The organism is Corynebacterium flavescens (genome assembly GCF_008693105.1).
In the GTDB taxonomy this organism is placed as follows: Bacteria; Actinomycetota; Actinomycetes; order Mycobacteriales; family Mycobacteriaceae; genus Corynebacterium; species Corynebacterium flavescens.
The window spans coordinates 228,821-286,491 of sequence record NZ_VXKK01000026.1 but is presented as its reverse complement, the minus strand read 5'-3'; the positions used below and the strand labels follow the sequence as shown (position 1 = coordinate 286,491).

Annotated in this window: 49 protein-coding genes, 1 tRNA gene and 1 pseudogene (2 of these 51 running past the window's edge); 24 read left to right on the top strand and 27 right to left on the bottom strand. The window is 57.0% G+C overall.

The window, feature by feature from the left end; genetic code table 11:
* A protein-coding gene (locus F4V60_RS05640; protein WP_141256032.1) for a thiamine-phosphate kinase crosses the window boundary here: on the bottom strand, positions 1–367 show its start. Its footprint begins 590 nt before the window's first position; the window shows 367 of its 957 coding nt (coding positions 1–367); the start codon lies at positions 365–367; the stop codon falls past the left edge of the window.
* Between the two features lie 28 nt (positions 368–395).
* Between F4V60_RS05640 and F4V60_RS05635 the strand changes: the two genes are divergently transcribed.
* Positions 396–1,304: a DUF3515 domain-containing protein gene (locus tag F4V60_RS05635; RefSeq protein WP_075729713.1), complete on the top strand. Its 909-nt coding sequence runs from the start codon at positions 396–398 to the stop codon at positions 1,302–1,304.
* Here the strand turns inward: F4V60_RS05635 and F4V60_RS05630 are convergent.
* Positions 1,301–2,368, bottom strand: coding sequence for a D-alanine--D-alanine ligase family protein (locus F4V60_RS05630; protein WP_075729712.1), 1,068 nt, complete (start codon positions 2,366–2,368; stop codon positions 1,301–1,303). The two genes, F4V60_RS05635 and F4V60_RS05630, sit on opposite strands and share 4 nt — an antisense overlap.
* A gap of 22 nt (positions 2,369–2,390) precedes the next feature.
* Positions 2,391–3,389 carry an NAD(P)H-dependent glycerol-3-phosphate dehydrogenase gene (locus F4V60_RS05625; protein ID WP_075729711.1) on the bottom strand — a complete coding sequence of 333 codons (999 nt, stop codon included), beginning with the start codon at positions 3,387–3,389 and terminating at the stop codon, positions 2,391–2,393.
* Between the two features lie 200 nt (positions 3,390–3,589).
* On the opposite strand from F4V60_RS05625, the gene F4V60_RS05620 reads away from it, so the two are divergent.
* Positions 3,590–4,597, top strand: a complete 1,008-nt coding sequence (locus F4V60_RS05620) for an NUDIX hydrolase (RefSeq protein WP_141256030.1) — start codon at positions 3,590–3,592, stop codon at positions 4,595–4,597.
* Here the strand turns inward: F4V60_RS05620 and leuD are convergent.
* Together leuD and leuC are read right to left on the bottom strand one after the other, a co-directional pair.
* On the bottom strand, positions 4,594–5,184 hold the full coding sequence (leuD, locus tag F4V60_RS05615) for a 3-isopropylmalate dehydratase small subunit (RefSeq protein ID WP_075729710.1): 591 nt from the start codon (positions 5,182–5,184) through the stop codon (positions 4,594–4,596). The two genes, F4V60_RS05620 and leuD, sit on opposite strands and share 4 nt — an antisense overlap.
* Before the next feature lie 26 nt (positions 5,185–5,210).
* Positions 5,211–6,629 carry a 3-isopropylmalate dehydratase large subunit gene (leuC, locus tag F4V60_RS05610; protein ID WP_075729709.1) on the bottom strand — a complete coding sequence of 473 codons (1,419 nt, stop codon included), beginning with the start codon at positions 6,627–6,629 and terminating at the stop codon, positions 5,211–5,213.
* Positions 6,630–6,680: 51 nt separating this feature from the next.
* Between leuC and F4V60_RS05605 the strand changes: the two genes are divergently transcribed.
* The gene (locus F4V60_RS05605) at positions 6,681–7,370 is read left to right on the top strand and encodes an IclR family transcriptional regulator (protein WP_075729708.1); all 690 of its coding nucleotides are present in this window, start codon (positions 6,681–6,683) and stop codon (positions 7,368–7,370) included.
* On the opposite strand, the gene F4V60_RS05600 is transcribed toward F4V60_RS05605, so the two are convergent.
* On the bottom strand, positions 7,367–7,978 hold the full coding sequence (locus F4V60_RS05600) for an HD domain-containing protein (protein WP_075729707.1): 612 nt from the start codon (positions 7,976–7,978) through the stop codon (positions 7,367–7,369). The genes F4V60_RS05605 and F4V60_RS05600 overlap by 4 nt on opposite strands.
* 3 nt (positions 7,979–7,981) lie before the next feature.
* Positions 7,982–8,824: a chymotrypsin family serine protease gene (locus F4V60_RS05595; RefSeq protein ID WP_075729706.1), complete on the bottom strand. Its 843-nt coding sequence runs from the start codon at positions 8,822–8,824 to the stop codon at positions 7,982–7,984.
* 254 nt (positions 8,825–9,078) lie between these two features.
* Here F4V60_RS05595 and F4V60_RS05590 point away from each other — a divergent pair, with 254 nt between their 5' ends.
* The 4 genes from F4V60_RS05590 to F4V60_RS05575 all read left to right on the top strand — a co-directional run bounded on the left by F4V60_RS05590 (position 9,079) and on the right by F4V60_RS05575 (position 15,071).
* Positions 9,079–9,375 carry a hypothetical protein gene (locus F4V60_RS05590; RefSeq protein WP_075729705.1) on the top strand — a complete coding sequence of 99 codons (297 nt, stop codon included), beginning with the start codon at positions 9,079–9,081 and terminating at the stop codon, positions 9,373–9,375.
* Positions 9,376–9,423: 48 nt separating this feature from the next.
* The gene (locus F4V60_RS05585) at positions 9,424–10,161 is read left to right on the top strand and encodes a hypothetical protein (protein WP_075729704.1); all 738 of its coding nucleotides are present in this window, start codon (positions 9,424–9,426) and stop codon (positions 10,159–10,161) included.
* Between the two features lie 87 nt (positions 10,162–10,248).
* On the top strand, positions 10,249–12,894 hold the full coding sequence (locus F4V60_RS05580; protein WP_075729703.1) for a YhgE/Pip domain-containing protein: 2,646 nt from the start codon (positions 10,249–10,251) through the stop codon (positions 12,892–12,894).
* Positions 12,891–15,071, top strand: a complete 2,181-nt coding sequence (locus tag F4V60_RS05575; RefSeq protein WP_075729702.1) for a YhgE/Pip domain-containing protein — start codon at positions 12,891–12,893, stop codon at positions 15,069–15,071. The genes F4V60_RS05580 and F4V60_RS05575 overlap by 4 nt, the downstream gene beginning before the upstream one ends.
* A 32-nt stretch (positions 15,072–15,103) precedes the next feature.
* Here F4V60_RS05575 and budC read toward each other — a convergent pair whose 3' ends face one another.
* Positions 15,104–15,877: a meso-2,3-butanediol dehydrogenase gene (gene budC / locus F4V60_RS05570; RefSeq protein ID WP_075729701.1), complete on the bottom strand. Its 774-nt coding sequence runs from the start codon at positions 15,875–15,877 to the stop codon at positions 15,104–15,106.
* A 205-nt stretch (positions 15,878–16,082) separates the two neighbouring features.
* Between budC and F4V60_RS05565 the strand changes: the two genes are divergently transcribed.
* Both F4V60_RS05565 and F4V60_RS05560 read left to right on the top strand, forming a co-directional pair.
* Positions 16,083–16,268, top strand: coding sequence for a hypothetical protein (locus F4V60_RS05565; RefSeq protein WP_075729700.1), 186 nt, complete (start codon positions 16,083–16,085; stop codon positions 16,266–16,268).
* A gap of 126 nt (positions 16,269–16,394) precedes the next feature.
* The gene (locus tag F4V60_RS05560; protein WP_075729699.1) at positions 16,395–17,609 is read left to right on the top strand and encodes an alpha/beta hydrolase; all 1,215 of its coding nucleotides are present in this window, start codon (positions 16,395–16,397) and stop codon (positions 17,607–17,609) included.
* Positions 17,610–17,973: 364 nt separating this feature from the next.
* Here F4V60_RS05560 and F4V60_RS05555 read toward each other — a convergent pair.
* A pseudogene (locus tag F4V60_RS05555) lies at positions 17,974–18,141 on the bottom strand (transposase); the annotation flags it as partial.
* Positions 18,142–18,413: 272 nt separating this feature from the next.
* Here F4V60_RS05555 and F4V60_RS05550 point away from each other — a divergent pair.
* Positions 18,414–19,421 (top strand): HNH endonuclease signature motif containing protein, encoded by a 1,008-nt coding sequence (locus F4V60_RS05550; protein WP_075731089.1) that lies wholly within the window; start codon positions 18,414–18,416, stop codon positions 19,419–19,421.
* A gap of 164 nt (positions 19,422–19,585) precedes the next feature.
* On the opposite strand, the gene F4V60_RS05545 is transcribed toward F4V60_RS05550, so the two are convergent.
* From F4V60_RS05545 to F4V60_RS05535, 3 genes are all read right to left on the bottom strand, one after another.
* Positions 19,586–19,658, bottom strand: a tRNA-Glu gene (locus F4V60_RS05545).
* A 566-nt stretch (positions 19,659–20,224) separates the two neighbouring features.
* A complete protein-coding gene (locus tag F4V60_RS05540) occupies positions 20,225–21,376 on the bottom strand; it encodes a hypothetical protein (RefSeq protein ID WP_075729698.1) in 1,152 nt (383 codons plus the stop codon).
* Positions 21,377–21,563: 187 nt separating this feature from the next.
* The gene (locus F4V60_RS05535; protein WP_232315991.1) at positions 21,564–21,932 is read right to left on the bottom strand and encodes an META domain-containing protein; all 369 of its coding nucleotides are present in this window, start codon (positions 21,930–21,932) and stop codon (positions 21,564–21,566) included.
* An 80-nt stretch (positions 21,933–22,012) separates the two neighbouring features.
* Here F4V60_RS05535 and F4V60_RS05530 point away from each other — a divergent pair, with 80 nt between their 5' ends.
* Positions 22,013–22,921, top strand: coding sequence for a fructose bisphosphate aldolase (locus F4V60_RS05530; RefSeq protein WP_075729696.1), 909 nt, complete (start codon positions 22,013–22,015; stop codon positions 22,919–22,921).
* A gap of 12 nt (positions 22,922–22,933) precedes the next feature.
* Here the strand turns inward: F4V60_RS05530 and F4V60_RS05525 are convergent, their stop codons facing one another.
* The 4 genes from F4V60_RS05525 to F4V60_RS05510 all read right to left on the bottom strand — a co-directional run bounded on the left by F4V60_RS05525 (position 22,934) and on the right by F4V60_RS05510 (position 28,125).
* Positions 22,934–23,725 carry an ABC transporter ATP-binding protein gene (locus F4V60_RS05525; protein ID WP_075729695.1) on the bottom strand — a complete coding sequence of 264 codons (792 nt, stop codon included), beginning with the start codon at positions 23,723–23,725 and terminating at the stop codon, positions 22,934–22,936.
* The gene (locus F4V60_RS05520) at positions 23,722–24,765 is read right to left on the bottom strand and encodes a FecCD family ABC transporter permease (protein WP_075729694.1); all 1,044 of its coding nucleotides are present in this window, start codon (positions 24,763–24,765) and stop codon (positions 23,722–23,724) included. The genes F4V60_RS05525 and F4V60_RS05520 overlap by 4 nt, the downstream gene beginning before the upstream one ends.
* 67 nt (positions 24,766–24,832) lie before the next feature.
* Positions 24,833–25,837: an ABC transporter substrate-binding protein gene (locus F4V60_RS05515; RefSeq protein WP_084559145.1), complete on the bottom strand. Its 1,005-nt coding sequence runs from the start codon at positions 25,835–25,837 to the stop codon at positions 24,833–24,835.
* Between the two features lie 326 nt (positions 25,838–26,163).
* Positions 26,164–28,125, bottom strand: coding sequence for an alpha/beta hydrolase family protein (locus tag F4V60_RS05510; RefSeq protein ID WP_075729692.1), 1,962 nt, complete (start codon positions 28,123–28,125; stop codon positions 26,164–26,166).
* Between the two features lie 1,289 nt (positions 28,126–29,414).
* Between F4V60_RS05510 and F4V60_RS05505 the strand changes: the two genes are divergently transcribed.
* The 8 genes from F4V60_RS05505 to F4V60_RS05470 all read left to right on the top strand — a co-directional run bounded on the left by F4V60_RS05505 (position 29,415) and on the right by F4V60_RS05470 (position 37,805).
* Positions 29,415–29,969 (top strand): hypothetical protein, encoded by a 555-nt coding sequence (locus F4V60_RS05505; RefSeq protein ID WP_141255786.1) that lies wholly within the window; start codon positions 29,415–29,417, stop codon positions 29,967–29,969.
* A gap of 187 nt (positions 29,970–30,156) precedes the next feature.
* Positions 30,157–30,474: a hypothetical protein gene (locus F4V60_RS05500; RefSeq protein ID WP_075729689.1), complete on the top strand. Its 318-nt coding sequence runs from the start codon at positions 30,157–30,159 to the stop codon at positions 30,472–30,474.
* Between the two features lie 170 nt (positions 30,475–30,644).
* Positions 30,645–32,111, top strand: a complete 1,467-nt coding sequence (locus F4V60_RS05495) for a DUF3375 domain-containing protein (protein ID WP_075731087.1) — start codon at positions 30,645–30,647, stop codon at positions 32,109–32,111.
* Positions 32,112–32,735, top strand: coding sequence for a DUF4194 domain-containing protein (locus F4V60_RS05490; RefSeq protein WP_075729688.1), 624 nt, complete (start codon positions 32,112–32,114; stop codon positions 32,733–32,735).
* Positions 32,732–36,085: an ATP-binding protein gene (locus tag F4V60_RS05485; RefSeq protein ID WP_075729687.1), complete on the top strand. Its 3,354-nt coding sequence runs from the start codon at positions 32,732–32,734 to the stop codon at positions 36,083–36,085. The genes F4V60_RS05490 and F4V60_RS05485 overlap by 4 nt, the downstream gene beginning before the upstream one ends.
* Entirely contained in the window at positions 36,046–37,197 is a 1,152-nt protein-coding gene (locus F4V60_RS05480) for a Wadjet anti-phage system protein JetD domain-containing protein (RefSeq protein WP_346283566.1), read from the top strand. The genes F4V60_RS05485 and F4V60_RS05480 overlap by 40 nt, the downstream gene beginning before the upstream one ends.
* 102 nt (positions 37,198–37,299) lie before the next feature.
* Positions 37,300–37,551: a type II toxin-antitoxin system Phd/YefM family antitoxin gene (locus tag F4V60_RS05475; protein ID WP_075729685.1), complete on the top strand. Its 252-nt coding sequence runs from the start codon at positions 37,300–37,302 to the stop codon at positions 37,549–37,551.
* On the top strand, positions 37,551–37,805 hold the full coding sequence (locus F4V60_RS05470) for a Txe/YoeB family addiction module toxin (protein WP_075729684.1): 255 nt from the start codon (positions 37,551–37,553) through the stop codon (positions 37,803–37,805). The genes F4V60_RS05475 and F4V60_RS05470 overlap by 1 nt, the downstream gene beginning before the upstream one ends.
* 366 nt (positions 37,806–38,171) lie before the next feature.
* Here F4V60_RS05470 and F4V60_RS05465 read toward each other — a convergent pair whose 3' ends face one another.
* The 10 genes from F4V60_RS05465 to F4V60_RS05420 form a co-directional block, all read right to left on the bottom strand.
* Positions 38,172–39,527 (bottom strand): ApeA N-terminal domain 1-containing protein, encoded by a 1,356-nt coding sequence (locus F4V60_RS05465; protein WP_141255788.1) that lies wholly within the window; start codon positions 39,525–39,527, stop codon positions 38,172–38,174.
* A gap of 71 nt (positions 39,528–39,598) precedes the next feature.
* Positions 39,599–40,522 (bottom strand): DUF5655 domain-containing protein, encoded by a 924-nt coding sequence (locus F4V60_RS05460; protein WP_141255790.1) that lies wholly within the window; start codon positions 40,520–40,522, stop codon positions 39,599–39,601.
* An 85-nt stretch (positions 40,523–40,607) separates the two neighbouring features.
* On the bottom strand, positions 40,608–41,705 hold the full coding sequence (locus F4V60_RS05455; RefSeq protein WP_141255792.1) for an AAA family ATPase: 1,098 nt from the start codon (positions 41,703–41,705) through the stop codon (positions 40,608–40,610).
* The gene (locus tag F4V60_RS05450; protein ID WP_141255794.1) at positions 41,702–43,333 is read right to left on the bottom strand and encodes an ATP-dependent nuclease; all 1,632 of its coding nucleotides are present in this window, start codon (positions 43,331–43,333) and stop codon (positions 41,702–41,704) included. The genes F4V60_RS05455 and F4V60_RS05450 overlap by 4 nt, the downstream gene beginning before the upstream one ends.
* 42 nt (positions 43,334–43,375) lie before the next feature.
* Positions 43,376–44,122: a M48 family metallopeptidase gene (locus F4V60_RS05445; RefSeq protein ID WP_141255796.1), complete on the bottom strand. Its 747-nt coding sequence runs from the start codon at positions 44,120–44,122 to the stop codon at positions 43,376–43,378.
* Entirely contained in the window at positions 44,106–47,192 is a 3,087-nt protein-coding gene (locus tag F4V60_RS05440) for a type I restriction endonuclease subunit R (RefSeq protein ID WP_141255798.1), read from the bottom strand. Before F4V60_RS05440 ends, F4V60_RS05445 begins: the two co-directional genes overlap by 17 nt.
* Positions 47,189–47,911 carry a TIGR02391 family protein gene (locus F4V60_RS05435; protein ID WP_141255800.1) on the bottom strand — a complete coding sequence of 241 codons (723 nt, stop codon included), beginning with the start codon at positions 47,909–47,911 and terminating at the stop codon, positions 47,189–47,191. The genes F4V60_RS05440 and F4V60_RS05435 overlap by 4 nt, the downstream gene beginning before the upstream one ends.
* Complete coding sequence (locus F4V60_RS05430) at positions 47,908–49,080, bottom strand: restriction endonuclease subunit S (RefSeq protein ID WP_170245717.1); 1,173 nt, start codon at positions 49,078–49,080, stop codon at positions 47,908–47,910. The genes F4V60_RS05435 and F4V60_RS05430 overlap by 4 nt, the downstream gene beginning before the upstream one ends.
* Positions 49,081–49,085: 5 nt before the next feature.
* Complete coding sequence (locus tag F4V60_RS05425; protein WP_141255804.1) at positions 49,086–51,542, bottom strand: type I restriction-modification system subunit M; 2,457 nt, start codon at positions 51,540–51,542, stop codon at positions 49,086–49,088.
* A gap of 1,020 nt (positions 51,543–52,562) precedes the next feature.
* Positions 52,563–52,886, bottom strand: coding sequence for a site-specific integrase (locus tag F4V60_RS05420; protein WP_141255806.1), 324 nt, complete (start codon positions 52,884–52,886; stop codon positions 52,563–52,565).
* 140 nt (positions 52,887–53,026) lie between these two features.
* On the opposite strand from F4V60_RS05420, the gene F4V60_RS05415 reads away from it, so the two are divergent.
* The gene (locus F4V60_RS05415; RefSeq protein ID WP_141255808.1) at positions 53,027–53,341 is read left to right on the top strand and encodes a hypothetical protein; all 315 of its coding nucleotides are present in this window, start codon (positions 53,027–53,029) and stop codon (positions 53,339–53,341) included.
* An 8-nt stretch (positions 53,342–53,349) separates the two neighbouring features.
* Here F4V60_RS05415 and F4V60_RS05410 read toward each other — a convergent pair whose 3' ends face one another.
* Positions 53,350–53,649, bottom strand: a complete 300-nt coding sequence (locus F4V60_RS05410) for a hypothetical protein (RefSeq protein WP_150387358.1) — start codon at positions 53,647–53,649, stop codon at positions 53,350–53,352.
* A gap of 343 nt (positions 53,650–53,992) precedes the next feature.
* Between F4V60_RS05410 and F4V60_RS05405 the strand changes: the two genes are divergently transcribed.
* From F4V60_RS05405 to F4V60_RS05390, 4 genes are all read left to right on the top strand, one after another.
* Positions 53,993–54,643, top strand: a complete 651-nt coding sequence (locus F4V60_RS05405; protein WP_141255812.1) for an MT-A70 family methyltransferase — start codon at positions 53,993–53,995, stop codon at positions 54,641–54,643.
* A gap of 244 nt (positions 54,644–54,887) precedes the next feature.
* A complete protein-coding gene (locus F4V60_RS05400; RefSeq protein ID WP_141255814.1) occupies positions 54,888–55,094 on the top strand; it encodes a hypothetical protein in 207 nt (68 codons plus the stop codon).
* Positions 55,091–57,415 carry a type IV secretory system conjugative DNA transfer family protein gene (locus F4V60_RS05395; protein WP_141255816.1) on the top strand — a complete coding sequence of 775 codons (2,325 nt, stop codon included), beginning with the start codon at positions 55,091–55,093 and terminating at the stop codon, positions 57,413–57,415. Before F4V60_RS05400 ends, F4V60_RS05395 begins: the two co-directional genes overlap by 4 nt.
* 190 nt (positions 57,416–57,605) lie before the next feature.
* On the top strand, positions 57,606–57,671 hold the 5' portion of the coding sequence (locus F4V60_RS05390) for a replication-relaxation family protein (RefSeq protein WP_141255818.1). The gene runs 738 nt beyond the window's last position; the window shows 66 of its 804 coding nt (coding positions 1–66); its start codon is at positions 57,606–57,608; its stop codon lies off the right edge, out of view.

Genomic DNA, 57,671 nt, shown 5'->3' with positions numbered 1-57,671 from the left:
CGAGCTCCGCGTTGTAGCTAGCGCAGCGCTCGGCGATGCCCTGGGCGATTCCGCGCACGAAAGACACCAGGGTGTCATCCGGAGCGGCAATCGCTAGCAGTGCCGCGGTGGGACGGGCTCCCATCGCCTCAATATCAGCGAAATTACGAAGGATGGCCTTTTGACCTACCTCGTTGGCGGTGGACCATTCGCGCCGGAAGTGCCGACCCTCAATCATCATGTCCGTGGCCGCCACGGTGCGCGAATTGGGTGGCGCCGGGTACATGACCGCGGCATCGTCGCCGTTGAGGGCGCTGGGAGCGGCGGCGATGATCTCTCCGATGACTTCGTGTTCCCCCGCTTCCGCGAGAGTTCGAGTTAAGTGCACGGGTGACCTTTCGATATTATTAGCGCTTATGACTACCCAATTTAATCGCACCGCAATCTATATCTCACTTGGGCTCTCGATTGCGTTAGTCTTTGGGGTAATTTTCGGCGCTAAGTTCGTCTTTGAAAACACGGCCAAGGCACCTGTCGCCATCTCCCCTATCAAGTCAGACTTCGCCGATTCTCCCCAGTGCTCCGGCGCCGTCGATGCACTTCCCAGCGATTTCATGGGACACCCCCGGGCCGAGGTGGCTGAGCCTGTGCCAGCCGGCGTGGCAGCCTGGGCATCGACGTCTACGGATGAGGTCACTTTGCGGTGCGGGGTGGATTTGCCCCTGCAATATACTTCCTACTCCCAGCCGCAGGACATTGACGGGAGCCGCTGGCTGGAGGTCAGCGATATGACGCCGGGATCTACCCTGACAACCTGGTACAACACCGATCACTTCCCTACCCTGGCGGTCACCACCTTTGATGATGCACGCCCCTCTGGACTCGATTCGGCGCTAGACAAGCTTGACTCGCGCAGCCCGAGCCCAGCGCCCGCCCCTCTGTCGCAGCTTGCAGCGGGCCCAGATGCGATGTGCGGCGAACTGGAAGATAATCTGCCGGATTCTGTGGCCGATGGCTATCAACGGCGCACGGACATCAACGAGAAGAATACCTTCGTGTGGTCGGCGCCTGGGCGCGAAGAGATCGTCGTGCGCTGCGGCATTGCCTCTCCGGAGAACTACCGCGCTGGTGTACAGCTACAGCAGGTCAATGACGTTCCCTGGTTCGAGGATACGACGTTGGGTGAGGGCACCACTGCAGGAACTTGGTTCGCCCTCGGGCGCGCAGACGATCTAGCGCTCCATGCGCCGCAGGATGTAGCTGGGTCTGCGCTCGTGCGCCTGAGCGACGTGCTCTCTGCGCATACCCCGGCCCAGGAGGCTTAAGCTGCGGAGCCCAGCGCCTGCTCGATGAGGCAATCCAGCAGGCGGGTGTACTCCACTCCGGAATGCGCCAGCACCTGTGGGTACATCGAAATCGGGGTGAATCCTGGGAAGGTGTTGACTTCGTTGACTATGGCGCCGGACTCGGTGACAAAGAAGTCGACGCGCGAAAGACCCGCGCAATCGAGCGCGCGGAATGCCTCTAGCGCCATCTCTTTGATCTCGAGTGTCACCGCAGGCTCCAGCGGAGCTGGGATCTGCGCCGTGACTACATCATCCAAGTACTTGGTGTCGAAGCTGTAGAAACCGTCTTCCGAGTCTGCGATGCCAGCCAGCAGGGCCGGCTCCGAGGCCAGCAAGGAACCATCAGCGTACTGGAGCACCCCGATCTCTACCTCTTGTCCCACAATCTCTGGCTCGATGAGGACCTTGCTATCGGTGGCAAAGGCCACGTCAAGGGCAGCGGCAAGTTCGCTCCAGTCACTCACCCGCGAGACACCAATGGAGGAGCCACCACGGGCCGGCTTAACAAAAACCGGCAGCCCTAGGCTGTGCTTTTCTTCCTCTTGCAGTTCGCGCGCACCAGTGAGCACGACCTGGGCAGCCACCGGAATGCCTTCAGCTGCGAGCAGCTTCTTGGTGTACTCCTTGTCCATGGAGGCGGCGGAGGCGAGAACGCCCGCGCCCGCGTAGGGCACGCCGGAGAGCTCAAAAAGACCCTGGATGGTGCCATCCTCCCCGAATGGCCCGTGCAACACCGGCAGGATAACGTCTACTTGCGCGTGCACGCCACCTTTGCTGAGGTTATAGAACGTGCCTTTAGTCGCAGGGTTGAGGGAGAGGGTGAGCTCATCGCCCATTGCTACCTCAGGCAGCATGCGGTTGTGGATCTCAAGTCCACTGGTGACGCCCTGCGTCCAAGCGCCGTCCTTGGTGATCCCGATCGGGATGATCTCGTATTTGGCGGGGTCAAGGTTGGCCATGATGGCCCCCGCCGACACGCAGGATACGGAATGCTCGGTGCTTCGGCCACCGTAGATGACGGCCACGCGGATCTTTGAGTTCATGGCCTTCAACTCTACCCCGGCGCTACTCCGCCTTCTTGGTGCGACCCATCAAAGCAACCACCATATCGTCGACCTTGACCCCGCGATGGCACACGCCAAAGACCGCCTCGGTAATCGGCATCTCCACCCCAGCGGTGCGCGCCAGCCTGAACACGGACTCCGAGGAAATGACTCCCTCGGCAACCTGTCCATGCGTCGCCGCGGTGGCCTCTTCTAGGGTGCCGCCTTGACCGAGACGGTAGCCGAAGGTGCGATTGCGTGAGAGCGTGGAATTGCACGTTGCCACCAGGTCCCCTAGACCCGCCAACCCGGAAAAGGTAAACGGCTCGGCGCCAAGGGCCACTCCCAAACGGGTAATCTCCGCCAGCCCGCGAGTGATGACCGTGGCCAGAGTGTTGTTGCCCAACCCCTTGCCCGCGGCCATGCCGCAGGCCAGTGCAATGACATTCTTGCACGCTCCGCCGATCTCAGCGCCAACCACATCGACGTTGGTATAGGGCCGCAGATACGCGGTAGCCACGGCCGTTTGGACCTGGCGTGCGCGCCTTTCGTCGGGGCAGGCGATGACTGTTGCCGCGGGCTGCTCCTCGATGATTTCCTTCGCGAGGTTGGGGCCAGACAACACGGCGATGCGCGAGGCTTCTGCGCCCGTCACATCCGCGATAACCTCACTCATACGCTGCAGAGTCGAAGTCTCAATACCCTTCGAAATAGAGACCAAGGTGGCATCGGGTGGGAGCATTCCCGCCCACTGTTCGAGGTTGGAACGCAGCGTCTGTGAAGGCACGCCGAAGATCACAATCTCTGCACTCTCCAAAGCTGCGCCCGGGTCCGTGGTTGCTGAAATGGTGCTAGGAAGCTGAAAATCCGGCAGGTAGTCCACGTTGCAATGTGTGTCATTGATGGCAGCAGCCAGCTCGGGACGCCGAGCCCACAAGGTGACATCGTTTCCGGCATCTGCAAAGACCTTAGCCAGGGTCGTCCCCCATGATCCTGCACCCATCACGGCCACTTTTAACATCTAGTGCTCACGTCCTCACGTTTTGATTCTCACAATGTCGATTGTCACAATGTCCGTCCCCCATTAAAGCATGCAGGCTTATTGGGGCAGCGAAACTAGCTATTGTCGAGCATGTGCCCGCACTTCGGCGCGTGCAGATGCAATATGCCGCGATTCGGAGAAAAATGGGGCGGCGAGAACAAACACCGACAAGGAGCGCCATGGCCAAGGGCCCGAACCCAAAGAACATGCACGAAACTGACAAGGATGCCCGCCCCGAGGTCTTCATCTCAGGGCGCCATCAAGAGGTCCCGCCGGATCCGGCTCACGAGTTCACCCGCACCACGCTGGCTGCCGGTGCCGTGCTGTGGCGCGGGGACCCCCAGGACCCCGAGTTCGCACTCATTCACCGCCCGCACTATGACGATTGGTCCTTGCCCAAGGGCAAAGTAGATCCTGGAGAATCTCTGCCTGCCACAGCAGCGCGCGAGATCTTCGAAGAAACCGGATACTCGGTCCGTCTAGGCAAGCTCATTGGGAAGGTTACTTATCCCGTCCAAGGCCGAACCAAGGTGGTTTACTACTGGATGGCGCGCGTGCTAGAGGGTTCCTTTGCCCAAAACAGCGAGACGGACGAGCTGCGCTGGGTTGGCATCGACGAAGCCCCGCAACTTTTGTCCTATGAGGTTGACACTGAGGTCTTGGCCAAGGCTAAGAAGCGCCTGCGTCTAGCTCCCACGACGCGGGTGCTCTACGTCCGCCATGCGCGTGCCCATGAACGGAAGAAGTGGGAAGGTTCCGATGATCTGCGCCCCCTAGATAAGAAGGGACGCCGTCAGGCCGAGATGCTCGTGCCCTTGTTGGCCCCGTTCCACCCGACTGTAATTTATTCCGCGCAGCCGCAGCGTTGCCAGCAAACCGCAGCCCCCTTGGCTGATGAGCTGGGCATGGATATCGCGGTCAATATCAACTTTGGCGATGAGGCCTGGGCCAATAACAGGCAGGGAGCAATTGCAGCTTTTGACCGAGTGGCCAGCGGCGGCGGTGTGCCCGTCATTGTCAGCCAAGGCGAGACCATTCCGGGGATAATAGCTGAGCTCAACCCGCCCTTCCTTAAGGTCGATCTGGAAGAACTCAAGTTCAAGAAAGCATCCGTGTGGGTGCTTTCTTTCAACGGCGGGGAGCTCACCGGGGCTGACTATCTAGCCAGCCCCCTGCCAGTGCGTTAAACGCGCGGCACAGCGGGCTTAAAGGAGGGCCGCTTGGCCTCGTAGGCCTCGATGGCGTCCTCGTTGCGCAGGGTCAGGCCGATATCATCCAGCCCCTCCATGAGGCGCCAGCGGGTGTAGTCATCGATGTCGAAGCTATAGGTGCTGTTGCCAACGCTGACGGTGCGGGCATCGAGATCCACCGTGGTCTCGGTCTCCCCGGCCTCGAGCTGCTTCCAAATGAGCTCGATGTCTTCCTGATCCATCAGTCCGGTCAATAGCCCGGCCTTGCCGGAGTTACCGCGGAAGATATCAGCGAAGCGCGAGGAGAACACGGCCTTGAAGCCATATTCACTCAACGCCCACACCGCGTGCTCACGCGAGGAGCCGGTACCAAAGTCCCGCCCGGCAAAGAGCACGGAACCTTCCTTGAAGGGCTCTCGGTTGAGAATGAAATGCGGATCGGAGCGCCAGTTGGAAAATAGGCCCTCTGCAAAGCCTGTGCGCTTGACGGACTTGAGGTAGCGGGCCGGAATGATCTGGTCGGTATCCACGTTGGAGGCGCGCAGCGGAACTCCGACGCCGGTGTGGGTGACGAATTTCTCCATTGTATTCTTCTCTCCCTCTGCTTTCCTTATAGATCCATCGGGGCGGCCAAGTGCCCGGTAACCGCAGTAGCTGCGGCGACCTCAGGCGAGACCAAGTGGGTACGCCCGCCCGGCCCCTGTCGTCCCTCAAAGTTACGGTTAGACGTCGATGCGGAGCGCTCTCCCGGCTTAAGCTGATCCGGGTTCATGCCCAGGCACATCGAGCACCCGGCAGTACGCCACTCGGCGCCGAAGGCGCGGAAGATCTCATCCAAGCCTTCTTCCTCAGCTTCTTCCTTAACCACGGCGGAAGAAGGCACGACGATCATGCGGGTGTTCTCTGCGATGGCGCGGCCCTTGACTACCTCGGCAGCGGCGCGCAGATCCTCGATGCGGGCATTGGTGCACGAACCGAGGAATACGGTATCGATGGCAATGTCACGCAACGGTGTGCCGGGCTTGAGATCCATGTACTCAAGCGCCTTGCGCGTGGCTTCCTTGGCGTTATCGTCCGCAAAGTCCTCTGGATCAGGCACGTTCGCTCCCAGCGGCAAGCCCTGACCCGGGTTGGTACCCCAGGTCACAAAAGGCGTCAGCGCGGGGCCGTCAATCTCTACCACGGTGTCAAAGACCGCACCTTCGTCGGTGGGCAGGGTCTTCCAATAATCCACCGCCGCGTCCCAGTCCGCGCCCTTCGGCGCAAACTCGCGGCCCTCCACGTAGTCAAAGGTGGTCTGGTCTGGGGCGACCATGCCGGCGCGAGCGCCTGCCTCGATGGACATGTTGCAGATGGTCATGCGGGCTTCCATCGACATCTTGCGGATGGCCTCGCCTCGATATTCGATGATGTGGCCCTGGCCGCCGCCGGTGCCAATCTTGGCGATGATGGCCAGGATGAGGTCCTTGGCGGAGACCCCTGGGCCCAGTTCGCCGGTGACCTCTATGGCCATGGTCTTGAAAGGCTTAAGGGACAGCGTCTGCGTGGCCATGACGTGCTCGACCTCGGAGGTGCCAATGCCCATGGCAATGGAGCCAAAGGCCCCGTGCGTCGAGGTATGGGAATCACCGCAGACAATGGTCATGCCGGGCTGGGTGATACCCAGCTGCGGTCCGACGGTGTGGACGATGCCCTGCTGGGCATCCCCCATAGAGTGCAGGCGCACGCCAAACTCCGCGCAATTCTTGCGCAGGGTAGAGACCTGCGTGCGCGAAATCTCGTCTTTGATTTCCAGCAGGTTTCCGGTCTTAATGCCCAGGGTGGGGACATTGTGATCCTCGGTGGCCAGGTGCAGTTCGGGGTGGCGCATGCTGCGCCCGGTCATGCGCAGGCCGTCGAAAGCCTGCGGGCTGGTAACTTCGTGCAGAAGTTGAAAGTCGATGTAGAGGAGATCGGGTGCACCGTTCTCCCCTTTCTTCACGATATGATCGCGCCAGACTTTCTCGGCTAGGGTTAGGTTTTCGCTCATAGTTATTCACTCCACTTGAAATCTCATAAATTGGGACGTAGATTTCACTGTATGGGAGAGTATAGCGCAGTTTCCGGAATCAAGGTACTTGACCGAGCCGTGGCGATCATGATGACCGCCGCGAACCGGCCGTCCAGCCTCAACGAGCTCTGCGAGGCCACCGGGCTGCCACGCGCCACCGCTCACCGCCTCGCCACCGCGCTTGAGGCCCACCGCATCCTCACCCGCACCCCCGAGGGCAAATGGGGCGCTGGCCCGGCACTACCCGGCAACCGCAGCCACCTCCTCGAGGCCGCCGGCCCCGTCATGGATAGAATGCTGGCCACCACGGGCGAGTCCATCCAGCTGTACCAACAATCTGGCAAGTTCCGCACCTGCATTGCCTCCCGCGAGCCGGAGTCCGGCCTCCACAACGTGGTTCCGGTCGGCCGCCAACTCCCGCTTACCTCCGGCTCAGCGTCGCGAATCTTCGCGGCCTTCGGCGGAGTCGACACCACGGGCGCTGCCTTTAGCGCCCAAGATGTCTCGGCCGCGCGGACCAAGGGTTATTCCGAATCCATGGAGGAACGCGAGTCGGGGCTCGCTTCAGTGTCCGCGCCCGTATTCGATCCGGGCGGAAACCTCCTGGCCGTGCTTTCCATCTCCGGTTCCGTGGAGCGCTTCCGCCCCTCTCCCTCGGCAAAATACGCCAAGCTGGTCACCGATGCCGCCCAGGAACTCGGCAACAAGTTGCGCGTCTAGAGCGATCGCAATATCTCCAACTTCCGCCGGTACTCATCAAGCAATTCCAGTTGCGGGCAGCGCTTGGCGACGACGTTGAGAACCTCGCCATACCACCACTGCTGGGATGCTTTCCCGCGCTTGAAGCGCCCCCAAATCTCCGGGCCCACTAGGCCGTGATCCTCGATAATCTCCGAAAGATTATGCAGCTTGTCGCAGGCGGCAACGATAACGGAACCGAGTTCAGCCCCCTCCAAGCGGGCAAGATAGTGCTCAGCTCGATCTTGCCAGCTGGGCAGCGAATCATCCTTCGTCACCTCGCTGACAAAACGCCACACGCGCTCGCCAAACTCGGCGCGCAGGCGATCTGCGGGAAGTACCTCTGGGGCGTCCTCCACGACGTCGTGAAGCAGGCAGGCTATAAGGACATCCTCGCGGATCTCTTCAGGCAGACTCTGCCTACTGGCTACATACATCACGGCACAAGGGTGCTCTATATAAGGAATGTCCGTTCCCTTACGCAGCTGGCCTGCATGTGCGCGGGCAGCCGCGCGAAAAGCCCGCACCAGACGCGGGCTGAAAACCTCACGGCTGGTCACAGCGCCAGCGCCAGCAGCGGGCGAGCGCATTGTTTAGAGGACTACACCGTAGTTGAGCGCAATTCCGCGCACGCTATCCCAGCCCGGGCCCTCACTACTCGTGGTGACGAGTCCCTCGGCCTGCTCCTGCAGCTCTCGCACCTGCAGACCCGGCAACTCGATGGGGGTCACGGTGCGGGGCAGGTTAGCTTTACGCGGCACGTAGCCCTGGTGGCGCAAGCTGGCCAGTTCTCCTGCATCTGGCATGCGGGCGTAGTTAGAAAGCTCCCGGTGGGCCTGGCCACTGCTCAGGTAGGTCGCGCCTTGGTAGATGCCAACCACCCCGGACTGACCAGGAACCTTTACCCCGGAGCCGCTATCGCCATTGAGCTTGGGCAGCGGGTCCGCAAAGTTCATACCTGGGTCCGCTCCCCGCAGCCTGTCAACGGTAGTGGCGCAGTCCTTACCAGTACGACGTCCGTCGACGCAGATCTGCGTCCCTGTCGGCGGCACGGGGTTGATGCCATCCCCTGTCTTGGGATTGCCGCCGCTAACCGTTCCGGCAGCGAATTGAATGTAGGCAATGTCCTGCCCGGCGGCGCCCGAAGGCTTCAGCCAGCGCAGTGTGCCGAGGTGAGTGCCATCCTCTGCATACATCTGCTGGCCGGAAAGTCCGCAGTGTGCAGCGGTCCACGCGCGGTCTGCCTCGACGTAGCCGACGGTACAGGTAGAGCCCTCAGCGGTCATGATCATTTGACCTTGAGTCACCGTAGCAGCAGGGGCAGCCTGGGCGACGGCCTGACCTGCAAGAGTGCCGGCCACGGCCAGCGCGGCCCCAGCAAACACAGAAGCGGCGGCGCGCAGGCGGCGCGATAAAGAAAGCGGTTTAGAAGTCATCACCCCTTCAACATATCCCGAAATGCCCCTAGAGATCATTAACGACAACCACTTGCGCCACAAACGTCACGGATTCTGCACATCGCAAACGTCAAGACTCGCCCCGCCTCTCCAGAAACAAGCGATAGATTTATCCCTCTTGTTGAAACTCAATTGAAAACGTTGTTTAATGAAAGTGTTTTGAAAATGTGCAGCACTGTGCAGCACTATGAGGATGCAGTGCAGCAGCCCCTCCACCAAGAAAGAGTTCACCCATGACCACCCATACCATCCACCCCCACCACGAGCACGTCCACGGCGCAGGTTGCGGCCACGTTGCCTTCCAGCACGGCGACCACACCGACTACGTGCATGACGGCCACATCCACCGCGAGCACGAGGGCCACTGGGACGAGTGCGAGACCTCCGCGCACACCCTCGCAGAGGATCACGGTGACCACGTGCACGGACTGGGGTGCGGACACGTAGCTGTTCCCCACGGCGACCACGTGGACCACATCCACCATGGCCACCGCCACGCCGCAGACCACGGCCACTACGACGAGCACTAATCCCCCATTAAGGTTCCTCTATCTCCACTAGACCTATAGGGTGGAGGCATGGAACTCTATAACAGTCACTTCACCGACGTCCCTGCCCACGTGCGGCCCCACCGCCGCGGGACGGGGACGTCCACGGCGCTGTTATTGCTGGGAGCCGTTTCCCTATTGGCTCTGGGAGCCTGCTCTTCGACCTCCCAGAACGCCTCCGGCCCCACTTCAGCCACCAGCGCCCTTAGCGCAGAAAACAGCACGCCCGCTGCGGAAACGCCTGGCGAGCAGCAAGCCATCAACGGCTTCGATGCACTGCGCCAACAAGGTAGCGACTCCATGGCACACGCCCCACAACCCACGCTGGGAGAGCAAGCGCCTGGTACAGGTGCAGCAGGTGCAGAAAATCCCGTGCTTGAGCAAAGCCTCGGCGCGCCCGCCGCTGCCGATGATGGCACGGGCCTGCGCGAAGAGATCAAGTCCGCCGTCCCCGGCGACCAGGCTGCAGGATTCCCCGTCAGCGTCGAAGGTCGCGCGGCAACCATGTGCACCATGGGCAATGGCTATGGCATTGGCTTCATCATGTCTGGCAACGGACAAACCAGCTGCGGGTTCGCCAACGCGGTCGGAGCGGCACTCATCGCGCAGGCTGGTCAGCCCAGCGCCTCACTGCGTTCAATGCTGCCCATGACGGTCACGGCTACGAGTCCCGCAACCAACGAGGCCTACGATATGTCTTGTACAACGCAGGCTCGCGGACTCATCGTATGCAGTGGCGGTAACTCCGCCGAAGTGCTCATCGCCTAAAGCTCTGCCTCTTAATCTCGCCCATAATCCCGAGGGAAGTTTCGTGGCAAACACATCTGCCTCAACTACAGTGTTACGGTCTTTAAAATGTTAACAAGCTGGAAAGTTTTCCTCCGGGATTTTTCCCGCCTGGTGCGAACTCCCACGTTGTGGATCCTCGCCATCGGCGTGATGGTCACCCCTGCGCTTTATTCCTGGGTGAACGTCGCTGCCTTCTGGGATCCTTATAAGAACACGCAGAATATCGGCGTCGCGGTAGTCAACGAGGACACCGGCGCAGCTTCTGATCTGACCGGCCCCTTGAACGTAGGCGAGCAGTTGGTCGACCAGCTGCGCGACAATGACAAGCTGGGCTGGCGCTTCTTATCCCAAGACGAGGCGGATGAGGCGGTTCGCCGCGGAGATGTATTCGCCGCCATCACCGTGCCGGAGAACTTCTCCGCCAGCTTCATCAGCCTCTTCGAAGGCCCCTATAACCAGCCCACGCTGCGCTACCAGGTCAACGAGAAAATCAGCGCCATCGGGCCCAAGATCACGGACAAAGGCGCGAATACCCTCGAGCAGACCATCGGAGCCACTTTCAACGAGCAGGTGGCCAGCGCCGCCACACAGCAGCTCAAGAACTCCGGCGGCAAGCTCAGCGACCGGCTGCAAGATGCCTCTACTAACTCTGCGCATTCCTTTGGCCAGACCGCTGACACAGTGGCAGGATCTCGGGGCGAGCTCGACCAAGTCTCCGAACGTCTCGCCGGCGCTCGCCCCACCGTAGCCGGGGCTAAGGACACACTGGACTCGGTATCACAGACTCTGAGTGATGCCGAGAAAGCACTGGACAATGTCCAATCCATCAGCAGCGACGTCCAAGGCCAACTGACCTCCTTTAGTGATAGTGCCCTCGACGCTTATCTCCAGGGCACCTCTGCGCTTGCCGAAGGCTCTGCATCCGCCAACGCCGCAGTCGGCAACGTCAGCGGCGAGTTAGAAGGCGCGCTCGGTCGCGTTGGTGCTGCTACGCGCGGCGCGGAAGCGGCCACGCAGCAGGCCGACCAAGCGCTTGAGCAGCTTCAGTCCCTGCCCAGTAATCCAGGGTTGCCACCCCAAACGGCCGCGGATCTGCGCCAGGCTTTATCCGGTCTGCAGGAGCGCAACGCTAGCAACTCTCAGGTGCTCCAAGACCTGGGAGGAGTCCAAGACTCGGCCTCGACCACGCTAGACTCGCTGCGCGACGCCTCGCAGGCCCTCAAGGATGCCACCGCCCAGACGCAGCAAGATTCGCGGGGACTGGCGGATTCCGCATCGACTGCTCTGCCCGCCCTCAATTCGGCGATCTCCCGGGTCGGAGCAACCGCCGGCCGGCTTTCTGGCTCGCTTGCCTCGCAGCAAACCCTGGTGGAGCAGGCCAAGGGCCTTCTAGACGGCGTCGACAAGCAGCTGGGCCAGGCCCAGGGCGTGCTCACTGACTTCTCCGAGGACCTCGCCAATATTGAAGATAGCCTGCGCACCGCGCGTATAGACGTCCTTGGCCTCGGGCGTGCGGTGGCCGGGGACTCGATACTCAACACCGTAGAGGGGCTCAACACCGACGAGGTCGCGCGCTTTATGTCTTCGCCGGCGCAGATGGAAAGCCATGCCGTATTCCCCGTACAGCACTATGGCTCCGGCATGTCCTCGCTCTTTACCAGCCTCACCCTGTGGATCGGGGCCTTCATGCTCTTGGTCATCTTCCGCACGGAGGTCGACCCCAAGGGTATAAAGAACATCACCGTGGCCAAGGCCTACTTTGCGCGTTTCTTGCTGCTGGCGGTCTTTGCCATTGGACAGGCGCTCATCGTGAGCATAGGCAACCTCGCCATCGGAGTGGAGCATGTCAGCGCTCTGGCTTACGTGGCCACAACGGTGGCCATCGGACTGTGCTATCTCAGTATTGTCTATGCGCTGGTCTCAACTTTCGGGCACGTGGGGCGCGGCATAGCCGTCGTCTTCGCTTTCATTCAAATCCCCGGGGCTTCAGGTCTCTATCCCATTGAGATGACCCCCGATTTCTTCCGCGTTGTCCACCCGCTTCTGCCCTTAACCTATGGCATCGCCGCCATGCGTGAAACCGTCGGCGGCTTTTACGACGGACATTATGTGCGCTACATGGCCACCCTCATCGGCATGGCTGCCGTGGCCTATCTCGCGGGCAGTTTCCTGCGCCGCGCGCTCTCGAGCGTCAACCTCGTCATCAACGATGAGCTGGCCAAGGGCGGCCTCATCGTCGATGAAAAGGTCCACCTTGTCAGCGGCCGCTACCGCATCAATGATCTCCTGGTGGCGCTCCAAGACCGCAGCACCTTTGAGAAGAATAACCAGTCGCGCTGGCGCTCCCTGCGGGAAAACTCGCGCATCGCCATGCTCATCACCATCGCGGTCGCGGCGCTGCTCCTGCTCATTCTCGGGGCTGCCTCCTACTTCAACGAGGAGGAGAAGGCCATCTTCTTCGGCCTCGCCTGCCTGGTGACGCTGCTGGCTGTAGGCATCATCTGTTTCATCGAGTACATTAATCAGAGCCTCGCACGCACCGGCCACCTGGCAGAGCTTTCTGAAGATCAGCTGCGCGAGCATCTGCGCGAGCAAAGCGCCCATCCCCACGCCTACCGCCTCGAAGAACGTGACGAGGACGCAGGTCCCCCACGCGAGAATCAAGAACAAACAGGAGAAATGGAACAGTCAGGGCAGGGAGACAAGGCATGAAGAACATTCTGACCATCCTGCACGACGATCTCGCCGCCATCCGCTCCAACGTCATGACAGCTGTGATCGTCTTCGGCGTGCTCATCATCCCACTGCTTTTTACCACCTTTAACGTGCTCGCCAGCTGGAATCCCTTTGGCAACACCCAGCGCCTGCAAATCGCGGTGGCCAGTAAGGACGCCGGCTATGAGAGCGATCTCGCGCCTATCAAGCTCAACTTGGGCGACGAGGTACTCTCCCAACTCAGTCGCAATCACGATATTGATTGGATCATCACCGATAGCGGCGATGCGGTCGAGGGCACCAAGTCCGGGCAGTACTACGCCGGCATTGTCTTGCCCGAGGACTTTAGCAAGGACCTGCTCACCTTCTACGTGGCTGGGACCGAGCCCACCAAGCTCGAGCTCTACACCAACGAGAAGAAGAACGCCCTCTCCACGACCATTACCACCCAGGGTGCCGATGGCGTCGTGGAGAAGATCGACGAGTCCTTTACTCAGGTGGTTTCCTCCATCGGTCTCGGCGTCGTCTCCGAACTAGACCAATACCTCGACCGCGACCAGACCCAGAGCGCCTTCGACACCGTCGAGGAGCGCATGCGCACAGTCAGCGCGCGGCTGGATTCAGCCTCCACCACAGTGCGCTCGCTATCGAGCCTTCTCGATTCCACCGTCCCCTTGGCAGACGGCGCCAGCAATATCTTGGCGGCTGCGGGCGAACAATCCTCCGCGCTTGATGATGCAAACGGGCAGTCTCCCCTGGATTCCCTCGATTCCATCCTCGGCGGGTCAACCTCCTCCCTCGATTCCGCTTTGGATTCGACGGCCGCCAGCTACGGTGCAGTCCGCGACCGCCTCGATGGCCTGCTTGGCGATGCCGACTCCCTCACCTCCGGCACCGCCACCACCTACCGCTCCATGGCGCAGCGCGTACAGGAACAAAGCGATGCTTTCTCGCAGCTACGCTCAACGCTGCAAGCACAATCCGATTCTGCTCCTGCAGGGGTGGCAACCACCGCCTATGCCAGCGTGCTGGCACAAATCGACTCCACCATCGCGCAGACGAATGCCCTGCACGACTCCCTGCAGCAAACGGCGAGCGATATCGAATCCGGGCGCGGCAACGCCGCCGATTCGCGCCAGCGCAGCAAGGACGCAGTCGCCTCCGCCATAAGCGCCGTGGAATCCGCGCGCAGTGCCTACCGCAACGACCTGAAACCGCAGCTCGACGCACTGGGCACTAACGTGCGCGCCGTCGCAGGCGGGATCGACTCCGTCAAGCAAGACCTCGCGGGAGTGCGCGCAACCATGGGTTCCGAAGGCAACGCCGGCAGCGCCCTTACCCAAGCCCGCGATAGCACCGCGCGCTTGGCAGACCGCCTCAGCGAACAATCAAAGCGCTTCGCCGATCTCGAGCGCCAGCTTGCTGATGCCCGCGATTCCGGGGACTTCAAGAAGCTTTCGGAGATCCTCAGCAACGATCCCACCACCCTGGCCTCCCGCCTGACCTCCCCCGTGGCTATCGACCGCGAGGCGATCTTCCCCGTTGCCACCTTCGGCGTGGGCATGGCGCCCTTCTACATGACACTGTCCCTGTGGGTGGGCGCGCTCATCGCCTGCGTGCTAGTACGTACCAACGCGGAGAAGCACTACCTCGGACCCGCTAGCTCCTTTACCCGCAACGAGGCTTACCTAGGGCGCTTCGCCACCTTCGCACTTATCGCATTGGGACAGTCCACCCTCGTCGTGCTCAGCCTTTTGCTCTTTGTACAGATCGGCGCCGCGCACCCCTTCCTGCTCTTGCTCAGCGGATGGATCATCTCGCTCGTATTCATGCTGATGATCTATACGCTTGTCATCTCTTTCGACAGCGCCGGCAAGGCCTTGTCTATCCTGCTCCTCGTGCTACAGATCTCCGGCGCGAGCGGTGCCTATCCCCTGCCACTGCTGCCGGACTGGTTCCACACCATCAGCCCCTGGCTACCCGCCACCTACGCGGTCGATGCACTGCGCTCAGCTATAGCGGGCGTTTACCATGGCGATATGTGGCGCAGCCTCGGCATGCTGCTGCTCTTCACCATCCCAACGCTCATCTTGGGCTTGTGGCTGCGACGCTTCATGGACGGTTATCATCGCCGTCTGCAGCGCGCCATCGAATCAACCAAGGTCATGGCCTGAGCATGTCCCAAGCATGACCTAGGCCACGTTCATCAAACGTGCGCCTGGCCATTAGAGGCATTCGTGCCGCCATCAACGTTGAGCACGTGCCCCGTGATGTATCCGGCGTCTTGGGAAGCTAAGAAGAGCACCGCTGGTGCAATATCCTCCGGCTGGCCCAGACGCCCGAGAGCCACGCGGTTGACATAGGGCGCGGCGTCCTCGAGCGTGTCTGCCGATCCTTCGTTGAGGCGAGTATGCGTAAACGCCGGTGCCACCGCATTAACGCGCACCCCTTTTTCGCCATAGTCCAGGGCAAGCGAACGCACGAAGCCACTCACCGCGTGCTTGGTGGCCGCGTATCCAGCCTGCCCCCAATCCCCGCCGAGCCCCGATACGGAAGATACCGCCACTAGGTTGCCGCCCGTATTGACCAGCTCCGGCATGACGGCGCGCGCCAAGTACACAAAACCATCGACGTTGATGGCGCGCATCTGGTGCCACTTGTCGACGTCCATGTCTACCAAGTCCCCTGCCTCCACAATGCCGGCATTGCTCACGACGACGTCAATGCGGCCAAACTTCTCCTTGACCGCAGCCACAAGCTCTTCCCCCGCAGCGGGCTCAGAAATATCGTTGACAAGAGTCAGAGTTCGCTCACCCGGATACCCCGCAACAGACTCCTCTAGCGGCTTGAGGTTTCTCCCCGTAACCACCACGCTTGCGCCATTATCAAGAAAAGCACGAGCTATAGCCCGGCCAATTCCGTGGCTGCCACCAGTTACGACGACGACCTGATCCTGAAACGAATAAGTATTGACAGTCATGTAAATTCAGACTCCCTAATTGAGGTTGGTGTTTTCCGGTACTTTCCCCGTTATACGCATCTCCGCCGCAGCCGTCGAGGCTCGCATCCCAATTCTTTCCAATCCGGCGGTAGTTGCTTATCATCGCCACCTGTTCTCCAGGTGTCAGAGCTCTTAACTGCTAAAATTGGGCCTCAGTTCAATGCAAAGAGGAGGCGCAAGCACCATGAAGAAATCGCCCGCCGTTAAACTCACGCGACAGCGCCAGAAAGAATTTTCAGCGAAAACCCAGTTTAAGGACACTGACGATTCGCTTACTATGCTTGCCAAACTTGCCTACAAAACGGACCGCCACGGTAAACTCGATCCGCGCATCATCGAGTTCATCGAGACCGGAAAGCGCCCCGCCTAGATTTCCGTTTTCCTAAGGACAACCGGAATTCATGAAGAACCCACCTCTCGGACTAGCATTATTAAGGTTCAACATCACGAGGCCGTGAAACGGCTCGTGCCCTTAACTTCATCCTCGGAGGACTTTGTGACCCGTCGACTTTGGCGTCCCCTATCAGTTGGAATACTCGCAGCGAGTTTCCTCATCACCATCCCTGTGTCCGCTAATGCGGAGGACAACGGCGCATCCAGCTCAGAGCTTGCAGGCTCGGTCAACGACGGACTCCTTGACTTGGTTGCAGGATCCTCGCAGTGGGAAGGATCTTCCGATCTCACACTGCAGGGGCTTCTCAGCAGCGCCAATCTCCTGGACTCAAGCAGTACCTCTGGCTCCGGCTCCACGCTTCCTGATTCACTGCTCAGCAGCGAGAGCGGCTACCCGCTCCCCACCGTTGACAACATCGACGAAGTCAAGATCGTGAAGAAGGAGGTGGAGAACCGCGCGGATCGCCGCGAGAAATGGTCCATTGCTTCCCCTTCGATGAAGCGCGTGGTCGACGTCCAGATCGTCCGCCCGGCTGATCCGAACGCACCTGCGCCCATGCTGTACCTCCTGGACGGAATTGGCGGCAACAAGAACTCCTCGGGGTGGGTCAACACCGGTGCGGTGAAGAATGTCTTCGCCAACGAGAACGCCACCGTCGTGATGCCTTTGGGCGCAGCGGCTTCTTTGTACACCGATTGGGATAAGGACGACCCGGCTCTGGGAACCATCAAATGGGAAACTTTCATCACCAAAGAACTCGCACCGCTTCTCGAGTCCGACCCCTCCCTGCACTTCAACGACAAACGAGGGATCGGCGGGCTGTCCATGGGCGCCAGCGGAGCTGTCCGCATGGCCAATAACAATCCTGACTTCTTCAATGCTGCGATCGGCATCTCGGGTTGCTACTCCACCATGGACGCCATAGGTAAGCAGACGGTCAACCTGATCGTCGGGTCCCGTGGCGGCAACGTGGAAAACATGTGGGGTCCGGTAGGCTCCGAGAAGTGGAATGCCCAGGACGTTAACCAGAATCCGCAGGGCATCAAGGACATGGCCGTGTACCTCTCTGCCGCGAGCGGAGCAGCCGGCGACGTCGACATCAAAGACTACGAAGGGGAGCCCTTCTACAACATGGTCGCTGGCCTCTACCTTGAGCGCGGCGCCCACGAGTGCACGAAGAACCTCGAAGAATCCCTCTCCGAGGCCGGCGCCCCCGATATCACCGTCTCCTACCTCGATACCGGAATGCACAACTGGCGCAACTATGAGGCGCAGCTCCAACCGGCCTGGGACGACGTCAAGCACGCTCTGGATTAATTTCTCTACAATCGCCTCGCGAACACGCGAGACACCGCGTTAAGAAGATCGGCACCTAAAACTTCGACCGCCCCTCAGCAGACGATTGCTGAAGGGCGGTCGTTTCAGACACAGGCTAATGTACAAAGAGCTTGTGAATCCAAGAACGAGATTGGCGTTCTTTCATCTCCTATCTCCTTTCTCAGTACAAAAAGCATAGGTCAAAACCAATACTGCTGGGTCGAGTCCATGGGAGTGGTGTTTCTGTCTTTCGATTACACAGGCTGGGCAACGGCTTCAGGGGCCGGCGCGTGGTTGGTTTTCTTGCCGGTTCATGCGGCCTGCTCAGCGGGATCGCCAGCGTCGATGATGTTGGATGTGATCATCGGTTTTGTTGAATCCAGTCATCGTGTTGCTCCGCTAGCACCGCTCCAACCACACGGACGATAGCATCCCGGTTCGGGAAGATGCCGACGATACCGGTACGCCGACGGATTTCCCGATTGAGTCTTTCAGTGGGATTGTTTGACCACACTTTGACCCACACTGTTTTCAGAGCGTTCACGTGATCCATGGGGCTCTTACTGACAGTTACAGATACACCACACTAGCGGGCTCAACCCGAGATCGGCTTTTTCTCCGTGTTTCCGCATGGGACCGATCATTCAGGATAGGCCGGATGGCCTTGCTACCGCACTACCTAATTCTGGCTAGGCGGCCCGCCTGTGGATAACCGCCTTGGGCCTAGTGGGTTATCCACAGTTTCCTTGTTGGGTGCAGGTTGGGGATTGTCGCGGCGGTGGGTGGTGCCTTAGCGTGACGGTCATGGGCTTGCAGGAGTACTTCGCACAACTTAGCCGAGGTGTTGACCTCGTAGCCGAGTGCTCGGGGCTATCTGCGCCGGACCTTGAAAAGATGGGGGCCAGCGCGCAGGATACCGCCGAGCTTATAAGCCTGCACACCATCTACTTCGGTACTACTCCCTATACCGGCAAGCAACGCTTAGCTGTTGACGCTGCCAGGCGCAACGGACACACCCTGAGCACCCTGCGCCAGATCGAATCCTTTACCCGCCGCGTTCAAGGACGCCTGGCCACGTGGAACCTTCGCGTAGAGCTATGCGCCACGCCAAGCGAGCAGGTTACTGCGGTAGCTAGGCGCCGGCTGCGTGAGATGCGTGTTCCCCGCACGTATTGCGAGCGCGCGATGTTGCGCCAGCACCCCAACGGGCTAGCTACCTTGACAGTGACCGGCAATGGGTTGGATATGGCAGATGCCTTCCGAACCATCGACCAGCAGCATCCGGGTAAGAGTTTTATCGCCCGCATGCTCGGCAAAGCAGACGGGGCCCCGGCTGCGCGTACTCGGGTGACGACTATGGCAGTCCTCCAGTTGGAGGATTATGGCACGATTATGCGCCGCGAGCGCGATGATGTGATGATACGCACCACCAGTGGGACTGTTATCACCGGCGCGCAGCTTGTAGAGCGTGCCTGTGCCAACGAGGGTCTTATTACGGTGATAAGCCGTACGCTGGGGCCGGTGGACTTATACCGCTTTGAGCGCTTCGCCTCAACAAAGCAGCGCACAATGCTCGCAGCAGAGCACCCCACCTGCGCGTGGCCAGGCTGTAACACCCCAGCAGAAAGAGGGCAGTTCCACCATCTCACCCCGTGGAAGCACGGCGGGGAGACTAACGTTGCCAACCTGGTGACCTTGTGTAACTACCACAACGGCATCAATGACGACGATCCGAATGCGCCACCACGCCGCGGGCGCCTTACCCGCCAAGGCGGGACAATAGTCTGGCAGCCACCGCACACCAGCCTTTAGGATAACAAGCCTAACGGCGACTTCCCGCACCCCAAAAAGGGACACGTTTTTGCGTGTCCCTCTCCACCATGCACTCCAAAACCCAGAAGATCCCGCAACGGACTGCGCACAGCGCGAAAAGTCCCGAGCCAGTATCTTTGATACAGCTCGGGACCTTCATTTTGTACCCCGTACGGGATTTGAACCCGTGTTACCGCCGTGAGAGGGCGGCGTCCTAGGCCCCTAGACGAACGGGGCATGTTCACCTATCCTTGCGGACTAGCTAAGCGTAATTGAGAACTCAGCGCTTATACAAATCGCCAGTTCAGTGTGAGAATCCGCGGCAAGAAAAAGACTAGAAAACGCAAAGAAATCCCGAACCTTATGTGTGCTACTTACTGCGTTCTCTTCAGCCTAGGTGCGGATCGAATCAGTGGTTATTCCGCTTGCAATCTGTGGATAGTCAGTGGCTGGAATTTAGTGCTGTAGCGAAGGTTCGGGATGACGCGATATGTGCAATAGCATTCGCTTTGAGGCTCCTACTTCGTACGAGTGTTGATGGGAAGGAAGTACTGGATTCTGGCTGTGCCGCCCAGCGAAGTTACTGCGAAACGCGTCGGGTAAAATGATGCGAATCAGCTTCTTTCACCTGCTCTCCTCTCATCCGGTTACGATGTACTTGCAGTCTAAGGCTGCGAGCTTGCATACCGGAAGAGCCTTGTCTGAATCAGCCGGTGGTCCTCCCCCTGGTCATTCACATGCTCACATGGCCAGCGTGGAGAAGTACTTCACCGGTATGGGGTGGAGTTAATACCAGTTATGGCCTAGTTACCCACGCCGGAATCCGCATCAGACGCTATTTCTTTAGGTGAATCGAGCTCACCGGCGCTGTGCTTCTGGGCATTCTTCAGCGCCGCTTTTTGGCGGTGTTGGAGGCGTTTCTCATCGAAGCTTCCCCGCAGCTTTTCCACGCCGGACCCGATGCTGGCCGAGGTCCCCTTGGCTAGGCCCACGACGTCCTCCCACGTCTCATCCCGGATGCTGCCAACGGCGGCGCGCCAGAGCTCTCGCTCGAGGGCTGGAATTTCGCGTTCGATGCCGAAGAAGGCATTCTCCGCCCGCGCAATCTCAGTCAAACTATGTAGGCAGAGATCGACGAGCTGCGTGGACTTTTTGACGTAGCGGGCGCGCTCGACATCGCTCAGCACAGCGGCCTGCGCGATGGCGCTAAAGAGCTCCGCTACGGCCAAGGAAGCTTCCTCGCGCGCCTCCTGGGTATCTGCCTGATGGATGGCAGCATGCAGCTTGCCTTCCTCGGCGTCTATCTCGGATTGCAGCTGGAAGGCGATCTCAAGGACGTGGTACAGATCCACTTGCCACAGCGTCTCCGCCAAGAGAGGAAGATTCTGCGCGATCACAGGCTTGGCCTTCTGCAGCGCCTCAAGGCGCTTGCTGACACTGGTTTCTTTGCTCACCTCCGTGGCCATGTCGCGCAATTCATCCACCAATACCGACTGCCTGACCTGCAGTTGCTTCTCAAAATCAGCGATCTTCGACCACATTACCGGCGTAATATGACCCGTGGCTTCATGAAGCTTCTTGGTCTTCTCTAGCAGCTTCCGGCTCGCGCGCAGCTCCCCGACTTTCTCCCGCTGGAGCCCCTTCGCCAGATCATCGAGCTTGCCATCAATGGTCTTGAGATAGTCATTGATCTGCGCCATCTGTTGTTCCATGGCAATCTGGTTCATGATTCCGCCCTTGCCCATCAGCACGGCCGGATTAAGCAAGCGTGCGGGCGATCCCACAAACTGGAGATGCTTGGCGATGGCGCCTCCTTCCGCACGCACCACCCCACACATGAGGCCGTTCTCGCGGCTAATGGACATGCCGTACTGCTTCAGCGCGGCCGCCGAGGCATCATCAAGTTTGAGCCACTTTCCGGAGTTCTCACTGATGACGGAGGCCACCTGTGTCATCTGGGCTGCGTCCCCCAACCGGGTCAGTAGTGAGCGCAATCGTCCCTCGGGACATCGAAAACTTCCCAGACTGGGAGGGTGTTGAGAAAGCTCTCCACCAGCTTCGGATCACCTAAAAGAGCCACTCGCACAGGCAGCCAAGGTCGCATTGAATACTTCGGAAGGAACTCACACCCGCGTCCAGGTGCTACTCCTGCTGGCGCTCAAGAACCCCGACTTCCACCCCACCGTTGTCGAGAACGTGCATAGTATCCCCTTCCACGTTGAGCTTGGAAGCACCGTTAAGCCAGGTATCGATGTCTCCCAGGCATGCCATCATTGTGCTGGCCAGCTCCGATAACTGAATCTCGCCATCGGCCTCACTCCAGCTGCCCATCAACCGGTTGCAGCCATCGCTGCCGCTGACCCTGCCATCTGCATCGAGCACCAGCTGCGGCTCGCCCGGTCCTCCTGGTCCCCACGTTCCCACGGCGTCTTCCCGCGCGGAGGACTCTGCACAGCCCACCACCACGGCACCTGCGACTATCGCCCCGCAGGTGACGATTCCAACCTTCACACCACGGTTCCTTTTCATACCTCACCAGCCTACAGAGATTTCTAATGACGCCGATTTCCATTAGTGCTAGAGTCGGGCTTATGAGCACAGAACAAAAACTCACTCCAGATCCGCAGCAAGCAGAACGTTTTTCCAACGATCCCGGCTTCGTCGCCGCGCTCGACCAGAGCGGCGGAAGCACCCCGAAGGCACTGAAGGCCTACGGTGTCGAGGAAAGCGCCTATTCCAATCATGAGGAGATGTTTGATCTCATCCACGAGGCGCGCACCCGGGTCATCACCAGCCCGGTATTCACCAAGGAGCGCATCCTCGCCGCCATCCTCTTTGAGAACACCCTTGACCGTGAGATTGAGGGCATCAACACCGCCGAGTATCTGTGGAAGAACAAAGGCATCGTGCCGATCCTCAAGATCGACAAGGGCCTGCTTCCCACCGATAATGATGTCCAGCTGATGAAGGACATCCCGGGCCTGGCTGAGACCCTCGCCAAGGCGCGTGCCCACGGCGTATTTGGCACCAAGGAGCGCTCCGTCATCCATGCGGCGAACGCTGCGGGTATAGCGGACGTCGTCAAGCAGCAATTTGAGGTGGCCGAGGAAGTCATCGCCGCGGGTCTCGTTCCTATCCTCGAGCCCGAGGTCAGCATCGAAGCACCCGACAAGGCACAGGCCGAGGCAATCTTGCGAGAGGAACTCCTCAAAGGTCTCGACGCGCTGGGTGATGTTCAGGTCTCCCTCAAAGTGACCATTCCCACCGAGGACAACTTCTATGCCGAGCTCATTGCGCACCCGCGTGTTGCCCGCGTGCTAGCGCTCTCCGGCGGCTACGAGCGCGATGAAGCCGCACAGCGCCTTGCCCGCAACCCGGGGCTTATCGCCAGCTTCAGCCGCGCGCTGCTCGAGGGGCTGTCCGCCGGCCAGTCCGACGAGGAGTTCAACGCCACCCTCAACCACAGCATTGAGGAGATTTACAAGGCCTCGGTGGCCTAGCTCAGTACAACCCTAACTGGGTTGAATACCTGCAAAAGCCGCGGGCGGGCGAAAGAAGATCTTCACCCTCCCCGTGGAAGGATCGTCCGTGATATCTGCATCTACCTCGTAGACATCACGGACTAGTTCTTTAGTCAGCACCGTCGCGGGCGGGCCGGCGGCCACTACACGGCCCTGTTTGAGAACGACAACGCTGTCACAAAACATCGCCGCAAGATTGAGATCATGCAGGGCCACGATGGTGGTGACATCGAGCGTGGAAACAAGATGCAGCAGCTCAATCTGGTGACGGATGTCGAGGTGGTTTGTCGGCTCATCCATCAACAGCTCTTGCGGTTGTTGCGCGAGAGCGCGGGCAATGTGGGCGCGCTGCCTCTCACCGCCGGATAGTGAACGCCACGGGCGCTCGGCTTTGTCCGTGAGAGCAACCTTGTCCAATGCCTGCGCTATTGCCTGCTCATCGCCGGCACTTCCCGCACCCCACAACGAGCGGTGCGGAGTGCGCCCCAAACGCACGACATCGTAGACGGTGATGTCCGTATCGGTATCCGCATGCTGCGTCACTGAGGCGACGCGGCGCGCCACGGCCTTGCGCCCCAATCCGTGAATGTCCTCACCATCGAGCAAGACGGACCCTGAATCTGGCTTCGCCGCGGCCTGCAGGAGATTGAGCAGCGAGGACTTGCCCGAGCCATTCGGCCCGAGCAACCCGACGGTCTCACCGCGCTGCGGGTTTACGCTCACGCCGTCAACAACTAACGCTCCCCCGCGCCGCCAAGAGACTTCATTCGCGTGGATCGTCATGCTCGTTTCCCCCTTCTGACGAGAAGGAGGACGAATACCGGCACGCCCACGAGCGCCGTACCGACGCCGACGGGCAGGGGCGTCGGCGCAAAGGCCACCCGGGAGGCTGCGTCGACCCACACCATGAAGATCGCACCAAGAATCACCGTGGCTGGGACCACCCGGGAGTGGCGCTGCCCAAACATGAGGCGCGCCGCGTGGGGCAGAACCAATCCGACGAAGCCAATCGAGCCAGCCACGCTCACCAGGGTCGCCGTCACCAGCGCGGTAAGAATCAACAGAATCACCCGCGTGCGCGCGACGTGAATGCCTAGGGAGGCGGCCACTTCATCGCCAAAGGCAAAGCCATCGAGTGAGCGCAGATAAAACAGTGCGATCCCCACCCCGATGAAAGCGACCGAAGCAGTCAGCGCAACATCTGCCCACCTCATTCCTTCCAAGGAACCAAGCAGCCAGAACATCACGCCCCGGGCCTCATCGGAGTCAGCAAAGGCGAAGATCACCAGCGAGGTGAGCGCCGAAAATAGCTGTGTGCTCGCCACGCCGGCAAGCACGATGCTTCCCGTGCCTGCATTCGAATACCTCGCCAGCAAGAGCACCAGGCCAAAGGCCGCAAGCGCCCCGACAAAGGCACCGCCCGAAAGCCCGATGAACGTGCCCCCAAGACCCAGGACACCGACGAGCACGGCACCGGTGGACGCGCCCGAGGACACCCCCAGGATGAAGGGATCCGCCAGCGGGTTACGCAATAAAGACTGCAAGATCGTTCCGCATAACCCCAACCCCGCACCGCACGCTGCGGCGACGAGCGCGCGTGGCAGACGCTCCTGCCACACAATCGCCTCATCCGAAACATGTATCGGAATGTCCGTGAGCCCCAGATGATTTGTGATGATATCGCGCACGTTCACCAAAGAAACATCTGCCGGGCCCAGCGTCATAGCTACTCCCACGGAGAGGAGAAAGACCAGGATGCCAAGCAGGCTAAAACCCGCCACAGCCAGGCCCCGCGATACCTTCGACCCGGCGCGCGGGGCCATCGCCGCACGCGTTGGGCTCACTGGGGTCGTTGAGCTTGCTGGGCCCGTCCCCACATCAATGGTCTTATTACTCACTAGCTGCGCATGCTCCTGCATCACGCGTCCAGGCCTGAATCTTCTCCAGCCCATCCACGTAGCGGATCGACGGGTTCATCTCCGCCCCATGTAGCGCAATGAAGCACTCATTCTGGACGGCTGAAAGCTTGCTCGTCAGCGGGTCCGACTTCAAGAAGTCAATCTTGTCATCGAGCCGGTCTCCGGGGAAACGGCCACGCTGCAAGTCCCCCAAGACAATGATCTGCGGATCCTTGCCAACGAAGGATTCCCAACCAACCGCGGGCCAATCGTCCTTCACATCGGCGTAGACGTTCTTCATATCCGTCATATTTGCCAGCATGGAGGCCGAGCCCAACCCGCCGGCAATATACGGCGCCCGGGTGTCTGCGAACCAGAAGGCCACGCTGCGGCCGTGCAGATCCACGCCCTTAAGGGCAGCCTGGGTGCGCTCCTCAAGCTTGTCGACGAGTTCCTCACCGCGCTCTGGCACATCAAAAATGGCCGCCAAATCACGAATCTCTTGGTAGAGAACATCCACCGTCAGCGGCGTGGTGCGCGTTCCTCCCGCGTTGATGCTCACCCCACCCTCGCAATCGGTCGGTGAGAGATAAGAACCAATGCCCGTCTCGGAAAGGCGCTCGCGGGAGGCCACCCCGCCCTCCGCCTTGTAGTGACGCCCAAATGATGCGGTCACGAAATCAGGGTCCGCATCCAACAGCACCTCATAGGTCGGCGCGTTGTCTGAAAGGCGCGGGACTTTGTCATTGGCCTCGGCCAGCGAATCCAACACCGGGTCCGTCCACGAAGCCGTGCCCACCATTCGATCCTCAAGTCCCAAAGACAAGAGAATCTCCGTGGAGTTCTGGTCCAGCGACACTATCCGCGACGGCGCACTGTCAATGGTCACCTCGGTACCACAGTTCTCCAAGGTCAACGGGTACTGCGTGGCACCCTCGCCCTGTGCTTGCGCCGGCCCCTCGTCCACAGCCTCGGAGGCGCCACACGACGCCATCATCACACCAGCAAGTCCCACCACCGTCAGTGCAGACCATTGCTTCAACAAACGAAATCGCGACAAGGCGCCGCCCCCTTCTCCAAAGGATGTACTAACTAAAGAAAGCCTCACTTTATCGAGTTTGTGTGACGAATCAAAAACTGTACTCAGACCTTGCTTTATGCCACATGACTGCAACAAATTCCCAAGACAACGAGGCCCCCACGCCACCTACAGCACGCCCGCAACACAGCTCCTGCCCGCGCTTGGCGATGCCCCGCCAGACCAAAAGTTCCCCCTCGAACTCGGCATTTAGCAAATGACCATGACCGAAGGCTCCAAGCTTCTTACTTAGAAGTGCCTGCGGCTAACTCCAGCTTAGGAACCTTTCGCTGTCCTACGGCTCTACGCTCCGCTTTAGCATCTGCATCCTTTGCAGTTTTCTTTGCGGCCTTCTTTGGGGCTTTCTTTGCCTCAGACTTCTCTACGCCTGGTTCAAGACCTAGTGCTCTCAAGAAGTCGAGGGCACGTACTATAGAGGTGAGCTTTGACTTTAGGCCCTTCAACGCCGCAGACTTATGGTCGCAGAAAGGCACAAGTTGCTGGTACTCACGGCGGACATTCATTTCCGCTTCAACGATCTCAAACCAGATCGAAGGATTTGCCTCAAGCTTAAGCTGCTTGCGAAGTTCTGCCTCCACGAGCGGTAACACGAGCATTTCTTCCACAACCGCAGCACTAGCTCGGGTGTTTGAGAGGCTAAGAGCTAGAGTTCCACTTCCGGCACTCAACAAGGCGCCGGAGCTAAAGAGCCCCCCAATCATTCCACCTGGGCCAAAAGCAGCTAAAGCGCTGGTCACCGCCGCGGCTCCAAATGCACCCGGAGCCGCTGCTAGGGCAAGTCCACCTGTCGCGACTACCATTGCCACCGCCCCCAAGCCGGCAGCGCCCAGAATAAGCCCGTTCCCAAGGGCGTTACTGCCTCCTCGCAATTCTTCTTGGACAAGCTGAATTGATTCCAGCGCTTGCACGCCGAAGGTGCTTCTCAACCCCAGCTCCGCGCTAAGATCTTTAGCAGCCTCTTTTCTAATCTCCTCGCGGATGGAGATCTCATAGGGATTAATGAGGTTCTCGGTCAAAAGACGCGGCACGATTTCCACTGCGTCTTCTCGGCTCAGTCGTGTCAGCTGAGTAGGTTCTGGGGCCGTCTTCTTTCCCTCCTCAGCGAGTTCTATGCTCATCCGAATGAGCTCAGAGGGAATGGGCTTAGCTTCAGTCTTTCTGCGTTCAATCAGCTCCGTTATCGCGCGCGATTGGACGAGGATGCGGGCCCCGGAATACCGCTCCAACGTCTCTTTGTCTTTCTTGCTCTTGCTATTCTCCTTAAGCTGGCACTCCACAAGGTATACGTAGCGCAGCGCCGCCACGGCCAACCATTCGGCCTGGTCAAAGGGAACGTCGACACCAGAATCCACTGGGACGATTTCTCTGCACAGCGGGCCGAGCAGCGCAGTGCCGATAAGATTCGCCACATTTGGGTTGGATAGATAGTTCTTGGAAGAATGCGCCGGCCCGGGCTTCCAACCGGTCTTTACCGGCAAGTCGAGGACCCATTCAATCTTGGCTGAAATCCCCCGTGATGCCGCTACAGGGTCTCCTGTTCCCCAAAGGTTTACCCACCACCCAAGATTCTGGGGCGAGTTGACCAGTTCCTTCGTCAGCTTCTTTCCTGAGAAGTATGAGGTCCCGAGCGGACTGCCCACGGTAATCATCCCTTCCACTTGTACTTTCGGGGATATCCGCGTCACGAGATCTGCAGCGATGACCGAGCCAAGACTATGGCCCACAATGACAAGTCGCCCTTCATCAGGAAGTGAATCCAGAATCTTGCTGAGTACTTGGGCTCTGACGTTGTCATCTTCAACATAAGACTTCGCCTGCCGAAATGCCCCGAAATTCTTAACCGCGGACACGAGGGAATCTTGGTACGCCATGCCTGGGCCCTCGTAGCTATATCCCCACTTAACCTCAAGGGCAGAGACCCTCTCCTGATAAGCCCGGAGGTGATCTTCGGCTTCCACTTTGCCCAAACGCTTCGTGGTCGTCGGCGGAACGTCAGCTTTAGCATCGTTCGAATGCAGCAGGTCTGTATAGGAAGGCTCAATAACGCGAAATGAATCTAGGTTGCGGAAACCCAACTCTTCTAGTTCTGCAAATAGAGCCGTTTTCCATGCTTCGCTGGAGCCACTGTCATGAGTCTTGCTTGTGCTCACACCATGCAAATACAGCAAGAATTTCGAATCCGACATTTCACGCTCTTTCTGAACTTTTCCTAAACCATTACCGCCGGTAATCCTACTTCAGTAGGCGCCAAAAGATGCTGTTGAACTTCTGGTCTACGCGTGTTCCCGTGCTCGGTTAATCTGAGCCAAGAGCTGGAACTCAAACCACCCAGAAGCCAAAATGAGAAGATGATTATGCATCGCCCGCTGCACCCCTCATTGATTCGCATCTACAGCGAAGCTTCCGCTGAGTCCCTCTATTTTGACGAGACTTATTCGACTTCCCAGGAGAGCTTCAGCCAATCCTTCTACTTCTTAACCGCAGTTCAACTTCGTCATGCGGACTTGCCCGCCATTAGGCAGGCGTTAGTTGAAACAGCTGCGGCACAATACTGGCACGCCACTGAAGCACTACAATCCGACGTGGACCGGCAACGTGCCAAGAATCTGCTGAGTCATTGCCAAGAATGGATAGACCCCACCTTCATAAGCTGCAAAACCGCTCTCTCACCTGAGCAGGCACTCGAAGATGCGCGCCGTGACTGCATGCGAGCGCTGCTCTCCCATGCTGTCCCCCAGATACCACAACTTTCCGGCCTCATCTTTGAAGCTCGCCGTGAGAACAATGACAACTACCGCGACAGGAGATTTATTAAGGCACTGAGGCGACAAAGAGTGGTGCCACATGGCGTCCATTTCGCTTGGGTTTCGCCCGCAGAAGAACAGACACTGTGGCTCCTAGATCTAGTTCGGCGTGGCTTTCCGCCGAAGCAAAACCCATGTGGACCCGACTGCGAACTTATTCGCCGAATATGTCGAGAAATTCACAACTCTTCTCGAAATTTAAGTTGGCCCCCACCTGCCAGTAGCCTTCAGTGGGGGCCGAACCGCTGTACCTTGCCGGTAGGGCGGTTCCACGCTATTTGGCGTGGCATGCTTTGCTGCGACTGGCAAGGCTTGGCTGTAGTGCGATTACAAGAGTAGTTCTGGCGTTCTCCTCCTGTCACGAGCGCTTGAACGCCGAGTTTGTTGATGATCCGGTACCTCCCCCATTGAAAATTGTCTTTCCCCACGTTCTAAGCTGCGCTTTACAGCACCCCACATCTCCTCAAGTCCAGCCGACGCGTAAGATTCGCCGTCACCAAACCTCAGTTGTCTCACTTTTCTGGACCAACTACACTGCCGCAGGCCTTACCCAGAGAGCATGTCCAAGACCTCCTCTACAATGCGGAGCCACGCCAAGGACGAGACATAACTGAGGCTTTTAACTGCGCTTCATACGAGAAGGAGACCCGTTGCTGATACTCAAAGACACGATGAGACAGGCCTACGAGGCGGCTGGCTACGAAATAACAGAATCCCAGCTCGACGAACGCTATGAGCAGATGATGAGTGAGTGGGAAGAATTGGCGCTGACCAAGCTGAGTGAGTTGACTAACAAAGTGGTAGCCCAGACGGGTCGGTCCCTCGTCGATGCCATGACTAGGGACCAGTTACTTAGACTCAGCAACCAGATTGCGGCGGACGAGATCCGCAAACTGTGGCTCGATCCATTGACCCAGGAAGCAATCGAGGCGGAGCTGAAGGAACACGAGGAGAACCCGCCGAGCCTCCAGGTCTTAAATTCACCAGACCTGTGGATGACCCAGTGGCATTACCTTTCCAGCGACAGCGCGACGTGGGACCTAGCCTGTGAACTATGGCCAGACGCGCCTACTCGCTGGCTTTCCCTAGCCTCGGCCCTGATGCAGGTCTACGAGCACCAATACAAGCTCTACCCCGGATACAAATACTCGAAGCTACTTCCCGAGTTCGAGGCCAAGATCGAGCATGCAATGACCCTGCAGAAACCTCCCGGAACGGCGGCCTAACTGAGACTGGTGACGGCGCCTCCGCGAAACCCGTAATTTATTGAATCCCGCAGAGCATTTCGTGCTGTACCAGGGAGTGCTCGGCGGGGCTGTTGGAACAGCTACCCAAGCTGTATAATCGTAGGTAAACTGAGATCCAATTCACATACTCTACCAATCGTGTTTTAAATCAAGAAAGGATCAGATCATGCGTGTACTTCCACAAGACATCACTCCAGGGCTCGCCCGCGCCGGACGCGCCCTCACTCAAGTCAACTCTCTTATCATCGCCGAAGATGCCGGACTAACTAGGCAACAAGTCAGGGACTTCGAAAAACGCGTTGGTAGGCTCACTCCCGAGGAAAAGTCTCGCCTTTATAAAACTCTCGAAAGCTATGGCGTCGCCTTCATTACGGAAGATGAGAGCTACGGATACGGCGTACGCAAACGCCACAACGCCTCGAAGACTCGCCAGCTCAAGCGCTGGGAAGATGAAGGTGGCCCTGGAGGCGAAGACGATATTTAGTTTCATATGAATCATTCCAACACTGCTCGTTTGATGTTGGAGGCTGAGGAATACCGCCTAGGAAGTGCTTGCTAGGGAGTGTCTGACTAACATCCTGAGCGGTATTTTCTCGCGCGAGCATTTGTTCTAATCATCTTGGTGTGTTCGAGCCTTGTGGCACACTAATGACCATGAGCTCGCTCTCCCAAGTGTTGGCATTTCAACGCATTCTGAAGGACTCCTCAGCCGTCCGCCTGTTGACCGCCACTAATGCGCCTTTTGTGCTGGCTACCGTTGCCGTTCACTTCGGCGACTCTCCTACCGCGCGTCCGGCATCCGAGCTGTATGAATTAATGGCGGCAGACTTGGCAGTGCTTCGTCAAAACGGGATGGATCTGCCAAAGACTCCAGCAGAATACTGCACCGATTGGGTTCGCAGTCGGTGGCTAATGCGCAAGGCAGGAAACCAGCGAACCGGAGAATTGCTTGAACCTTCCACAGACGCGCTAAGTGCTCTTCATACAGTCCAGAGCTGGGAAAAGCCATGCTCCTCAGTCACTGCTTCGCGGTTGGAATCAATCTCCGAAGCTCTAGGCAGCCTTGCTCGAGACACCGACCCGAACATCTCCTCGCGCCTCGAACGCCTGCAACTCGAAAGAGATCGCCTAGATCGTGAAATCGAACGAGTCTCACGCGGTGACTTTGAGTTGCCATCTCCAGATCTGGTGTCTGAAAGGATCGGGGATATATTAACCTCCGCGTCTTCAGTACCCGCCGACTTCGCACGCGTGCGTCACGAGTTCGAGGTCCTAAACCGGACGCTGCGCCGACAATTACTGGATCCTGACTCCACCCGCGGTGACGTCTTAGACGATATTTTCACCGGCGTCGATGTCATCAGCAGCTCAGAGGCAGGTCGCAGTTTCAATGGCTTCTACTCCATCATTACGGACCCAGAGCGCAGCGCCTACATCGATAATTGGATCGACAAGATTCTCAGTAGCGAGTCCGCACGCGAACTTGATCCAGAGACCCGAGTATCGCTGCGCCGTCTCATCCGAGACATGGAGGAATCCGGAGCCGAAGTGAACTCCGTAATGACAGGGCTGGCGCGTTCGCTTCGCCATTATGTCGCCAGCGAGCAGTTCGCGGAGGACCGGAGAATGATTGAGCTGATCCGAGAAACCCGTGCTCTGGCTGCTGACGCCGTTGAAAAATTTGAACTGAGTGCGATTCATGCCATGGAGACTCCCCTTCAACGTATCGGTATGAGTATCCAGTCAGTGAGCTCAATTGTTCTCACTAATCCTGGTGAAGAAATAGTTGAGGGCGAAACTGCAGTAAATGCGCCGCAAGCACTGGACGTTAAAGAGCTATTGTCTGCGGTCCGTCAGTCCGAAATTGATCTAGAGGAGCTGATCAACTCAGTTCGGGACACCGTGACTTCAGGAACTGGCCAAGCCACCATCAGCCAAGTATTGACCAGGCACCCCGCAACTCAGGGACTGGGTAGCATTGTCGGGTTACTCCACTTGGGACTCAAATACGGTATCCCTAGCGGAAGGGCCGGGGAAGTTTCCTGGGAAGAGGGCGACTCAACGCGCCGTGCCACCATCGACCAGTACTCTTTTGATGTGACAAGCCTGGAGGAAATGTAGATGTCAAATACTGACCCGTTATGGACCGGAGACTTGGGAACTTTGACCCTTGACTCTCGCCGCGCTTTGGTACAGCTCCTAAAAGGTCCATTGATGCGCAAGTCTAAACATCCGGATCTGTGGTCAGCTCTCATCACGGACACCGAGGCCCTCCGTAGCCGCCTCGCCGATGTATTCCTCGACCTGATCATCGATGAGGAAGCCGGAATCGCCTTTACTCGTATGGTCACAGTAGACAACGACTTAAAGGTTCCCGCAGTGCTACGCGTCGACCGACTTAAGCACGTCGATACGTTGATCCTCTTGCACCTGCGCAGTGAACTAGGTCTGAGCACTCCCGGAGAGCGCGTAATCATTGATGCGGAGGAACTGCGTGACCAGGTTCGTTCCTACCAGCGTTCAGATGACTTGGATGACGCTGCATATACCAAGCGTTTTAACGCTGCGATCACCCGCATACGCAACACCTATAACCTACTCGATGACACCGAAACCGCCGGGCGCTATGAGGTTTCTCCGGTGTTGCGCCATATTTTCGATGCTGACACTGTAACCGCGCTCCGGGATGAGTATGCGCGTTACGCCGCAAAAGATAAAACGAGTAGTGCAAAGGACGAGCTATGAGTGACGTCTACCCCGGGCAATTCCGGCTCTCCCGAGTTCAGTTGATCAACTGGGGCACCTTTTCGGGTTATGTCGACATGCCCATCGCCCGCCGCGGGCATCTCATCACCGGCGGCTCTGGATCTGGTAAATCCACTCTCCTCGATGCCATGTCCTCCATCCTCGTTCCTCCCGTCAAGGTTCATTTCAATGAGGCGGCACAACAAGGACTCAGGCGGGAACAAGGACGTACCTTGGCGTCCTATATCCGGGGCGCATGGCGGCGCCGGGAAAATGCCGAGACCGGCGGCATCGCCTCGACCTTCCTGCGCAGCAAAGCCACCTACTCTGTAGTCGGGCTGACTTATGACAACGCTAAAGGCACCGTCTTCACACTCGTCGGCCTGTTCTATCTAAGGGCAGGTGACACGGCAAACGCGCAAGTACAGAAATTCTATGGCATGATTCCCGCCAGCGTCGATGTACGAGAATTCGAACAGTTTCTCAAGGCAGGCGTCGACAAGCGAAAGATAAAGAGCACATTCGCCGATGGTCGCTTCAGCGACCAATACCGCGTTTTCGCCGACTACTTTCGGCCGCGTCTGGGCATGCGCAGCGAAGAAGCGCAACTGCTCCTGCATCGTACACAGTCGGCGAAGTCCCTGACGAGCCTCGACCAACTCTTTCGCGACTATATGCTCGAGCCGCCGACTACTTTCGCCATGGCCGAGGAAGCGGTCGAACAATTCGACGATCTGCGCCAGGCCTATCACCGCGTCGTCGACGTCCGCGCCCAGATCGATACTCTTCAGCCACTGGTTGGCCTGCGGGACCAACGCTCCAACGCGGAGGTCAGCAAAGCTCACGCACTAGAGATGAAGCGGGCCTTTCCGGCGGTCCGAGACAGTTTGCACTTAGCGGGTAACCGCGATCGCTTGGCAGAGTTGACCACGGAGGTAACGGCAGCTGACTCCCATGTTGCTCAATTGCAAGAAGCACTAGACCAAGCGCAAAAGCAGGTTACCTCGGCCACTGCGGCGCTCCAGGCCCAAGGTGATGGCCGTCTTGGAGTCCTTGAGGAACAAGACTCTCGGGCTAGGGAAAAGCGCGCATGGCGCCTAGAAAATAGAACTAAAGTCCACAATGCTGTGCAGTCCGTCGGAGGCGCCATGCCCACCGACGCCGAAGGATACGCACAGCTGCTAGTCCAAGTCCAAGAGATTGAGTCGAACTCCCCTGAGCAGATTAGCCTTTGGGAAGCAGAACAGATCAGTGATGAAGTGGACCGCCGCGGTTTAAAGAAGCAGAGCGAAGAACTTGCGGCCGAGTTAAGCTCCTTGAGTCAGCGCAGCAGTAATATAGACCGGCGCTATATTCACGTAAGGAAGCAACTTGCTGAGTCGTTGCAAGTCACTGAACAGGAACTTCCATTCGCCGGTGAGCTCATCGATGTTCGCCATGATCAGCGGCGCTGGGAGCCGGTCATCCAGAGACTCTTGGGCAGCTTCGCGACCACACTGTTGGTCCCTGAGCGTCTTGCGCGCACCATCAATAACTACGTCAATCGGACTAGCCTCGGCATTCGATTAACTTATCGAGTCATTCCATCAAACATTGTTCCTTCCCGCCGTTCTGGGAGCCCAAGGGCCCTGAGCAATAAGCTCGGCTTCCTCGAGGCACCAATGTCGACGTGGGTGCGTAACGAGATACTGCGAGTTTATGACTACGAATGCGTCGATAACGAACAAGAACTAGAAGCCCTCGGAGCCCATCAACAGGGCGCAACCATCAAAGGGCTTGTGCGTGAGCGAACCCACAAGGATGGATCGGTCGGCTATGCCAAAGATGACCGCCGCAGGCTAGGTGATCTCTCTTCTTATCGTTTGGGAACCTCCAACGACGAGAAAGTCGAGCTGTTGCGTGAAGAAATCTCCAGACTGAACTCAAAGATCACTGCCACTGAGAACCGAATTAAAGAAAAGAAACGCCTGATCGACCGTGAACGAGAGATGATCGATTGCGCAGAAAAGATTGCCCAGTATACCTTTGACCAGATCGACATCCGTGTCGATGATGCCAGTCTCGAGGCCTTGGCAAAACAGCGCGCTGATATCCTAACTTCCCCTGAGTTGGCGCAGCTCCAGCAGTTGGTCAACGAAGCAGAGAATCGTTATGCGGAGGTAAACTCCAGTTACCGAGCCGCCGACCGCAAGGCTGCGCAGCTCGCAGGAGAAATTACTACCGTCAACCAAGACGTAGCCCGCCTGGAATCCGAGTTGGCCAACCGCGAGAAGGTCGAGGACGCCACCTACACGGAGTTAAGCTCTCTCATCGGCGAAATCACTCGTCGCGTGACTCAACGCAACATTGACCAGATGACCGATAAAGTCATCGGGAAACTCGATGCCACGATTTCTTCCTCCGAAACCGCTATCACTCAGGCGAATTCCCGCATCACCCGGATATTGACCCAGTACATCTCCGAATGGCCGGCCGAGAAGTCTGAGCTGCGAGACGATCCCAGCTTCGCGGGCGAGGCCATCAATCGCCTGACATTCCTGCGCCGCGATCGACTAGGTGATTTTGAGGGACGTTTCCTCGACCTCATGAATGAAAGCTCAGTGAAGAACCTAGGCGCGTTATCTACTGCGCTGCGCCGCGCCCGCGGAGATATCGAAACGCGATTGCAACCGGTCAACGAATCACTCGGAGATTCGGAATTTAATGCCGGCCGCTGGTTAAAGGTCGAAGTCCGGGACAACCGCAATGCTGATGCGTTGAAGTTTATGAACGATCTCACGGAGGCAACAAGTGGCGCGATGGCCGCCACTCGCGACCGAGACATTAAGGAGGCCGAGAAGCGCTACCAAGCCCTCTCCATCATCCTGGATCGCCTCGGCAGTGACAACGCCGAGGATCAACGCTGGCGCCGTCTGGTCCTAGACACCCGCCTGCATGTCCGCTTCATCGCCTCCGAGATCGACGCCACAGGAGTCGTTTTAAACACCTACGTCGATTCGGCTTCCCTTTCCGGCGGGCAGGCCCAGAAACTGGTGTTCTTCTGCTTGGCTGCGGCACTGCGCTTCCGCCTCGCCGAAGCCGACGAGGCGCATCCGCGCTACGCCACGGTAGTGCTCGACGAGGCCTTCGACCGCGCCGATCCCGCTTTTACTCGCACCGCTATGAATATTTTTAGCGAGTTCGGATTCCACATGGTTTTGGCCACACCCCTAAAGCTCGTTCAAACGCTCTCTCCCTACGTTGACGGCACCGTAGTAATCAATTACTCCGAAGGAGTCGATGACAAAGGCAACGACGTGGCAAGGTCTGGGTGGGCCCACATCGATTCTTCCGCGGAGGGCACACAGTGAGGTTTCCTGCCGACGTTTCTCGGCTCGCCGCCAGACAGTTCGCTTCGCGGCTTCCGGAGCTTCTCGATGCCGATTCATATGAGTGGTCCTTACCTCTCCACGCTCCTCAAGCCTCTACCGCCTCGATAGATTTTGACACGGTTCAGGATTTTATCCACACTTGGCAGGGCTGGACTGGCCCCGGAAGCATCACAACCAAAAGCAAGCACTGGCATCGCGCTGGCTTGGGAATCCAGCAGGTGCCAACTCGCATCAGCACGTCGACCCCTGCGGAGTTCGCCGCACTGGCGGGTGCCACAGAGGACTTTAAGGCTCTACAGGAAAAACTAGTGCTCCTCGGCAGTGCAAATACCGAACGTGCCTTAGAAGTAATTCAATTGTGGCGCGACCTAACACCGCAAGAATGCGCCTGGGTACCTCAAGTGGTGGACTGGTTTCGGGTCAATCCTAGCTCTGGCCTGCGCCCCCGTAGCGTGCCCGTGGCGGGAGTCCACGGCAAATGGCTGGAGCACCACGCACGGTTGGTGCGCCATCTGCTAGGAGTCGAAGACCTTGGTCTCGTCTCCGGCGATCACCTTATCCGCCTGCGAATCTTAGATAGATCACTGTGCACTGGGCTTATCGACGTCTCCACTCCCCTCGCAGAGGCTTCCGCGCTGTGGCCAGCAGGCGGGCCATCGAGCGGGCCACAAATCGCATTGATAGTAGAGAACAAGGAAACCTTCTTAAATCTGACTAACGCTTGGCCTAGCACCGTCGCAGTATGGGGTGCTGGCTACGCGGTGGGCATGCTAGACCGCCTGCCGTGGCTCCACCGCTGTCACAGGCTTGTGTACTGGGGTGACCTCGATGCCGAGGGCTTTGCTATCCTTCACCGGCTGCGCCACCACTTCCCGACGGTTGAGTCTATGCTTATGTCGCCAGCTGACGTCGACCGCTGGGCCCACCTCGGCGTCCCGGACCCAGGCAACTATGCCACCGACCTGCCGCTCCTCAGCAGCGAAGAGTCCGATGCCCGGCGGGCCCTGCTCATGCATGGCAAGATCCGTATCGAGCAGGAGCGCATTCCCTGGGACGCTGCTCTGGAAGCTCTCGATGGAAGACTCAGGTAGTTTCCCCTGCCTCCCGCGGCCATGGCGGAGACGGTGACTCCACTCTGAATGGGTGGTACCGTAATGTGGTACATGTTGGCAGAATGATTGGAGGTTCCAGCAATGTCCATCACCGCAAGTGAAGCCCGGAGGACGCTCTTTCCATTGATCGAGCGAATCAACGCCGATCGGGACGCAGTGGAGATCGTTTCTCGCAAAGGCAATGCCGTTTTGATGCCCGCCGACGAGTACGCAGCGTGGCAGGAGACGGCCTATCTATTCCGTTCTCCGGCAAATGCGCGCAGGCTGCTTGATTCCTATGAGCGTGCACGCGCAGGCGCGGTCCAGGAGCACGAGCTTGACCGAGACGAATAATGCGTCTCGTCTGGGACAAGTCGGCGTGGGAGGACTATAAGCATTGGCAAACCATTGATCGGCGCATACTAAAACGCATCAACACCCTGATCGATGCATGCCTGCGCGAACCTTTCGAAGGCATTGGAAAGCCCGAGGAACTCAAGTACGGCGCACAAGGGGCGTGGTCACGGCGGATCACCGATGAACACCGCCTGGTCTATCTAGTCGCTGGAGAAGATCTCATCATTCTTCAGGCCCGCTACCACTACTGAAGATCGAAACCACGCCTGCATTATCAACGCCGATAACGGAGACGCTCAAAATGGGCCTCCACCCGGACGAGAAAATCCCGAGCCACGATACTGCATGTGACCCGGAATTGTGCTTTTGTACGCCAATCATCACGTAACATATACGAGGTGCTGTCAAGCGCCGCTGAGCCCTTCAAAGAGGCCAGCCTACCAGGGTTAATGAGATAAATATCTCTGACGGAAAAGCTAACACCTACGCTCACGCTATGGCTTAGCTTCCTAGCCGGGCGGCCACCCATCGAACCAAACGGATACTACACATACTCGATGGATGCCGCTTGTGGTCGATAGTTTCCCTTAACCCAGGAAGCCTCGGCAAGATTTATTCTACGACTCCTCCGAATCATCGGCCTCTCCCGCAGGCTCGGGGAAAGATATACCAGGCTGGCCGATCAGCGATTGGCCAGCAGGCGTTGTACTGATATGAGTCAGTACGTACTCCGGAGATAGCCCGAGGCGCAGCGCCACCCATGAACGAAAAACAAGCTCGTTCTCAAGCAGGTTGTAGTAGACGTCGAGTGGGTCAACCAACGCATCCCGGTCGTAGTGCTTGATGTCGTTGTAGCGGTCAGCCGTGCGCTTCGCCCAGTCCTCGCTAAAAGAGAAGCCAAGGTCATCGACCACGCGCTCAAGTCGCTTCTGAAGAATCTCTCGCTTTTTCACTCCGCTGTCTCGCGCGAGTTGCACGCCCAATCCCTCGAGACCTACGCAGGATTGGATGAGCTGTGTTTCAACCGCACTCCCCTTCATGCCGAGGAGTGACATGAGCGGTCCAATTGCGCGGTCGTACTTGTGACGCATCTCGGACCACTTCTGGAACCCCTCGGCACCGATCTGCCCGAAGTGGAAAAGTGCAGTGGCTGAATGGCCGTCTTCTTGAGGGCGAACGAGGTAGGTCTTTACTTCGCGCCACTTCCGAGACTTGAGCTCGATGTCTTCGTCCCGGCTAGATTGGATTCGGTAATAACCTGTCGGTTGCCAATACGCGAGGTCGACCAGGTCGCGGAAGAGCTGGTGTTTCTTGAGGTGATCGTAGAAATCCGCACCACCTCCTATAACAGACTCAATAAACGGCGGGTCCGAGATTTCAAAATGATTATCGCTGCGGTCATAGTTGGAGTGCCAGGCGGTGTCCAGGAAAAGACCCGGCTCAAGTTCAAGCGGCTTGAGCGAAGCAGTCTTCAGGGACAGCCCAGTAGAGATCCCGCTCTCGTCTTGCTCCGGTTTTACCTGCAGCGAAGTTAGTCCAATCCACTTTGCCATCCCGGGGATATAGGTCCGCAGGCGATGAGGCTGCCCGTGCTCCAGCGAGTGCGCACCCAGTACGGCAAATCCAACGCGGATTCTCCCCTCAGCGGTTCCGCCCATGACCGACCGTTTGCCGAGATTGCGACAGTGAAAGAGTCCGACAGGTCCGCGAGTATCGGTAAAAAGAAGCTCCTTCGGCGGAACGTAGGTGTACTTGGTTTGGTCGGGATCATCGTCGTACCGCACCCCCGTACCATCGAACCAACGCGAAACCGGCCCCCAGGCATCTTCTTCCGCGATGGGAATAGACAGCGAGATCATGTCGCCCTCGTTACGAAGGAGCGTTGCTGCTGGAGTCGACCCGTCCTCTGATTGGTCATGGTAGTACCAGCCAATTCGTAGGTCGTCCGGCTCTAAGGTGTTTTTCGTAGCCATCGTTTCAATCCTCCCTAATTAGCTCCGCCGGCAGCGCAAGATCATGTTGAAAAGCAGGGCAGCCATATCTCCTACCGATTCATCTCGTAGCTCTGCTTGACCAGTGTCATCGCGTAATCAAGGTTAGTGCTAGCGGTGATCTCCACCCGGTAGTCTCCATTACCCCAGCGCCCGATCTTCACCGGTGTCTCCAGGTCTTGCGCAAGCCCCTCGGGATCATAGAGCGTTCCCGTCTTGACGTTAAGAAATAGCCAGAGTTTTGGCTTCTGGACCACAATATCCACCACATTGCGGGTCATCTTGAAGGCTACGTAGAGCTTCTTGGGCTCGATCTGCATCTCCTGGTCGAGACCGAGGATGCGCTCGCGTAGGTCGGCGAAGATTTTGCGGCTGTTCGGTCCACCCTTGGCGATATGCTCCTCGAGGATGAAGGTCTGCTGGAGAGGCTCGATGCTCTCTTTGTTGCCGGCCTCGAGCTTCGGCATCCCAGAGATCTTGACCTTCTGGTAGCTCTCAGTGTCGAGGGTCAGCATCCCGTTTTCGAACAGCTGGTACCTAAGAAGTTCAATCTTGATCGGCAGCAGGTCGGCGGTGTCGGTATCAAACTTGTTGTAGCTCTCCGCCACGCAGATCACCCGAGGCGCATCCCACTGCACCTCGTGCTCCACACCCTTCTGCTGGCACAGGACATGGAAGCTGTCCTTATGATCGAGCAGCCAACGCAAGTACGAAAGCCCCTGGTTGATGACGTTCTCATTCTGGCCCTTCTTGTACTCGATAATGCAGGGGTTGCCGTCGTCATCGATGCCAAGAGTGTCCATGCGCCCACCAAAGCTAGTGGCGTATTCGCTGGCCAGGAAGTGTACACCCAAGATCTCATGAAGACTCGCCTCGAAGATTTTCTGGACATCTCGCTCCAGAACCTTCTTGCCATTGACGGTAGTCATGGGCTTAACCTGCTTGGCCGAGTCCTGGCCCACTTCAAATAGAATCATATGCTGGTATTATATCACGCTGACCCGCCAATTTAGAGCTAACTAAGCGGAACGCTGACGGCACCCGGACCCAGACGTGACCTCGTCAGTCTGTCGTCCAGAGCTTGAAGGACGATGGATCTAGACTGTCTGCAAAATCAAAGGACTTCGGAAGTACGAAGCCCACACTGTAGCGCGCCCTTGTAATGCCGACGTAAAACTTGGCCGCAGGCTCATCTTTCTTGATTGGTGCACCGCTAGCCAAGAAATCCTTCATTGCATCTGTGGGGAAAATCAGAACATGCTCGACGGTTCGCCCCTTTACATTGCCAAAAGTGTCAAAGTCCAAATATTTGGCCCAACTCTTCTCTGACGCTTTACTCCACCTGAGCACAAGAGGTTTAAATTGCTCACAGTACTTTAACACTTGGTTAGGAGCGACGTGGTGAAGCCCAAACCCAACTCCGGAATCAGAGTGTTCTGAAGTAGCTTCGGGAAAATTATAGTCAGGGCTGAATACAAAATTTGACACTCTGACGATATCCTTATGGCAGCGCCTGTTAACTGAGTCGAACTTTAGCTCAAGCAGGCCTTTGTCGCGCATTGACATGAACCAACCAATTTTTGCTGCTTTGCGGAATTGAGGATATTTGCGATCGCTCGTTGTGGTTTCAAAAACAGTTTGCCGAATATCTCCAACCATGAAGATAGAAATGCTGGATTGAAGTAGGTGTTGGAGAATTACTAGATCATTCCCAGCTAAGTCTTGAACCTCATCAATGATTATCTGATCATAGATCATCTCTAATCGTGATATCGGCTGCTTTCGGTTGGCATCACAAATTTCCTTGGAGACGAAAGACACCGATTGGCCACCGATCCGGCCTTCTGCGTCAAAATGCTTGCGATGCCCCTTATCCCAACGCTTGGGTCGATAATCTCTATTAAATCCTGCGTATCGGGTCCCTCCCCCAAGGTAATCGGGGATAAATGGCTTCAAGAAATGCTCGATTAAGAACCCATACCATCCGACCACCTCATGGCCAGCAAACGGATTAGCGGCTGTAAGCCGGGACTTGAGCTCCTCTTGCCCAGTGCTGGTGTAAGTAATGAAGAGGGTCTTCTTTTCCGATTTTGCAAATTTTTGGACAACGCCTTCAGTCTTACCCGCGCCAGCTACTGCTATTAAAGCTTCGTTGTTCATAGCATCTCGGGAAAAATAGCGCGCACTGCTTCATTAATATATTCAGGTATCTTCCAGTCTTTGTCTGGCAGTTCTACAAGCTTGAGGGCCGCATCTGACTTCTGCGCAGTGCTCCACTCCACAAAATCTTGCCCCTCTGGTATTTCAAGACTCTCCTTCAATGCAGGCATATTCTCCCTGTTTACGTACTCTAGCTGCGGCTCGAGCGTCTTCCCGTATGCGTTTTTTCCCACAAAAAGGAGGCTATCCCCCAGGGACACGCGATATTTCTCCTCCCAATGCCCATCGTCTCGTCCATCGTTATCACGAATTCCGATCACCCGTTTCTTGAGCAGAGCGGCAAGCCGGAACCATCTCTCATGCTTGACCCCTTCTACCGAAATGATGTCGACTCCGAGATCCGATGAGCCACTGCCGTAGATTCGCTCGATAGCTTTCTCGACGATTAGGAGATCACTAATTCCCTCAACAAGCACTACGTGGTCTGCCAAAATGAGACGCAGAGTGTCGAAGTTAGGCAACTTCTGAAAGAATTTGATGTCCTTGGACTCCAGGTCGGAAAGGCGGGCTCCAACGCCTCCCTCCATAAGCATGAGGCCATCAAGCCCCAACCGGTTAAGCACAAAGGAACTATGAGTTGTGACGATTATCTGCTGATCGGCGCCGAGAGCCTTAATTCGGTCCAGAAGCTGACGTAATTTTGTGTGGGAAAGGTGGTTCTCTGGCTCTTCAATGAGTATCAGATCTGCCTTCGTCCCAGATTTAAGTAGTGATACCTCCACCTTTGCTATGGCTTGTTCTCCGAAACCGGCATGGCTAAAGGGAAGACTGTTAATCGCGGGGGTAATCCCTGACTGCCACTGACCAGAAACTGCTGGGTCAATCTGTATTCCAAGCTGCTTTAATGGTTTAGCCGGATCGTTCTTAATTTTTTCATTAACTGATTCTAGGGCGCTTTGTGTGGATGAAGTGAAAGACGATCTAAGTGTCACCGACAAATTAGCAGCAACTTCGTCAGGGATGTGGTCTGCCAGAAGCTGACGGGTATATCGATCCACTCCTCGGTTCAAAGTGCTTGTTTGCGGCCCAATTAGTGCGAAATTCAGCCCTCGAGGTTTTCGCGTGAGTCGGTCGGGACTACCAAACGAATGCCAGTAGGTCTCAAAGTATTCGGTCGGGAAGAGCTTGGCACTTACTCCATTTTCTTCCCATGCGGCCATGTAGTCCCAAAACTCTTTTGCATAGTCATCGTTCAGAGATAATTCGAATGCAAGCCCAGTTTCATTTGCTTTTTTGCTGTTCATCTTTCCTTGGAGGCGGGCCAAGTCCGGATTCTTCGAGCTGTTATCTAAAATTACTTCGATGACTATCTTCGGCACCTCCGGACGCTGTCCTGCAGAGTATGCGTCGAAGAACTCTTTAGTTGTTTGTGTATGAAACCAGTAAGGGGAGAGGGCATCACTCGGCCACTGTCCGTTGATTCGTCCCCCTATTGCCAACCCGATAGCTTCAAGCAAGGTAGATTTTCCTGCTCCGTTTGCGCCTACAATCACGTTGTATTTCGGACTAAACGTTGCCTCATAGTTTCGCAACCCTTTGAAGTTTCGGATTCTGACTTTAGAAATCATGAAAGCAGCCTTTCCATCTTCAGTGTGCGCCAAACAGACCCCCTAAGCATAGGTACTTAACGTGCCTTCCCAGTCTTCAGCTGCCAGAGGAGTATCATTAAGTTCATCTCGTCGTGCGGTCCAATCCGGTAAATACTGATCCATAACCGCCACAAACTTCGCATTATGGGATCGCTCAATCAGATGGGCGAGCTCATGAACTACGAGATACTCCAGACTCCGAGGATTCTTCTTCGCCAGCTCCGGGTTAAACCAGATATTACGACTATCAGGATTGCAAGATCCCCACTTAGTTTTCATGCGCTTGACCGTGATCTGGTTAGCTTTCACACCCATGGCAGACTCCCATTTCTCAACCAGAGGCGGAAGCGCTGACTTGAGTTCTCGCCGGTACCAACGGTCAAGGATCCCGAACCGATCCTCGGGTGTCGATCCTTCCGGAGAGTAGAGCCAGAGGGTGTCGGCCGAGACGACCACCTTAGGGTTGCCGCTGTGCTTCGAGACATCAAGCCGGTAGCGCCTACCCCAGACATAGTGGCTCTCCCCCGAGACCATCTGTCGCTTGGATTGCCGGTTAGCGTTCTGGAGACGATCGCGTTCTCGTCGGATCCACGGCAGGCGTTGTACGACAGCCCGGCGAATAGTGTCCTCATCTAACCGAGCGGGCGCAGCCACCCGAACACGCCCCATCGGCGGATACACCGACAAGTGCATGTTCTTGATGTCTTTGTAGACCAGCTCAACATCAAAACCGGAAACAGTGAGATAGGAGCTAGCGGAATTCATCATGCTTTTTCAGTTGATCAAGCAGACTTTCCATCTGCGTTTTATCTAGGAGCCCAGGGAAGTTGAGTGCAAGAGTACGCATCAGAGACTTTTGCTTGGTCTTATCTCCAGACCAGCCATGTTCTTTATTGCGTTGGATGGTGCTATATACACGTTCCACATCAACCTCAATGCCCTGGGGCCACGCGAAGTCGATCAGAGCCCGGCGAGCTGGCGTCTTGGCCCAGTCAGGGAACTTCCTATCAGATTCGCCCTTAGCGAGACGCTGGGTGAACTCAACCAGCTTAAGCAGATACTCCTCGTAGTCGATCACAGCCTCACGACGCTGCTCAATCAGAGCATCGAGCAGAGTAGACATAGACTCGTAATACTTCGGGTTCATGGCCTGCTCGTCAACAATCGTCTTACGGACGTTATTGACAATAGTTTCAGCCGCAGCCTCCGGGGTCTTTCGGATGTTCTCCGGAAGTTTCTCCAAAGCCCCAACTCCATGTTCGACGATGAGTTGCACGAGCCCCTGGTCAAAGGTCGCCAGGTTTCGGGAAGCGTCTGCCTGGATATAAGTATCCAGCAGGGAACGCATGCCCGCCTCGAATTGCTTGAGATCCATATTCTCACCAGCACCAAGCTTGACTTCGTCACGGACATCGACGAAGTGCTTGACCTGGCGCTTGATGAATTCAGCATCGGTTTCGGAGTAACCGGCATCACTCATACGATTGGCTAAGTTGGCGTAAGCCCTCACCAAGCTCGCCACACCCTTGTACAGATCCACGCGCTTTGGTTCATTGGCTTTGAGCTGCTCAGCGTTACCACTTTCAATCGCACAAAAATAGTGCTGGTACTGGAGCGTTCCCTTAGGTGGGGCAACCGGCTCGCACAAGGCACGAACCATCTCTAGAGCATCATCGAGATCCTGGCGTTCCTGCTCGATACGGTCTTTAAGTAATCCGTCGATATCGTCCTGGTCATAGTCACCGAAAGCTTCTGAGGTGTAGTCAGACACCGCAGTCTCGAGAGATTTGAACAGGTCTCGGTAGTCAACGATGTAACCGTATTCCTTATCGTCACCATCAAGCCGGTTAACACGGCAGATGGCCTGGAACAGACCATGATCCTGCATGTTCTTATCAATATAGAGATAGGTAGCACTCGGAGCATCGAAGCCGGTCAGCAGCTTATCGACCACGATGAGAAGACGCATCTGGCCCGGGTGCTTGATGAACGTCTCTTTGACGCTCTTCTCAAACTCCTCGATCCGCTTGGCCGCATCATCGGCGTTGGTCTGGAAGTAGTCAGCCAGCATGTGACGATACGTCTCATACTTCACGATCTCTTCATTCTTGCCGGCCCCAGAATCTTCCTTCGAAATCTGCGACGCATTCGGCTCATAACTGGTGATTATCGCTAGCTTGCCGGCAAGCTCGCTACGACTGAAGATCTCGTAGAATTTGCAGGCTTGGTAAACACTCGAGCAGACCAGCATGGCGTTGCCTCGACCATCCATCAAGCGAGGCATGCGTGCCATATCCATCAAGATATCAGCTGCGATCTGCCGGGCTCGAGGCTCTGCCGATTCAACTGCCTTGATCGTCGCCCAGCGCTGCTTGAGCCGGTGTTTACTGAGATCGGTCATGCCCTGGGTGTGGATTTGGAACCACTCATCGACCCGCTCTGGGCTCGTGAGTTTCTGCTCGATGTCACGGGCTTCGTAGCGAAGGTCCAGAACCACGCCATCTTCAACAGCCTCATCGAATTTGTAGGTGTGGATGTAGGAGCCGAAAGTCTCAATACTGGAGGCCTTGTCCTTCTTGAGAAGAGGTGTGCCGGTAAAGCCGATGAACATCGCATTCGGCAGCAGTTCCTTCATCGCACTGTGAAGCTTGCCGCTCTGTGTACGGTGAGCCTCATCGACGAAGATGAAGAGATTGCCTTTCGGACTGAACCCCTCGAGCAGGGGCTTCTTGAGCTGACGAACGAAGTCTTCGGTCTCGCCCTGATCCTTCTCGTCATCACCCCGGAACTTATGCACCAGGGAGCACATCAGCCACGGCTGGTTCCGGTTGAGCATGCCGATCATGCCGACTCCAGACGTCGACCGTTCGATGGTCTCATCGACACCAGCAAAAACCTTCTCGATCTGCTCATCCAGCTCCGTGCGGTCAGTGATCACTAAGACGCGGGCCTCACGCTGGTTCTCCCGGATCCACTTCGCTAGCCACACCATCGTCAAGCTCTTGCCTGAACCTTGGGTGTGCCAAATAATCCCGCCTTCTCGACGAGCGATGCGTTCCTGGGCGGCCTTGATCCCAAAATACTGGTTATGCCGAGCTGTTTTCTTCACGCCAGAGTCGAAGACGATGAAGTCATGGATGAGTTCGAGGAAGCGCTGCTTGTTCGCCATCTGAAGCAGGCCACGGTCGAGATGGTTCTCAACCTCACTTGGTTCCTTCCACTCCAGCCAGTACTTCTCTGGGGTTTCGATCACGCCGTAGCGAAGCCCCTCGACGTCATTGCCAGCGAACAGTAGCTGGACCGTGGTGAAGAAAGGACGAACGAAGTCCGCTTTTTGATTGCCCAGATGCTGACGAATGCCGTCACCAACGCTGACCTTAGAGCGCTTGAGCTCAATGACCCCGAGAGCGATGCCGTTGACGTAAAGCACGACGTCAGGGCGCTTGGTGTTCTTGCCCTTGATAGAGACCTCTTCGGCCACCACAAAGTGATTAGCCTCCGGGTCCTTCCAGTCGATAAGCCAGATCGTTTCGAAGTTCTCCGAGACGCTGCGCTTGACCTTCACGCCGTAGCGGAGCAGGCCGTACACTTTCCGGTTGGCGTCGTATAGTGATCCACCTGCCGGCAGAGAAGTCGCGGTAATGAATTGCTGAATAGCGCGCCGAACAAGATCCTCGTCGTAGCCACGAGCAAGAAGGTTCTGGCGGAGCAGCTCCTCCTCCACGTTGGAGTTGGCTCGGTCTTTCCAGTCTCCGGCGTACTCATACCCGAGCTGGCTTGAAAGTACATCTACGACCCGATCTTGCGTGAGGCGCTCACGCTGCCCAACAGAACTCATGACGATACCTCCACGGTGGATTCATCCACCCAGCGTGCCAGAACGCTGAGGGCGGCGAGATACTCAAGAGCTTCTTGCTCCGTAAGCTCTTGATCAGCTTCATGGCTAAGAGGGTTTCGAATACCAGCAAAGACTCCCTCAGCAAATGTCATAGCGCCACGCTGAACCGACTTATAGGTGTCGCTGCCGTCATCTTTCATTCGTCGTAGCCTAGACGCTCCTTTCTTTGGCTGATCGGTGGAAAAGGCCTGCTTGAAAAGATTTGTCTCACTGACATCCCGACGACCGATCTTGTTCTGCGTCTCAGCATTGAGTTTGCGAATCGCACCACCGATGGCTTCACGGTAATGACCTGACTGCCACAGAGATAGCGCACCATCCCAGATCCAAGGGTGTAACTCCGCAGCAGAGAGCTCTGGAGCGTTCTCGCCCAGGTTCTGAGAGATTTCTTCAGCGCGATGGAGTTGAGCTCGAGCCCTGACTGCAGCCTCATAATGACGATCCCAAGTGCCCGACCTAGCGCCAACCAACTCAGAACGCCAGCCTGGAGTAGTCCGATCCATAATTTTCTCGGCTACTTGCGCCTGAGAAGCAATATCGGCTTTAGAACCCCGCGGAAAACTACCTATGACGCTAGGACTCGGGTGAGGAATATGCTCAGTCAGATAGATAAAAGTGTCCAGCTCTTTTAGTGCCCAATCAGTATTCATCGCATTCATCGTGCCTGACCCCCTACAGGAAGGCGGACTCTCCCAGTGAGAAGCTCCTGCATCATGCCTTGTTTAATGCTAGAGACGGATTCAAGGCGGCGCTGGAGAGCGTCAATTTCCTGGTCAGCATCCTGCAGGACTTTCGCAATAGCGGAGCGCTCCTCAGGGTCGCATGGCCAATCGATAGTGAAAGAGTCCACCTCATTTGAGCCCACTGCTGTGAACGTACTTCCTTGAGAAAAAAGAGACCATCTTGACTCGCTGCTGACCAAGAGATGAAATAGAAACGAGTTATCTTTTCCTGCGTCAAGTCCGCAGACGCCACGCCCAAGGCAGATCCTATGTGAAGCTATTGCCGCATGTCCCACAGGAGCTCGAACCGTTAGAATTACATTGCCGGGCTCAGATATTTTCGTTGGCGAACTAGTCCAAACTCGCTCGATGGTAGCTCGTTTCGAAACATCGGCGTTTCCCTGAATGAGCGGCAGACCATTTCCTTTAGTGTTGTAACTAGATCCTACTGGAGACTGTCCCATAGTTACTTTGGAGATTCTCCCTAATGTTGCTCTGGACCATGCTTGCTTAAATCCCGGTAGGCGCGTGCGTCCAGTAAGCAACTCCTGCATCATGCCTTGCTTGATTGCATGCTTCTTCGAGATGAGGCGCTTGAGAGTAGCAATCAGCCGATCCCCATCTTGAAGCCGTTCCGTGATCGCTTGTTGCTCCGACTCAGAGGGAAGGGTGACAACGAATCCGTTGAGGCTCCCGTTCGTGATCTGATTAATCGTCGCACCTAGATGTTCGTCGATCTGACGCTTAAAGTCATCAGACTGGAAGAAGTACCGCAGGAACGGGTTCAAATCGGAGCGGTATACAGCCATGAAAGCACCGAAGGTCTGTCCGGAGACTCGACGATCGAGTATGGCGCTTTTACCGATCAATCGACGGCTGCCATTACGGACGCAGATGAGAATATCATTCTCACGTGTGCGGATCTTCTCGGGAATCGCGCAATCGACATATACATTGTCATCGAATGCAAGCTCGCCATCCTGAATATTCGATGAACGGAGGACAAGCGTCCCTGAACGCTTGACATTGCTAGGACTATACGTCAACCCGATTAGGCTTTGCCCTATATCGCCGAGCCGAACGTTTCGCCACTGGGGATTAGTCAAGGTGTTCATTGAATCCCCATATCCGCTAGGTGGACCGCCACCTTCTTCTGAAGGTCTTCTAGTTCAGCGTCGAGATCATCAACAGTCTCGTCGTATCGCTTGCCGAGCTCTTGGATACGGCGTGTCAGTTGGTAGGTTGCAGTATCGACTTCACTAGCAAACCGACCTGCGACGACAGTCTGCCACTTGTCGCTAGTTACCAGCTCACGGATCTCCTCCTCGGAGAGCTTGGCGTACGTTGCAATCACCTTCGTGTCCAGCTGCAACATTCCATCCTTGACTGCCTTCTTCGCTGCAGTCTCTGATGCAAACAGCTTGATCACCGTGTTCAGCGCGGCAATCTCGTCGGCTTCGGCGTCTTCTAGCTTGGCAGTCTTCAGTCGGTCGCGAGCATCCTTGACCTTGATGCCACCGTCAACGTTGACGGCCTCCCAGAGCAAACCCTCTTCGATTGCGTGCTCCTCGATATACTCTTGTAGCTCCTGGCTGATGCGCTCCTGTTCGGCAGTCAGCCGCTCCAGCTCGGTCTTCTCGTCGGCGAAGTACCGGTCGATGATCAGCGCCGGCGGGATCAGGTCAGTCACCCAGCGTTGAGCCTTGACTCCCGTGCCAAAGACTAGATCGGCGCTCTCGTACTTCGGCTTCTTCTTGTTGTCGTAGCCAGTGATGCGAGCTTCACGAGGTTGCGCAGCATCAACCCATCCAGCACCGACGATCAGGGTGACATCATCATGCATAGTGTCGTTCCAATAACTCATCAGCTGCTCGTACACGCTGTACTCACTGATCAACGGGCGACCCCGGAATTTCTCCAGCAGGTCATCGCCAAGATCCTCAATCAGCTGCTGAGGCCTGGTCTGGGAGTCAATCGCCTCCAGTTGGCCTCGGTGAGAGTTCCACCATTCCTCAACAGCCTTGGAGACAGTCGAGGTAAAAGCTTTGACGTCCTCCGATTCCTCAATCACCTTGGCTACCTGCTCGGGCTCCACTGTGAGCTCTGAATATCCCTCGCGGAGAGGCCGGAACAGCTCATTACGCAGGTTCGGGAAAGCATCCCAGTATTCGACTAAGGCATCGAGATCTCGGTTCGGAATACCACCCTTAAGGTGGGCTTCCAGATCCTGGATGTCTTCAGGTTCAGAGGTGTCGATATAGCGCGGAATGTTGAGGTTGTAGCTGTTCTTCGCATCGGAGATCTCCGACAGCGGCACCATTCGTGCGTAACGCTCAACTGCTTCACCGGCGAGGTAGGTGTCGATGATCTTGCGCATATCTCGAGGACGCAGACGGTTCTTAGCGCCGTCCTTCTCAAACCCCTTGGAGGCATCGATCATAAAGATGCCCGTCCGGTTAGCCGCTTCCTTCTTATCGATAACGATGATGCAAGCCGGAATGCCAGTTCCGTAGAATAGGTTGGCCGGCAATCCAATGATCGTCTTAATCAGGCCACGCCTGATTAGCTCTTCACGGATCTGGGCCTCAGTGTTGCCACGGAAGAGCACTCCGTGGGGAAGAATCACCGCTCCCCGACCGTCAGACTTAAGAGACTTCACCATGTGAAGTAGGAATGCGTAGTCACCGTTCTTCTCCGGCGGTTCAGCGAAACCGTCGAACCGTCCGTACTCTTTGTCGAAACCGTTCTTCCAGGTCTTTACGGAGAACGGCGGGTTAGCGACGAAGTAGTCAAAGGTCTGTAGTTGCTCGGCCTTGAGGAACTTTGGATCAGAGAGCGTGTCTCCCTGGCGAATGTCATGCGTCTCGTTGCCATGCAGGATCATGTTCATTCGAGACAAAGCCCAGGTGGCGTTATCCTTCTCCTGGCCATAGATCGACAAACCGTTGGGCGCAGAGTCTGCCACCTTGATCAACAGCGAACCAGATCCACAGGTCGGGTCATAAACGGTGGTGGAGCGGGGAGCATCCTTCGGGATTTCCAGCACCTGAGCCATGATCCTGGAAACCTCAGCCGGGGTGTAGAACTGGCCCTTGCTCTTGCCGGACTCTGTTGCAAAATGTCGCATGAGGTACTCATACGCATCCCCGAGCAGGTCGTCACCTTCAGCACGCGAACCAGTGAAGTCGATGTCCTGGAAGATGCTAATGAGGTTGGTCAGGCGATCCTGCATCGCCTTGCCTTCGCCCAATTTGTTTGGGTCATCGAAGTCGGCGTTGTTGATCACGCCCTGTAGGTCGTTCTCCTCAGCCAGCCGGCGGATGGCGATGTTCATCTTCTCGCCGATGTCCGGGGCACCCTTCACGGCAACCAGATCATCGAAAGAGCCACCCTCGGGAACCTCGATCAGGCTGTAAGGATCGCTCTTGGCCTTATCCGAGACGTACTTTACGAAGAGCAGCGTTAGGACGTAGTCCTTGTACTGGCTAGCGTCCATGCCGCCGCGCAGCTCATCGGCGCTTTTCCAGAGGGAACCATAAAGATGAGATTTCTTAAGAGCCACTACCATGCCACCACCTTCGGCAGCTTGGCCGCTAACTTCTTACCTTGGGCTCTTAAGGTCATATGCTGTTCGTCTCCTCCACGGAACGTGGCTTATCTTCTAGTTGATACCGACATTACTGACCGCGTCAGACATTAACGTCGAGCAATACCCGTTAACCATTCCGTCCACGCCTCCTGGCATGGTTCGCGAACACAGGGAGCGGGCAAATGCTAATGGTGCAATTATACCCTGAACAGTAGTTTTGTGAAACCCTGCATCACTCCAGCTCATGCTGGCCACCTCATCCGATGTCGGCTCAACTGTTCGTATCACCCGGGGCAGCTGCATGGCCTGCCTACTGCAATGGGCGCGAATTCTGTTCGCCCACATGAGGTCACGGATAAATTCCACGGCATGTACGCAACTAATGACACCTCGGACATGGATAGCTATGTGGACTGGGTTGTTGATGATCTAAAGGGGGAGCACTGGTGGATTATCTTACCTCGGAAGAAGAGGCTCGCGAGCTCTCATCCCGGACGGGGGCTGCTTGCCTGCGACGGTGACCCAAGGTCCGCTGACCTCCACCAATGTTGCAATTTTCATCCTTCACCTACACTCAGCCTTGCTTCATAATAAAGAGCAATATACAAGGAACAACTAAATAAAAATTTACGCAATAATAATGAAGTTAGACGCCAAGCTCGATAGCGGATTCGGAAATGTTGAAACAGCCAAAGCTGACAAGTCAGATATCGATAGAGCGCTTCGCCTTCTCGATTATCTGGTCGATCAGCCGAGCGCAGATGGAATTGAATGTGCCACATAGAGTGCCTAGCTGACACGACACGATTGTGTTGTTGATACTCCTCAAGACCGGCTTTTTAAGCTCGAGAAATCTGCCACGTCGAGCGGAATCGTGGTTGAGGTAGAAGTCGCGGTGGCCAGCTGACTTAGTTTTCCTGCGATCTCACCATCCTATAATTTACGGTCATCTATTAACTTAAATTATGCATCACATAAAGACTCCTCATCGTGGAACCCTTATCCTTTTGGGTTTTCGTCCCGAAGCCGGTACAGGAGCCGAAGCGTCACCTGTCTTCGGCGGATCGTACTCTCGCTGTATTTCCTCCGTCTCAGCAGCGCGATGTACTGCTTCTGATCTTTTTCGCTGAGGTCAAGTACGTCCTTATCTCTTTCGATCGACCACCAGAACCATTCCTCTAGGTCATTCCAGTAGGCCCGAGCTGTGTTGTAGCCATAGTTTAGGAGGAGATCCTCTCTCAAGTCTGCAAACTCCAGCCACTCATCCGGAAGAGGTTTCGCAAACATCATTTCGTTGTCGGGGTATCGAGATTCTTCGGTCATTGCTCCAGTCTAAAGAGAGTTATCATGCTTATGCTTTATTGCAGGTAGACCTATGTTTTAGTCTGAATCCAGTCGCTAAAGGAGCGGCCCGACCGTAAGCCTCACGGGGTAGGTCGAGAGTACTGGAGAAGGGCAACGCAATGTCATCCAACCTAGTTCCATTCTTTGGCGGTAGGCGCGACCTATCCCGAAATGAACCCAACCAATTCGAAGCACTTGATCACCAGACTCGGTTAGAAGCCGCCAAGATCAAATCGCACGCAGAGCTTGAAATGTTCGAGGATTACACCCAAGCCGCATTGGCTGATCAGGTATTGAACCACACCGCAGCGTTGGTCAATCGAGCAAAGGAGCACTGCGAGCGCACCCCTGAGGTAGCTCGCTACATCGAGCCCATCATTGCCAACTACGCCCAGTCCGCAGCCAATCGGGTTTCAGGGCGGCGATTCAAATGAACCGGTTCCTATTCCTTCTCGGCTACGTCTGTTTCATTCCTGCGGTCCTCGCAGGAGTCAATCACCAATCTCTTCTTGCTATCGCTCTCGGGGTATTCGCGGTCTATTTCTGGGTCTGCGGCCTCATCTTGTTCGAAGGCACGCCCAGAGAGTTGAGGCAAGAGACGTCCGCTAATCCCTCGTTCGAGCTGTTTCAGGACTATCTCGAAGCCCGTCGGAAGATCGACGAGGTCGACTACCGCTACAACTACCTGTTTAACCACCCAGACGATGGGATCTGGGATGACGATCAGCACGGGCCAGGCCAAGGAAAAAGATAAGGGGATTGCCAGTGACTACCGAATCTCAGACCATTGGCACACCAGCAATGATATTCGCCAATCTCTTGACAATCCCAACCTCTCTCACCTCTGTTAAGGCCGCTCAGCGCTTCATCGTTGTTAATTCCACACCGGTAGCTAGCCGGCACCACTTTGACCACTTCTTAAGGGTCTGGCGGTGTCGGATCGGGGTCAGCGGCATTTTTCCACATCTTTTAATTCCACACCGTTTATCGGGTAATAGGGCCAGAGCCAGCCGACCAGGAGGTTTCCGGCGACCTGCTCCACGCTCACGAACCACTAACCCCTCTTTTCCAAAGGAGATCGAATCATGACTATCAACACCAACCACCAGGGCTCTGCCGCCAGCATTCCGCCACCTACGCCAGCAGCTGGGACCTACACCGCGATTTATGCGGACCCACCATGGGTGCCGTCGCAAAAGGGCAAGTATGGAGCCTCCCAGCACTACGAACTCATGACCACCGACCGCATCTGCGCCATGGGTGAGGGAATTAGAGAGATCGCAGCTGATAACTCCTTTTGCTTCCTCTGGGTCACCAACGCCACCGTGCCCGATGGCCTTCGGGTTCTTGAAGCATGGGGTTTCCGCTACACGAGCTTCTACTTCTGGGCTAAACCGCGCTTCACGCTCGGTAACACCTTCCGTAACGCCGGCGAGCTCCTACTTCTCGGGGTGCGCGGTAAAGGCACCAAGGTCGCCTTCCGCTCCCAGCCCAACTGGGGTTTCCATCCACTTCAGGAGCACTCGCATAAACCTGAAGAAGTCCATCACATTGTCGAGCGCCTGGCGGGTGAGGGCCGATTCCTGGAGCTGTTTGCCCGCCGTGAGGCACCGTCTCGGGCCCATTGGGATGTCTGGGGCAACGAGGTCGATGCCACCATCTCACTCGCGCGTTGGGGTTTTGAAGTCCCCAGCGACCAACTTGAGGTTCGGTCTCAAACCGGAGATCAGTCATGAGAGGTGTAAAACATGCCCACCAATTCCAATCCAAGCTCATGGCCGGCGAGGTTCTTCCGTGGGAGCGCACTCATACTCGGCGGCGTCATTTGTCTCCAGATCAGTTTGGAGCTGATCCTTGCGATCTGGCCTTGGGTGCTACTCATCGCCGTTATTGTCACCGGAGTTGTGAGCGTTATCTGGTGGCTGCGTCAGAGACAGAACTGGTAGGCCGCCTCCAGCATCGCCACCGGGGAGGAGTCCGATGACTGCCTCACCAGCTAAGCAACCAGACGATTCTACCGGCCAGGCTCACTACCTCGCCCCGCAGTGGACACCGGCAGTTGACCCCGATGAGTTCGCCAAAGCACTCGTACTGATCGCCGAGACTATCCATCAAACCAAGGGGCAGAAGTCCAAGACCAAAGGCCAGGCCCGTCACACCAAATCCAAGAAAGGAGACTCATCATGAAAAACCTGACGCGCAAACGCCCGACCATATTATGGCAAGAGATCTTCTTTTCCGAGATGATTACTCCCTCAGGCGCTGCCACTGCATTCGAGCACCTGTGCTCCAACGGCATGTTCGGCAGTGTTGTGATTGAGATGCGGGCCACTACCGCCGGTATCCGCTGGCTGGTCGGTGCACCGGAGACGAAGGTCAGTTCCATCACCGGATTGTTGTCCACCCATCTAGATGTTCACCAGACGGAAGCTGGACCTCGAGAAGACGTCGAGTTCGCTGGAAAGATCAAAATCACCAGCGGTACTCTTTCAACCCAACCGGAGCGAGTGGTAGCAGCTATTCGTGGTCTCTATGGCACGCTCTCACGTCTCGGTACTGGTGAAGAGCTGACACTTCAACTCCTGGTTGGACGGCGCATCTTGCCTCCGGTTCATGCTCGCCCTATCTCCCCAAGCTGGTTCGAATTACTAGCCGGCGCGGTCTTAGGTCCACCAACAAGGAGGCCAAAGGAATTATCAGCACAGACAGCTCAGTATCGGGCTTCAGCTGATCTCCATGGAGCCCACGCCAACCTGCGAGTCGGTATCGCTGGGGCGGGGGATGCTCGGGCCAGATACCTTGGCAATCAGATTCTCGGGGCGTTGCGTGTACTCGAGACAACGGAGTCTCGCATCCGGCTGGAGAGGGAAGAACCAGCCCATCTCAATCGAGTATCGCTCCCCCGCCGTTGGCCACTGCGGCTACGCAGCTACGATCTGGTCGGACTGTCCGGTTGGCCGGTCGGCGAGCCTCCCATGCCCGTCATCGGTAACCTCCATCCACGGATGCTGCCACCACCACTGCTTGGGCGGATGGAGCGCATCTTCGCCCAGGCAGCCGCCCCCGGGTACACCCAGATGATCGGCATTCCCATCCGAGACGCCGCTTTTCACACCCATCTGCTCGGGCCCACTGGTTCCGGCAAATCCTCCGTCATGCTCAATCTCATTATGGAAGATATCAATGCCGGCAGAGGGGTGCTGGTTATCGACCCCAAAGGTGATCTGGCAACAGACGTCTTGTCCCGGGTACCGATAAAGCGTCACGGCGATGTTGTCGTCCTTGATCCCAGCAGTACCAGCCCGGTCGGGTTCAATCCGCTAGCTGGGCCAAAGAGATTAGAGCACGTTACCGCCGATACGCTCCTATCGACCTTCGAGGCACTGTTCCATGAGAACTGGGGAATCAGAACAGCTGATGTTCTAAGCGCTGCACTCCTGACACTGGCCAGAATCCCCGAAGCCAACCTGCTCTGGTTATCGCCGCTCCTAACCAATCCAGCGTTTCGTAAAGAAGCGTTGAAGGGAAGTGACGATCCGTTGGGAGTAGATAGTTTCTGGGAACAGTACGACGCTAAGAAACCCGATCGACAAGCCCAAGAGATTGCGCCGGTACTAAATAAACTGCGCCAACTCATCCTCCGCCCAACGCTTCGAGCCATGCTTGGCCAACCGAAACCAAAGTTCGATCTCGAGGACTTATTCTCGAGGAAAAAGATCGTGGTGCTCTCGCTCAACAAGGGCCTGCTCGGAGCTGAAGCCGCCAGGCTGCTTGGTTCACTGCTGGTAGGTCAGCTCTGGGCTCGTATCCTCGCTCGCCAATCCGACCCACCTGAACGCCGGCACATCGTGGGCATCTACATCGACGAGGTGCACGATTTCATCTCCGGGATCCCCGGCGATCTGGCGGACGCCCTAGCTCAGGCTCGTTCTCTAGGTGCAGCCTTCACTCTGGCAAACCAGTACCGCTCCCAGCTAACTCCAGCGATGCAAGCAGCCATTGACTCCAACACCAGAAGCAAGATCGTCTTCGGTCTCAACGGTGCCGATGCCAGCTACCTAGCCAAGACCACCAACAAGCTGGAGGCAGCGGACTTCCAGCTTCTGCCTAAATACCACGCCTACGTCAACCTCATGCACCAGGGGCAGGGAACGGACTGGTTCGCAGTCTCGACGTTGCCGCCCTCTCGACCGCTACAAGACCCCTCGGTTGTCTATCTCCACAGCCACGAACGCTACGGCGTGAGTGCCTCGGAGACTGAAGCCGCTTTGGTCGAGCTGACTCGGCTTCGTCTTCCCGAGACTCCAGCTGCTCCAGTCGGGCGGGTGAGAACAGCTCGCGGTTCAGCAGCTGACACGCCGGCGCAAACCGGCACCGTTACCGAAGCTCCACCCAATCCAGGATTAGGACCAGAACCAGGCAAGCGCTCAGAGACCCCCAAACCGAAGGTCGGTCGGATACGTACCGCGCCCGTGCAGCCAGCCTCGGACGAGGAGGATATCTCATGATTTCCCCAAGTTTTCGATCCAGGCGGGGTGAAATGTCGAGACGGTTCGCTAGACGTTTGGCTCTGGTGAGTTATTCACCAGATCTGCCGGACGTGCGCCAAAAGCCCCAAACTCCGCCGGTGACTGACCCCCTTAACCGGGGTCACCGCCCCCAGCCCAATACCCAGGCCAACCAAACAGGAGTCATGTCATGAACTTCCCAAACTTCTTGACCCCTTCCTACCCGGTTCATCAAGAACTGCTCGAACGACTGCAG

Coding starts and splice junctions, on each gene's coding strand:
- F4V60_RS05635 (WP_075729713.1), top strand. CDS start 396: ATGACTACCCAATTTAATCGCACCGCAATCTATATCTCACTTGGGCTC.
- F4V60_RS05630 (WP_075729712.1), bottom strand. CDS start 2,368: ATGAACTCAAAGATCCGCGTGGCCGTCATCTACGGTGGCCGAAGCACC.
- F4V60_RS05625 (WP_075729711.1), bottom strand. CDS start 3,389: ATGTTAAAAGTGGCCGTGATGGGTGCAGGATCATGGGGGACGACCCTG.
- F4V60_RS05620 (WP_141256030.1), top strand. CDS start 3,590: ATGGCCAAGGGCCCGAACCCAAAGAACATGCACGAAACTGACAAGGAT.
- leuD (WP_075729710.1), bottom strand. CDS start 5,184: ATGGAGAAATTCGTCACCCACACCGGCGTCGGAGTTCCGCTGCGCGCC.
- leuC (WP_075729709.1), bottom strand. CDS start 6,629: ATGAGCGAAAACCTAACCCTAGCCGAGAAAGTCTGGCGCGATCATATC.
- F4V60_RS05605 (WP_075729708.1), top strand. CDS start 6,681: ATGGGAGAGTATAGCGCAGTTTCCGGAATCAAGGTACTTGACCGAGCC.
- F4V60_RS05600 (WP_075729707.1), bottom strand. CDS start 7,978: ATGCGCTCGCCCGCTGCTGGCGCTGGCGCTGTGACCAGCCGTGAGGTT.
- F4V60_RS05595 (WP_075729706.1), bottom strand. CDS start 8,824: ATGACTTCTAAACCGCTTTCTTTATCGCGCCGCCTGCGCGCCGCCGCT.
- F4V60_RS05590 (WP_075729705.1), top strand. CDS start 9,079: ATGACCACCCATACCATCCACCCCCACCACGAGCACGTCCACGGCGCA.
- F4V60_RS05585 (WP_075729704.1), top strand. CDS start 9,424: ATGGAACTCTATAACAGTCACTTCACCGACGTCCCTGCCCACGTGCGG.
- F4V60_RS05580 (WP_075729703.1), top strand. CDS start 10,249: ATGTTAACAAGCTGGAAAGTTTTCCTCCGGGATTTTTCCCGCCTGGTG.
- F4V60_RS05575 (WP_075729702.1), top strand. CDS start 12,891: ATGAAGAACATTCTGACCATCCTGCACGACGATCTCGCCGCCATCCGC.
- budC (WP_075729701.1), bottom strand. CDS start 15,877: ATGACTGTCAATACTTATTCGTTTCAGGATCAGGTCGTCGTCGTAACT.
- F4V60_RS05565 (WP_075729700.1), top strand. CDS start 16,083: ATGAAGAAATCGCCCGCCGTTAAACTCACGCGACAGCGCCAGAAAGAA.
- F4V60_RS05550 (WP_075731089.1), top strand. CDS start 18,414: ATGGGCTTGCAGGAGTACTTCGCACAACTTAGCCGAGGTGTTGACCTC.
- F4V60_RS05540 (WP_075729698.1), bottom strand. CDS start 21,376: ATGACACAGGTGGCCTCCGTCATCAGTGAGAACTCCGGAAAGTGGCTC.
- F4V60_RS05530 (WP_075729696.1), top strand. CDS start 22,013: ATGAGCACAGAACAAAAACTCACTCCAGATCCGCAGCAAGCAGAACGT.
- F4V60_RS05525 (WP_075729695.1), bottom strand. CDS start 23,725: ATGACGATCCACGCGAATGAAGTCTCTTGGCGGCGCGGGGGAGCGTTA.
- F4V60_RS05520 (WP_075729694.1), bottom strand. CDS start 24,765: ATGGCCCCGCGCGCCGGGTCGAAGGTATCGCGGGGCCTGGCTGTGGCG.
- F4V60_RS05515 (WP_084559145.1), bottom strand. CDS start 25,837: ATGATGGCGTCGTGTGGCGCCTCCGAGGCTGTGGACGAGGGGCCGGCG.
- F4V60_RS05510 (WP_075729692.1), bottom strand. CDS start 28,125: ATGTCGGATTCGAAATTCTTGCTGTATTTGCATGGTGTGAGCACAAGC.
- F4V60_RS05505 (WP_141255786.1), top strand. CDS start 29,415: ATGAGACAGGCCTACGAGGCGGCTGGCTACGAAATAACAGAATCCCAG.
- F4V60_RS05500 (WP_075729689.1), top strand. CDS start 30,157: ATGCGTGTACTTCCACAAGACATCACTCCAGGGCTCGCCCGCGCCGGA.
- F4V60_RS05495 (WP_075731087.1), top strand. CDS start 30,645: ATGAGCTCGCTCTCCCAAGTGTTGGCATTTCAACGCATTCTGAAGGAC.
- F4V60_RS05490 (WP_075729688.1), top strand. CDS start 32,112: ATGTCAAATACTGACCCGTTATGGACCGGAGACTTGGGAACTTTGACC.
- F4V60_RS05485 (WP_075729687.1), top strand. CDS start 32,732: ATGAGTGACGTCTACCCCGGGCAATTCCGGCTCTCCCGAGTTCAGTTG.
- F4V60_RS05475 (WP_075729685.1), top strand. CDS start 37,300: ATGTCCATCACCGCAAGTGAAGCCCGGAGGACGCTCTTTCCATTGATC.
- F4V60_RS05470 (WP_075729684.1), top strand. CDS start 37,551: ATGCGTCTCGTCTGGGACAAGTCGGCGTGGGAGGACTATAAGCATTGG.
- F4V60_RS05465 (WP_141255788.1), bottom strand. CDS start 39,527: ATGGCTACGAAAAACACCTTAGAGCCGGACGACCTACGAATTGGCTGG.
- F4V60_RS05460 (WP_141255790.1), bottom strand. CDS start 40,522: ATGATTCTATTTGAAGTGGGCCAGGACTCGGCCAAGCAGGTTAAGCCC.
- F4V60_RS05455 (WP_141255792.1), bottom strand. CDS start 41,705: ATGAACAACGAAGCTTTAATAGCAGTAGCTGGCGCGGGTAAGACTGAA.
- F4V60_RS05450 (WP_141255794.1), bottom strand. CDS start 43,333: ATGATTTCTAAAGTCAGAATCCGAAACTTCAAAGGGTTGCGAAACTAT.
- F4V60_RS05445 (WP_141255796.1), bottom strand. CDS start 44,122: ATGATGAATTCCGCTAGCTCCTATCTCACTGTTTCCGGTTTTGATGTT.
- F4V60_RS05440 (WP_141255798.1), bottom strand. CDS start 47,192: ATGAGTTCTGTTGGGCAGCGTGAGCGCCTCACGCAAGATCGGGTCGTA.
- F4V60_RS05435 (WP_141255800.1), bottom strand. CDS start 47,911: ATGAATGCGATGAATACTGATTGGGCACTAAAAGAGCTGGACACTTTT.
- F4V60_RS05425 (WP_141255804.1), bottom strand. CDS start 51,542: ATGGTAGTGGCTCTTAAGAAATCTCATCTTTATGGTTCCCTCTGGAAA.
- F4V60_RS05420 (WP_141255806.1), bottom strand. CDS start 52,886: ATGACCGAAGAATCTCGATACCCCGACAACGAAATGATGTTTGCGAAA.
- F4V60_RS05415 (WP_141255808.1), top strand. CDS start 53,027: ATGTCATCCAACCTAGTTCCATTCTTTGGCGGTAGGCGCGACCTATCC.
- F4V60_RS05405 (WP_141255812.1), top strand. CDS start 53,993: ATGACTATCAACACCAACCACCAGGGCTCTGCCGCCAGCATTCCGCCA.
- F4V60_RS05400 (WP_141255814.1), top strand. CDS start 54,888: ATGACTGCCTCACCAGCTAAGCAACCAGACGATTCTACCGGCCAGGCT.
- F4V60_RS05395 (WP_141255816.1), top strand. CDS start 55,091: ATGAAAAACCTGACGCGCAAACGCCCGACCATATTATGGCAAGAGATC.